This window comes from Veillonella sp., assembly GCF_018381775.1.
Classification (GTDB): Bacteria; Bacillota; Negativicutes; order Veillonellales; family Veillonellaceae; genus Veillonella.
The window spans coordinates 57,672-98,520 of sequence record NZ_JAGZRH010000010.1 but is presented as its reverse complement, the minus strand read 5'-3'; the positions used below and the strand labels follow the sequence as shown (position 1 = coordinate 98,520).

Genomic DNA, 40,849 nt, shown 5'->3' with positions numbered 1-40,849 from the left:
ATAAGATTTTACAAATCTAATTTTCTTGGTGTTTCTTATATTTTAAAGGGACTGCAACTAGAATGCGGTAAAACCGCATTCTGTTACAGCCCCTTTTATAAGAGGAATATAGTACTATCATTGGGTAATAGTACGCAATCAAAGATTGGCAAATATAATCAATCTTGGATTAGATAGCAATGCACGCCGCTTGCACAAAGTCTTTAAGCTGCGGTTTTACATGTGTGTGGTACACATCAGCGCCGTTACCGCGCACGATGTCGCCCCAGTATTTATACACATAGCGGTACCAGAAATGGAACATGCTATTGGTAAAGTGGTAGTCTGCGTATTTCGCAGGTCCACGGCTATTGGCTTGAATGCGACCTACGAGCCCCATGGACATAAGATCGTTCAAACGAGATGTAAAGGTGCCGCTTTTAATTTGGCTTGCTTGTAAAAGCTCCACGTAGTATGGTCTTTCAAGGGTAGCAAGGCCAGACAAGATAGCATTAGCACCTGTTATATTTTTCATATCTCGATGTAAGATATGCTGTGTCTCTTCAAATAGAGCGCCTGATACGGAGAAGAACAAATTAATGATATTCGTATCAATGCTTTCACCATTATCAAAGTACTGCACGTACGCAGGCAAACCGCCTGTTACGGCGAATACAGTGCGCAAATCGTCCTTAGCATAGTGAAGTCCCAAGGATTTCATATCCACCAAGGAGAATGGTTTCACCTCAAAGTATTCGGACACGAACGGACCGATGAGGCTGCGCTCGCCAATGATGCGGCCATCCAGCTGTTCTAGGCCATTTGCAAACAAAATGATGTTTAAATGGCTCGTATCTTTATAAGTATCTAATAAATCACGCAAGTGAATAGGGAATTGCGGCACAGCCTCCACCAAGGAAGGATAGTCATCAATCACCACGGTTTGCGGAGTTTTCACACTGCTTTCAAAAAGCCCTACAAAGGCTTGGTGCAAGCTATCTATCGGCTCGAACTTGTCCTGAGCATCAGTCGGAACAAAACGTGCCTCAAGAGCTCTATTCATATCAGCCACATGGACTGATTCATTGGCCATGCGCCCCGCCAAATACAACGCCTTATGACGGCGTACAAGCTGCGAAGCCACATAGGATTTACCACTGCGATGAGGACCGTACACAACACACAAGCTCATATTGCCCTCAGCGATACGGGACTGGATACTCTCTATAATCTCAGCACGTCCCACAAAATTCATATACTCTCACCTCCAACTGTCTATGGAGATTATTATATCATAAATTTAAATCATTTTTAAACTTATTTTCATATTATTAACATGACTTTTGATTATGTTAAATTTTTTACGCATAAAATATACTTATTTTATGGTTTATTTTTTACCCATTCGATTGTGAAACCCCTTATATTTACTGTATTCTTATAGATCTATCCTCGTCACACCAACATACAATATTCCGTATATAATCTTTTTTTATAATCAACACATATAAAAAGACGTGCCTACCATAAGGTATAGCACGTCATATGACTCGTATGTAATAAGGATATTTATATAGTCGTTTCTTTATTGTTATAGTTGTTTCTTTATTGTTGTAGTTATTTTTTTATTGTTGTATTTGAGTTTGCATCTTCATAAGCAAAATATGCTTAACCGCATCATTGAGTCGGTCATTTGAAATAGTTCCGTTCGCCACCGCTTGCGTAAGTGCGCGATGGACTTCATCGATGTGACCCGTATCTGCATCAAGGAGGACGAGGTCACTACCTGCTACGATGGAATTAACTGCAAAGTCCCCTATCTTTTGGTTTGCTTGCAATGCCCCTACATCGACACGGTCGGTCATAACCACGCCGTTATAGCCTATCTCGTGTCGTAGCCAGTCCGTTATGATTGCTTTCGAGTTACTCGCTAGGTGTTCATTATCGATGGCAGGGATTTGCACATGGCTTATGACGAGCATGTACGTATTCGCTGTCGTCTGTGTAATGAGGCGTTTAAATACGGACACATCGTTGTTATTTAGGTAGGCCTTCGCATCATTAGCAGTCTCAAAGGATGCATCACCAAGGCTCACTGTTGGGAAGTAGTTATAGCCAAACCACATGTGGTTGATTTGGTAACGCTCCGCCATAGCTAGGTCCATATATCCTGCCCAAGTCGGATCAGATGTATAGGACACATTTGGCACCCCTAGGTTTGCATTCGGTCCCACGATGAGGTTAAAGCCCATATCGTGCATTTCGATGGCCGATCGAGTCGCCAAATTGATGATCCGTTCCATCGGTAGTTGCCCCCAACGATTTGGCTCTGGCAAGCGCAAGAAACTTTCATTCGTACGCAACACCTTATCCCGATTGATGCCGATGTATGGCGTCACCATACTCGCCGTTGTAGCCGTTTGCATGATATCGCTGGTAAAAGCTTTCACTTGATTTTTATTATGTAGATTTTCATTAGTTAGCATAACGCCGCTCACACGATATTTCCTGATGACATCCTTTTGGGACTGTCCTATCGTACTGCCATGAAGGCTAATCATCATCAGCTGGCCTATCTTGTCCTCTTGAGACATAGCCCCAAGCCAGGTGTTCACCTTTTCTGAAACAGGCTTATCTGATTGCATGACGGCCCGATACGATACAGTTCGTACCTCTTCCTGCTCTGCCTGACTCTCATGTTGGCATCCCGCAGTACCGATGGCGGCGACTATTAAGGCCATGCCACATAAGGCACGCCGTAAAAACAAGTTCATCTCTCCACAAAACTCCTTGCTGAACTCTCTTACACATTACTTATCTATATATTATACACTATATAATTCATCTTTTCCTCATATAAAAGCTGATTTTCTATACTAATTTATCATAATAAAGTTATAAAGTAATTGTAAGTATTGATATACGAGGTACTCAATCGTCATGAATCCATAATAAGGATAAACATAAAAATCCTACGAATCGCATGTAAGGTGACACTCAGTAGTCAATATCTACACAAGTATCAAGTCACTCATGACCCGTAGGATTTATGTATGTTCAGTTAGTTACCCATATACTAGTCTAATCACGCCAATGTATAGATGTTCGTATCGGCAGGTTACATTCGAAACGACTCGTACTGACCGAATTAGCTACATGATAATACAATTAGCCCTTATATTTAGGGGATGTTGGGCATGTTTCAGGTGTTACGTCTTTGCGATCACCAAGAACCGCGCTGCGGTCTGTGTAATGTGTATGCAAGAGTTCATGTGCCTTATGGCCCAATGGTTCACCCAAGAAGTCTTTGTATAAAGCTTGGATTTCTGGGTTTTCATAGGAAGCAACCCATTTGTAGTTCGCATCAGCTTCGTAAAGACCGCCAATACGAGCTTCCTTAGTTTTCACAGCTTGAGGCAATTTAGTGCGCGGTTGACCGCCGCCACCAATACAGCCACCTGGGCAAGCCATAACTTCGATGAAGTCATAGTGTTTACCGCTATCTTTCAAAGCATTAAGGAAGTCACGTGTGTTTTTACCGCCATGTACTACAGCAACAGACAAGGTTACATCATCACCTAGTTGAACAGTAGCCTCTTTAACGCCTTCCATACCACGAACATCTTCGAGGTGTGTCAATGCATATGGAGGTGGCTCTTTATCAGTGATAAGCTTGTATGCTGTACGCATAGCTGCTTCCATAACACCGCCAGTGTTACCGAAGATGATGGAGGCCCCAGTTTCCATACCGATTAAGTCATCAAATTGGGATTCTTCAATGGCATTGAAGTCTAGGTTTTCCTCTTGAATCCAACGGATGAACTCACGAGTTGTGATGGAAATATCTGTATCCATGCCAAGGGATTCATCATTATGGTAACGAGCCGCTGCATTTTCTTCTTCCCGTTTTGTTTCTGCTTTTTTAGCAGTACAAGGATTTACAGATACGGACACGATGTTGCTAGGATTAATGCCTTTCTTCTCAGCAAAATAAGTTTTAATCATAGCGGCTTCCATAGCGATACAAGAACGTGTGGAAGACAAGTTAGGAATCAACTCAGGGAAGTAGATTTCCGCAAAGCGTACCCACGCTGGGCAGCAGCTTGTGAACTGAGGAATTTGACCACCATTTTTAAGGCGTTCTACAAGCTCAGATGCTTCTTCCATAATTGTTAAGTCTGCACCAAAGTTAGTGTCTACTACATAGTCTGCACCTAATGCACGCAATGCACCAACCATTTTACCTTCAAGGAATGTACCTGGTTCATAACCGAAGCCTTCTCCGATAGCTACACGAACAGCTGGAGCTGTTTGAATAACCACGATTTTCTCAGGATCTGCAAGAGCTGCTTTCACCTTTTCAAGCTCAGATTTAGCATGCATAGAGTCGAATGGACATGCAGCCGCACATTGACCACAGTGGATACATACAGGCACATCGCCATTTGCATCGAGATCGTAGTAGTCGAGTACGCTCATTACGTCCGCACAAGCGCGACGGCATAACGTACAGTTTTTACACTTAGAAATGTCGTGATAAATGGATGGATTGTCGAGCGCAATCGGCACGCGTTTATCGATAAATTCGTATTGAGACATGAGGACCTCCTCTAACAAACTAGAACTATCAAACCTTTAAAAGAAGTAAGCCAAACTACAGAGCACTATGCTCAAGGCGCACTTCCACATCTTACCTTTAGTATACGCTATAGTGAAAGTTTATACTATGTAGAAATGTCACACTTTTTTGCAAAAAATGTGCAATATTGTTCCCATTGTACCACGAATGGATAAATAATTCACCAATTTTTAGGGAATTGAAAGTTAACGCATAGTTTCTTTACTTAAATACTCAAAATACATAGGATTGTTACACAAAAAAACGCACGCCCTCAAATGAGAACGTGCGTATGTAGGCTTTCACCAAAAATCATAATCCTCGGAGGATTAGATTATTTGTCACCCCAGATAAGTGTGTACACAGCATATGCAGGAGTACCTTGTTCAACCTTACGGCTATCTTTATTAGGTTTTTCCTCTTTCACAACATAACCTTGTGGATTGTAAAGAGTAACCTTAATATCTTTTACTTCCCGTTTTTTGTGATTGAACTCTTCAGTTACGATGTAATGATAACCTTCGTAATCCATAGCTTTGATATCCAAAACAGCTTTTTTGTCATCTTTTTTAACAGAATCATTATCGATAGACCAAGTAATACCATTGCTATCAGTACCAACAGTATACCAATTTGCTGCATCAACACTACCGATGCCACCAATCAATAAAGCGCCTGCTGCTAAAACAGCTGCCAATGTTTTTTTCATATGTTTACCTCTCGATTTAAATACAAGAATACGAAATCTAGTATATTCGATAAAACTAAATATTTTATGAAAGACAAACGTGCTCAACCTTTATAAATTTCATTGATAATCCCTTACCGTACTCTCTAATCCCTTATATTCTGCCATAAAATAAGGGAATAATTTATTCCCCTACGTAGTTTTGAGTAAATTTAATCATACGTGCAGAAATAGTTCTATCTCTTTGAGACCGACTCTCCCGAAACGCCGTTTTGGACACATTTCCTCATCAAGGAATGAGAAAACGGGTGAATATATCTCATAGGACGACTTAGCTCGCTTTGGAGGACGTAGAGATATATCCCGTTTTCTAAAACTAAAGAGGAAATTTACCAAATCAAGTGATACACGTGATCTAAATTACTTCCTTCTTGTATTTGTACTTTTGTATTTGCTAATGTTTCAGAACCAATCATATAGCCTTGTGGATTATATGTTGTAACATCAATAAGCTGCACTGTTTTATCAGCGCGATTGAATGTCATCGTATAAATAGAATGATCTCCATTAGGATCTACAATCTTTAAGCGCAATGTAGCTTGAGCATCATTTTTATTAACAGAATCATTATCGATGTAACCAGTACGACCGGCTTGATCTGTTTCTAATGCATACCAACTTTCAGCATGAGATACACCCACACCAGCGCTAAATAACAAACCGGCTACTGCTAAACAAGCAAACCATTTCTTCATAACTATTCTCTCCTGACTATAAAATTCAAATAACTATGCAATCTGCATACCATAAATTCCCTACGCCTTCATTATAACACCATAATTGCATATTACTAATAAAAACTCTATTAAATGCATAAATTATATAGAACCCTAAGGAACGTCTAGCGAGGCCCCTATGGACTTTAAATAATCCAACGTATTTGATGGCTGATATTCGCCCTGTAAGATTGGTAAGAAAATAGAAAGCCCCGAACTGTTCTGAAAACGACTTAGTTCACTATGGAGGCTTTCAGAATAGTTCGGGGCTACTTATACGTTCTGAATATCTAACTAGACAGAGCGAATATCAGCTTCTATTAAATTGTTGGATTATTTACCCCATAGGGCCTGCATAACTTCCGCGCCCATGGTATCATCTTCAATTTTTGTAGGTTTTTGTGCTTCTTTGCTAGACAATAACGCTACGCCTGCAGCACTGTATACTGTTGTATCAAGTTCTGTCCATGTTTTTTCTTTACGATCAATGCGTACTGTGTAAATGTATGTGAAACCTTCTACATTGTTAATTTTAACAAGTACTGTTGCCGCATCATCTGTTTTATATACAGAAGAGTTGTCGATGAACCACGCTGCATCATCAGCATCAGCATCGATATAGTACCAATCAGCGGCACTCGCTTGGCCAAAGCCACCTACAAAGAAAACCCCTGCTGCAAACATAGCAGCTAACCATTTTTTCATTTCTAACTCCTTAACGCTAGAGACGACCATCTAAGATGGCCGCCCATAGTTACTTACATATTTGTATCTTAATTACTTCATTATATGACTTATAGTATGCTCTAGCTCATTAGCTTATTAGTTTATTTAGCTCGTTAGCTTATGAACTTATGAGCTTAATGTTCTTCAGCTTATTATTCTTCAGTTACGTCTTCTTCGATTTCAGAACCTGGAATAACAGCAATGCTAGCTACTTTATCACCTTCGTCGAGGTTTTGTGTTTTCACACCAGAAATAGCTTTGCCTTTTTTAACAGCAATATCGTTCATATTGAAGCGAATAATCTTACCTTGTTCAGAGATAAGCATTACTTCGTCATCGTTATGAACAACCTCTACGGATACTACGTCCCCAGTTTTGTTCGTAATCTTGAAGTTCTTAGAGCCTTTACCACCGCGTTTTTGCAATGTGTAAGCTTCCGCATCATTGCGCTTACCGAAACCTTCTTCGGAGATAGTGAACACTTGTGCTTCGCTTTCATCAGCATTAAGAACACCCGCGCCTACAACCACGTCGCCTGCATTGAGTTTAATGCCGCGCACGCCGTGAGCTGCACGTTTCATAAGACGAACATCATTTTCACTGAAACGAATAGCGATACCCAATTTAGTACCAATCAAGATGTCTTGGTTACCAGTCGTTACGTTGACGGAAATCAAGTGATCCCCTTCGTCGAGGTTGATAGCATTGAGACCAGAACGACGAATGTTGCGATATTCTTCGATAGCTGTACGTTTAACAACGCCAAACTCAGTTACCATGAATAAGTTTACATCTTCTTGAACGCGTTCAAGGTCGATCATAGTCGTAACGGATTCGCCTACAGCCAATGGCAATACGTTAACCATAGCAGTACCGCGAGAATTACGGGAACCTGCTTCTGGCACTTCGTATGCTTTGAGGCGGTATGTACGGCCTGTGGACGTGAAGAATAGCAATGTATTATGCGTGCGAACATGCATAATTTGCGTTACATAGTCGTCTTCCTTCGTCTTCATGCCGATAACGCCAGCGCCACCTTTATGTTGGTTGCGATATACGTTCGCGTTCATCCGTTTGATATAACCTTGTTTAGTCAAGGTAATAACCATCTCTTCATCAGCGATGAGGTCCTCTACATCAAGATCAGACGTATCGATTGTGATTTCAGAACGACGAGGGTCGCCGTATTTCTTCTTCATATCTTCTAGTTCGTCTTTGATGATTTGACGTTGACGCGCTTCGCTAGCCAAGATAGCTTTCAAGTCTTCGATCAATGCCAACAATTCCTTGTATTCCTCTTCGATTTTTTCGCGTTCCAAACCTGTTAAACGGCGCAAACGCATGTCGAGGATGGCTACTGCTTGTTTTTCTGAAAGCCCGAATTTTTGCATCAATGCGTTACGTGCAATTTCGTCAGTTTGAGAACTGCGGATTGTAGCGATAACTTCATCGATGTGGTCAAGGGCGATCAATAAGCCTTCCAAGATGTGTGCACGCGCTTCAGCTTTGTTAAGCTCGAATTGAGTGCGGCGTACGATTACATTGAGACGATGATCTAAGTAGTAACCCAATACTTCTTTCAAATTCAATACGCGAGGATGACCGTCTACGAGAGCCAACATAATCACGCCGAAAGATTCTTGAAGTTGAGTGTGTTTATATAATTTGTTAAGAACGATATCTGGTTGCACGTCAGCGCGCAATTCGATAACGATGCGCATACCTTGACGGTCAGATTCGTCGCGAAGTGCTGTGATGCCATCAATAACCTTATCGCGGCTCAAGTTCGCAATCGTTTCAATAACGCGAGCCTTGTTAACTTGGTATGGGATTTCAGTCACTACGATTTTATGCTTGCCCTTCGCCATTTCTTCAATGGTTGCACGAGCGCGCATTTTTACGCTACCACGACCTGTTGAGTATGCTTTTTTAATGCCTTCCCGGCCCAAAATGAGCGCCCCAGTCGGGAAGTCTGGACCTTTGATTTGCGTCATCAATTCGTCCACAGTTACATCTGGATTATCGATGAGCATGGTAAGGCCATTACATACCTCGTTAAGGTTATGCGGCGGAATATTTGTCGCCATCCCTACGGCGATACCGCTGGAACCATTGATGAGAAGATTTGGAATCTTCGCTGGCAATACAGTAGGTTCTTGCAAGCTTTCATCATAGTTCGGCATGAAATCAACAGTTTCCTTGTCAATATCAGCGAGCATTTCTTGCGTAATTTTCGCCATACGTACTTCGGTATAACGCATCGCAGCGGCACTATCACCGTCGATGGAACCAAAGTTACCGTGGCCGTCTACCAAGAGGTAGCGCGTATTGAAATCTTGCGCTAAACGAACCGTTGCGTCGTAAACGGATCTATCACCATGTGGATGGTACTTACCAAGTACGTCACCGACGATACGAGCGGATTTCTTGTACGGTTTATTTGGCGTCATGCCTGTTTCGTGCATCGCGTACAAAATACGACGATGTACTGGTTTCAAGCCATCGCGCACATCTGGAAGAGCACGCATTACGATTACGGACATTGCATAATCGATATAGGCGTTCTTCATTTCTTTATCAATCTGAACGGGATGAATATTCCCGTGGGACCATTGTTGGTCTGCCACAATCTCACCTCATTTTACTAACACTGATTATAATACATCATAATATTATAGCATTTTTAAGGGATAAAGGCTATAAACCCTTTATTATTAACTATGTTCTTTCACAAACTTATCAAAATCAGAAATTACTTTCTGTTGTGTATTAAACGTTTTATATTCACTAACAGCTTTCTTCTGTGCTTGTGTCATAGAAATAAGTCCTTTGTTTGTTAGGATTTGATACTCATTAAAGTCTAAAAACTTATCTACACTTTCAATAAACGCTTTCATAGTAAATGTTTCACGTCGTTCAATAATACGTTCTATATAATCAAAAAATGAGGATACCATTCGCTCAAGTTGTTCAATCTCTTCAACAGATAAATAATTTTTTGCTACGATTACATCCTTCTTATAAATCCGCCCTTCCGGTCCAGATTCCCACGTAGTCAATCCCATATGATCCTTTGTAGCATCTGCATGACTATGAATGATCTCTGCAGCAGTTTGACCAGTAATAGCATAATGAAACTTATTCTGTATCGTTCCAAAAAATTCTCTAGTAATAGGTGATTGTGCATCATAATCGATTGCACACGCAGCAAATATATCTGTTACTTGTTGATATATGCGTCGTTCACTAGCGCGAATTGAGCGGACTCTTCGTAGCAATTCTTTAAAATAATCTTGTCCAAATGAACGTCCATTCTTTAGCATAACATCATCAAGAGCAAAACCTTTGATAATATATTCCCGTAAAACTCCTGTCGCCCAAATTCGAAATTGAGTTGCCTTTTTGCTATTTACTCGATAACCTACCGCAATGATAGCATCAAGATTATAAAAATCTATTACCCGTTTAACAGTACGAGTTCCTTCTATTTGAACTTGTTCCATTTTGGAACAAGTTCCTAGCTTTTCTAATTCGCCGTCAGAATAAATATTATTTAAATGCTTGGATATAGCCTGTGGATTAACATCAAATAGTTTTGATATATCTTTTTGTGTCATCCAAAATGTTTCATCTTTGAATAGAACATTCGTAGAAACAGATTCATTCTCTGCTTGATATACAATCACATTTCCTGTAATCGCATTTTCTAAAGATGTCATATAATTCCCCTCTATATTTATATCTCATTTTATTTCATACTTATAAACTATTTCTGCTTCTTATTTAATGAACTGCATGATATATCATATGGTCCAAGACCTTAACAAAGTCTCGTTCCACACCTGAAGTATCATTACCAGTACTGCCAATGCCTGTTAGCATCGTTTCTTTCCAATCATTCTTTGCCTTAAATCTAAATGAGATCAAATACTTAGCTTTTGTTTTATCCGCCTCTCCCAATTAGGGGCCTCGCCCCATGCGAAAGGAAAAGTGCTTTTGTTGTTGGGACTAGTCCACATATAGGGTTGTAAAAAAGTTAGACACTTATGAATGAGCGACTTAGGTCACTATGGAGCGAAGGAATAAGTGTCTAACTTTTTTAACTAGTAAACCACTATGTGACGGGGCCCCAACAATAATCACTTAACTAGCGCATCCAACATATTCATGCGATAATCTTCCACCACATTCATAAAGGATTGATTATGTATCGGATTTTCCGTCATCCCAAATAGGTGGCTTTTACAGTCACAATCAGAGGATCCAAATTTAGGCACGTCCCATTCGGCAACGCCACGGACCGCATCAGCGAGAGCACATTCCGCATCAGCCCAGCTAGTACGAATCGGCAGACCTGCTATCATTTCGCAGTGACCGCGGAAGTAATCTAGATGCCAGTGCATTTTCTTCCGTTTTCGTTTATGGCGCTCAATGCGCTTCGTTAAATTCGCCTTCGCAGAGCCTACGTACATATAGTAGCCCGCCTTGAAATGCATCATTCCTTTAGAGCCGATCTCAAGGTCTAAATCATGGTCGAGATGCATGACCATTACGTACACGCCACTATCGTGAGCCTCTGTGTCGAGAATGCTACTCGGATAGGAACATTCATGGGTTACAGTGGGCATGGTAAAAGTATCATCCCACGCCACCGCAACGGCTTTCCAGTCTAAAGAAGATGCTACCTCTTTAAAGGTTTTCGCAAACTCCAAATCTGTATGGTAGTCTGGCAAGAACCACTGCGCTCTATCCCATTGTACGAGGAATAGAACACCTGTGTGGTAGCCTTCGTTTTGCAATTCTTTCAAATGCAATAAATGCTTGCGCCCTCGTTCTGTAATAGCATCAGGGAACATAGCACCCGTCTTGGAGAATAGCGTACAAGACTTAACCTCTAACAGGAACTCATCACCTTTATCATTGGTGAGGAGCAAGTCAAAGCGAGATGATGTACCGTGTAGTTTAACTGTATATTCACGTCGTACAACGCGCCACTCCTCCCATCCAGGGATGAGTTTATTTTCAATCAAATGCTGCGCTACATCATTGCTGTAGTTGGTGTCGAGCATAATCACGACGCCATCGCGCTCGATGCCGACCACGCGATATTTCGTTTTTGCATCCGGTTTATCATGAGGCACGATGTACATCGTTACACCCGTAAATAAGAGCTCCCACATACGACCAGGATTTGGCAAATGAGCGAGCACGCTTTCACCATTTAAATCTAAAGTCACCACAAAACGGTTCGGGCGACCTGTATATTTCGCTTTTAAAATTGTATCGTAAAGGACTTTCATTGTATCTCCTATATCAATAATATTCTATATGTCTATTATACGCTATTTTGTTACAGGATGAGAGTCCTACGGATTGTACTTTGAAAGTCCTTACAAATTGCATGATGAATGCCCTAAGAAAAGCCTAAGAAGTAACACCTTACCTATTTACAAAATCTGAATTAATAATTCACCACGGTTACAGGATCATTGTTGCGATATTTCCGATTACTGTGTGGAAAGTCTCGTTCTACCAAATTATGTAAAGCCTGGTCTAATAAATTCCAAAAATCATCAGAATCTTCCGTTGGTATACCAAGAACAATGGAGTTTCCTTTGGAATAGGTAATACATGTAGAGGTTATGTTATCAAGAATTGGCAAATATACAATAATTACGCCACATGCTGCTAGCATATCCTTGAGAGGCTCTTTCACACCGATTAAAGGTTCACTAGAAAGGTCCTTAATTTTTGGTATAAATTTTCTTAATAACTCCGCATCGTAAGGATTGACCTCTACAAAACGACCCTGTCCTTTTGTGATTTGTACTAGTATATAAATGGCACTCTTTTTAGCTGGTTCCATATCCTTAATATTTTCATATACTAAGGGCATAATCATGTCATTAGCTACATTTTTTAAAGAAGCTACCTCAAAAAACTTCTGTAGATTATTGACTTGTTCAGCTACCTTTTTCGTTTCTGGAACGATACCCAAACGTGCAAGCTTAGCATAACCAAAGGGCTTAGCGAAATTAATTTCTTCATCAATGGAGTTTTCATACTCCACTTTTAATATCTTTTCTCTGTAATTAGCTTCTAGACCATTCCAAAAACTTGCCTCTACACCAAATACCCGTTCAAGACGCATTGCCACATCCTGCGTTAGTGGTACTTCTCCATTAATGAGCTTACTAATGTGTTTCTCACTCATGTCCATTCGTGTAGCTAATTCTTTTTGGGACATATGTCTATCTTCTAAAACCTCTTTTATTGTCATTCCAGGCGGTATAGCAATAAAAGTTTTACTCTCATATATCTTCATATGTATATCTCCTATACTAATGATAATCAATAATTTCTTGAATCTCTACTACGTGAAACAGCCCATCAACATGTCACCGACTCTCTCAAATCATAGTGAATGGTTGATACAATATAAATGGCCATTTATAATAATTTACCTAGTAGGTTAATTCTATTATACTCTCTCAAATACAAATGTAAATATACAATTTACCAATTAGGTAAATTATTTTATAACATCTAGTATTATAAATCATATATGCTATTAATAATTAATATTGAAATTTTTCATTTTTGTAGCTTAGGTTACATTATTACGTGTTAAAATAGTTTATACTAGGAACATCAGGTCAGTATTTAATACCCGTACTGATCGTTACGCCGGGTTTTGGTGAGGCATCGCCTAGTTGATCTCATCACGCTGTTCGTATACGTGCGAAGCTTTCACAAAACCCAACGGCGTATATAGATTACAAACAAAGAATCACATAGATTAACTAAGTAGTTTTAGCCACTATTCTCCGCAGAGAGGGCTCGAGAAAGGATTTAACATGGCACAAATTGCAGCAAATTTACAACGCATTAAAAACGGTCAACGCCGTTATGCAATTACACCTCGCGTTCCTGCAGGTTTCATTCAACCTGAACAATTACAAAAATATATCGACGTAGCTAATGAGTTCGGCGCCGTTCTTAAATTGACTGGCAGCCAACGCATTATGATTACGAATTTGAAAGCAGAAGACGTAGATAAAGCTTGGGAGATGCTTGGCATGGAGCCAGCGTACACTGTATCTAATCGCGTGCGCAGCGTAAAAATCTGCCCAGGTACTACATTCTGTAAACGTGCTAAACAAGATAGCGTACATCTTGGCATGCAAATTGAGCGCAAATATTTGTCTCAAGAAATGCCAAGCAAAATGAAAATCGGCGTGTCCGGTTGTCTTAACTCTTGTACTGAAAGCCGCATGAAAGATGTTGGTATTATCGGTACTGTAGAGGGCTGGAACGTATACGCTGGCGGTAGCGGTGGTGCTCATCCACGCATTGGCGACCTCATCGCTGAAGTAACAACTGAAAAAGAAGCTCTTGCATTAGTAGATCGTATCATTGCATACTATAAAGAAAATGCACAAATCGAGCGCATGGGCGAATTCATTGACCGCATTGGTTTAGAGGCTTTCAAAGCAGCTGTATTGGGCGACCTTGAAGGTGCTCCAGCTGAAAGCAAATCCGACGAACCAGCTGTGTTCTTGCCTGGTCATGGTAACGATCCTGAACCAGAAGCACCACGCCTCGAAGAAGGTGCCCCTATTACACCAGATACAATCATTCGCGATATCGTAGATACCTATCCAAATGTAGTACCTGTGTTACAAAGCATCGGCATGGGTTGCCTTGGTTGCCCATCTTCTACAGCTGAACCATTATGGCAAGCTGCAGAAATTCACGGTGTTAATGTATACGATTTAGTTCAAAAATTAGAAACAGCACGAAAAGGAGCTTAATATGTCCGCATTCTTAGGTCACATCCATTACTGGTTATATCGTAAAATTCAATTGCTCGTTGAGCGTGAAAACTTGATTTTAGAAAAAACAACTAAAGTTGTTGATGATTTGGCAGAGGAATTGCACTCCATCTCCGTAGATACTTACGGTGAGCCAATCAACCCAAGTATTCCACTTGAAAACATCATCGATCATGGTAATATCCATGGCTGGTTGTCCAACCAAATTAACATCGCATCTGTTCGCGAAGCAGCTTTCATCAAAGATTTGCTCGACACTAACTCCGGCGACGAAGCGGTGAACGTAGTAACAGCTATTCTTGATGCGTTTGCTGTACAAGGCCAAGCATGTGGCGTTGTGGCGCAAGACAGCCTTGAAGAGCACACTGCACCAGCTATTTACAATGCACTTCAAAACTTCTACGTAAATGGCATGCCTTGCGATGGTGGTGACCAAGTTGTTTCTGAAAGCCCTGACGAATTCACATGGGTTGGCGATCACAGATTACAAGCAGGCTACTGGCGTACAGCAGGCGTTGATCCTAAATTCATGGCACTTGCGTACCAAACATGGTTCGAAGCCTTTGTAAAAGCGGTAGATCCTAACTTTGAACTTGTAACGACTGAAGAAAACGGCACACGCTTATATACAATTAAGAAAAAATAAATAATAAATACATAACATTTCGTTTGTTTATAGACTATAAACGAACGAAAACGGGCGTAAAAACGAACGTAAATATTTTCGTTCGTTTTTGCGCCCATTTTAAATCTATATTTAATATATATTTCTTTCAAAACTGTAGCTATAGGCACAGCATTGATAAGCAATATCATTTATAATATAGACATAAGGTAATTACATAAGTTCATTTAATTAAGTAATAGCGTCAGCTTTCAGAACATAAAAAGCTAGAATTAGGAGGTCTATTATGGCAGGCACAGTTAATCAAGAGTTAGGTTTATTATTCCAAGGTCCTAACTATGTAATCGTAAAAAAAGGCGGCAAAGCTGGTGAACAAGTTGAAAAACACAACCACCCAGAAGCAAATGTCATCTTTACAGTAGTAAAAGGTAAAGTACAAGTATTCCTTAACGAAACTGAAGAACATGTACTTGTACCAGGCCAAGTATTAGAATTCAACGGCGACAACTACATCCAAGCAACACTTGTTGAAGACAGCGAATTCGTAGTAAATCTTATCCACAAACCAGAATAAATACTAACAGAACCTACAAACACTATTAGAAAAGGCGGTTAATCGTAATTGATTAACCGCCTTTTTTGTATTACTTAAATTCTGTAGTGCTTACATTTTATAGAGCTTACATTTTGAAGAAATTAAAAGGAGTTATAGATTGTAAAGTCACTTACATCAGCTCGTTTTGTATGGCCCGGGGCAGGTACGCAATCGGGATGAGGATAACCGATTGGGAATATCGCTACAGGTATGATGTTATCAGGCAAAGCATAGGCTGCCCGTACTTTACGGGGATCAAAATGAGCAATCCAAGTTGTTCCTAGACCTATATCTGCCACGGTAAACATGAGGTGAGAACCTACAATACTTGCGTCTACAACGCCCATATCCGCATCATCGTATTCCCGTTTCCAACTCACTGTATTATCATAACAAACAATAATTGCCATCGGCGTATTGAAGTGGCCATTCGTGCAGTCTTTTAGTTTATTAAGACTATCTGTCGTATTCAGCACAAGTAAGCGTTGCGGCTGATAATTATGAGCCGTAGGTGCTAATCTCGCTGCCTCTAACAAGATATCTAATTTCTCTTGCTCAACGAGCTTCGTATCAAATTTTCGAACTGAATACCGCTCTGTGGCTAATGCTTTAAAATCTTTCATTAGATCTCACTCCTTAATGATACATCAAGCATCCTATTTTAATCGAAAAATACTAAAATCTACCAATTATAAGTTTTTAGTATTATTTATTTAATTGATTTATATATAATTTCGAGTCTATCAATAAAATCTATAGGAATCTGTGTAGCTTCTTTATATTTGTTTTTTAACTCATTAATTAAGTCTGCAATATGCTTTGAATCATCATCTTCACTAATTTCTGGCTTAAAAATACTTCTACATTCAGCTATAAGGGAACTAACAAGTAACTTATCATTTAATAATAATGCAGTCATAATTAATACACCATAAATTCCTTTTAATGACTTCTTATCTTTATTTGTAATCTCACCTTTTTCACGCTTAAGTACACCATTGGGGACGATAGTATATAATATATTACCGGGTATATTATATACAGTTCGACAACCAAAGAAATTTAAGCTATGAGCTGCACAATTACGGAAACGACGAATTGCTTCTAATGTATTAATTAATAACTCTATTTTATCTTTATATGTAATCAAATTAGTAGGAAGTAAAAGATTAGCAACTTCTCTTTTATGCTTTGTGCTTAACAATCTAAATATATTAATAGCACTACCAAAAGAAATATTTTTAAATAAAATCCAAGGCGGTACATGATTATGGTGTTTTAGATAATATTTAGTAGGTTGTTTAGCACTACTAATATCGAGTTGTTTATTAACTTCTTGTTTTACATTAGAAAAACTTAGATGTTTTACCTGCCTTTTATAGTGTCTAGCATGTAAATAATCATCTTGATGTACCCCTAAATAGTTTGATATTACATAAGAAAGTCTTGTCTTAAATAACGTTTCAATCATTAGGCTATATTTCATGGTTACAGATTGAAGCCCTTTATCTATAAAAGAAAAAATATAAATATCTTCTAGTTGTACATTAGACTTAAACCTATCATTCGAAGACATGAATACAGACTTATATCCGTTAATTAAATCATAATACGAAGATGTCATAATAAGGCGTTTTGCTCTATCTCTATTAGAAATAATAAGATTACGAGATTCTAATAAATCTAGTTGCTTATCTATATCTAGAAATGGTTTATCAAAAGCCATAATTAATACTCCTATATAAATAAAAAAGGCACTATCTACAGATAGCGCCTTAGTGACCAACGCCCTTAGCGTTGAAGTCTATTCACTATCTATAGTATATCATAATTAATGAATATCTCAAGACATAGGAACATAACTAAATTGCATCATGACGATTAATTTAAGAACTATATTGCTATAATTGCAATAAGATATATTACGCTTTTAATGTTTATAATTCGCTATATAAATTAAAAAGTCCTTTAAACTAAAAGACCTCTAGTTGATTTTTCAACTAGAGGTCGATTATTTATATATTATTTTTTAAGACGGCTAATTACTTCGTTAGTAATGTTTTCGATTTTGCTGTTAGCGTCAGCCGCACGGATTGTGTATGGATCATCCAATACTACATCCATTTTTTTCTCAACGCGAATAGTTTCAACTGCATTGTGAATTGCTTGCATCATAGGTTGAGCAATTTTGTTGATTTCATCGTTTTCTTTTTGAAGCAATGGAGCTACGGATTTATTGAATTCAGCTTCTGCTTGAGTTTGATCTTGAATTTTTTCAATTTCTTGTACTTTTTTCTCAATTTGTGGACGGTATTGAGCGTCTACTTGTTGCATTTTCATATCTAATGCACCATAGCCAGGGTAGCTATTTACTACTTGGCTCATATTTACTAAGCCAATGTTAGCAGCACTTGCTACTGCAGCAGTAGCAGACATAGCACCAACGATAGCTAGGGTAGTTAATTTTTTAGATAATTTCATCTGAAATCCTCCTCGAAATAAAAGTGTCACTATACAATCCAATAGTGTACTATTTTTACTATAACAAATCTCGCTAACTTTCACAAGACTATGTTACATAGCATAATAAAGCCCTATGAAATGCTTATGAAAGTCTATAGAAGTTAAAATAATACCCACAAGTATACTCTGAAGCTATAATAGCAGTCGCTACGGACATATTCAGAGCACACATGTGGGTATTACGGCTTTCACCTAGTATTTATAATTCGACATCGAATTATTGTTCATCGTTCAAATAAATGTATTTATCGGATTTCAATTTGGACACGAGGTCAGGCACCAAACCGATAAGACGATCGAAGCTGCTGCTGTAAGGGTTGCCTTTAATGTTGAACAACTCAATGCGTTCGCCTTTAATAACGAGGATAGCGCTTGGTTCCATTTTGGCACCGCCGCCACCGCCGCCACATTCGTGGTTTTTATTAGCAGTATTATGGTTTGTACCAGTACCGAAACCAAATGTTACGTCTACGAATGGAACAAGTGTAGTATCGCCGATTTGCACAGCTTCGCCTACTACAGTTTCCACCTTAATCATATTTTTGAATTTCTCGAATAGGACTTCCAAATTCTCTTTTACATTACTGTTTTCCATCACAGTACCTCCGCTTTTTGTGAAAGTATCATTGCTGTACGTTCAATACTTAGGTTTTTATACTATGTATTTACTTCTATATGACATATACATTATTTGTAGACCTTATATATTGTCTTAATACAGCTCATTTACTTAGTTGACTTAATATATCCTTACGCTGTTTGACCTTGTTCGGCTTTCAACTTTTCTAACTGCTTAGATTCCTTCCGTTTCACCCAGAAGACGCGAGCACTTTCACCCAATAGGGAACGCATTGGTTTAGATAATAAGAATCTTGTACCATGCCAAGCCATGACAGCTAAAATGATGCGCCCTTTAATATGACCACTACCTTCACCGGCCCAATTTACATAATCGAGCTCGATGTTCTCAGCTTGTTCAGGCCAAATGCTGTACAGCATAGATGCGATAATCCCCATACGATATGGGTCACCAACACCAAATCGACCTTCTATGGCCACATCCCGTGGTTTAGAGTGGTCATAACATCGCTTCGAAACAAGGAATAGCTGGTGCCATAATTCTGTATTTTGTACATGTTTCATGAACCAGAATGTAGGAATTTTAGACTTAAATGATGCTACCGGATCGTTTGGATCTGGTTTTTCAAAACGATGTTTAACCGTCGTTTTGAGGTCTTTCACCTTCGTAAATACCTTTTCCTTGATAGAACCGTCACTGTTGAAAGTAACGCGGCTCACTGTTTCGTCATCGCTTTTAATATGGGATGTTGGATCTTGCTGAATTGAGTCATACCGGTCAGCACGAGCCTGTGCATCCATATCCTTAGAAGCTTGTTCAGGACGTTCAATGCGTTCATTTGGATTTTGAGATTTACCGGCCCCTGGTGATTCTTCATCATCAAAGGTAGCGTCAGAACGTTGAGAGCTCTTCAAATCTTCAAAGCTAGTGCCACTAGAGCTTGCAGAAGGGCCTTGTCCACCCCCTTGCATCGCCTTAGCAAAGGCCTCTGCTTGTGACATATCATCGTCTTCGTCCACAACTTTTTGGTATTCTTCGTCAACGCGATTTTCAAGCCATTCTTCATAGTCTTTCACAGGACCAATCTTGAGCATACCCAAAATATATAATTCCTTAAAAAATGGTTTGTCCTGCAAATATGCTAGATGCAGTGAAAATACACGCCACAGCCATTTGACGCGCACCTCGCCTCGATATGGCGAGCGTCCGTTAATTTCGATGCTATATGTGATTGGTGTCAGTAGGATAATCAAGATGAGTGCTGCAATGATGGCCACAATAACGAGGGCCACAATAGCCAATGTACTCAACCACATCACCTCCTTAGGTGTACCTATGATTAGTTTTCAATACCTTTTCGAGCCATTACGCCTTGAAGGTAGTAATGTTTAACCTCTTTCATTTCCGTTACAAGGTCTGCCTCGTCGATTAATTCTTGAGGAGCCCCACGGCCCGTAAATACGAGTTCCGTTTCTGGATGACGAGCATCGAGCAAAGCCTTTGTTTTATCCCATGTAATAAGTTCAAAGAAGAGCGCCATGTTGTATTCATCAAGAACGACGAGATCGTACTCCCCACTGCTAATAGCAGCCAGTGCGCGTTCGTAGCCTTTTTCAATGAGCGCTACATAGTCTTTTGGCGGATTACCGGATTCAAAGACAACGACTTCATCGCCCCATTTAGCGAGTTCATCCTTGCTTTTCATCCCTTCTTTGATGATAAAGAATGGTTTGCCCACGGTTTCTAAGGTTAAATTCTGTAAGGTAGGTAAAATAGTATGTTCACTATATACTTTAGATTTCATAAATTGCAAAAAGAGGACTTTCTTGCCAGCACCGATGGCACGGATTGCTAAACCGATAGCAGCGGTCGTTTTGCCCTTGCCTTCGCCGGTATAAACTTGTACATAGGCCTTCATAGATATACCTCCGTTCATATACTTTTATTTTACAATATATATATGCAAAAATAAAGAAAAAGAACTTGCTATTAGTGCATTTACACGCATAACAAGTTCTTTTTTCTATGAATTATGTTTTATTTTAGTTACTAATTGGTAAAAAGATCATAGGATCTGTAGGAGATCCATTGAGTCGTACCTCGTAGTGAACGTGAGCGCCTGTACTTTTACCAGTACTGCCCATCAAGGCAATTGTTTGACCTTGTTTTACGCTCATACCTACAGTTACCAATACAGCACTATTATGGCCATAACGGGTTACGAAGCCATTGCCATGATCGATTTCAACGAGGTTACCATAACCGCCGTCTGTATAACCGGCAAAGGTTACAACGCCCGCAGCAGTTGCCACAATTGGTGTACCATAGTCATCCGCAATATCTACCCCTTCGTGGAATGCACCGATAGCGCCCGTTACAGGGTCCACACGGCTACCAAATGGAGAGGTAATAACGCCCTTGCTCGGCCAGATACTTGGTGTAGTGTTATTCGTAACACCACCAGAACCAGCAGAGAAGTTAATGGATTGCATAGCCATAAGGTCTTGCGCCCCACCATCACGAAGGATATTACGCATTGTATAGAAGCTAACTAGCAATTTTTGTGCGTCCTTGTCCATTTTGGACAGACGAGCTGATAATTGTGCCGCTGTTAGCGTCTTTACTTCGCTTTCATCAGCGGCTGGCTGCTTTGGGTTGCTACCGTCCCCGCCACCTTGAGATGGTGTGCCAGATTCAGCGCCCTTCAGCATTTGCTTGTTTTCTTCGCTAATTTGATTTAAGTTTTGAATTTTCTTATCTAAAACATCTGTCTTTTGTTGTAACAATTTTAGCTGTTCAGATTGTAATTGTGTCTGTTGGCGTAATTGTACAACCTCAGCTTGGCGCACGATGCCCCAAATGCCGAGAACCAATGCAGCGATAATTATAATAGAGCTTACAATAGCTGCAACCTTCGCTTGCTTGGTTGTTAATGTCAATATGCAGTTGTCACCATTTCTTTCAACTTTGTTTGAAATAAATGCCGGTACTTTCAATACAAACCTTCCTTATTTAGAAACGATGGCGCTCGTTAACGCTTCCTCATTGGTGCGCTCGCCCAACGCTTCGTTCAAACTCTCTAATTCTTCTTGTGAAAGACTTACGAGACTTTTACCTTTCACAATAGGTTTACTAAAAATACGGGATTCGCTACGACCGTAAATACTGGAGATACAGATACCGTTATTGTTGCCATCAAGTAATGTAAGTGCAAAAGACAAATCATTACCGATATTTTCAAAGGCATTATATTTAATAAAGCCAATTTTTTGTATCGTATTGCTTTGAATATTGCGGATCGCCGCTTGCTCGGTCATCATAGTCTCAAGACCTTTTGCAGCATCGCGAATTTCGCTAACCTCTACAGATAATTTACGTTCTAGGCTCGCACCATTGTCCCCTTGCATAAAGAAATCGTATTTCTTTTTAAGACTCCCTAAGCGAATGTGCAAGATGACACAATACACTAACAACGCTATAACAAGGACGATGGTTGCCATGCCAATCCACGGTTGAATCGATTCGAACATGTATATTCCTTCCTATACAATCATTCAAACTCCAACACTTAATTATACCATTCTTATTGTGAAAGTTAAATGACTGTATACAATTTAATTTAATATATTTAATGTATCTAATATAGATAAGCGATATCTATATAACAATTCCTATAACAAGTATGTAAGGCTATATCTACATATATGTGTTAGATACAAATTACAATACTTTATTAGCCCTCTAATTCGTCAACAAATGGGCTTATCGCTCGTTCTAGTATACCATGTAGCGTGGCTATGAGTACACCGTAATTTACGATTGGTGTGCCTTGTACAACGGCACATTCAATGCGTCGTAATACTTCGCGGCGTGTAAGCATACAAGCACCACAGTGGATGATTAAATCATACTGAGATACATCTTTTGGGAAGGCTCCCCCACTCGTAAATTCTAGCTGTAAATCTGCATGACCTTGCTTCTTAAGAAGATTAGGAATTTTTACAGTTCCAATATCATCACATTGACGGCGATGTGTACAGCCTTCGCTGATAAGCACCTTAGAACCTGGTTTCAAATTCTTAATCGCCTTTACACCAGCTACTAAATCTTGTAATTTTCCTTTAAAGCGAGCCATCAAAATGGAGAACGATGTTAATGGAATAGTATCTGGTGTTAACTCATCAACCCGATCAAAGGCTTGAGAGTCACAGATAACCATCTTAGGCGGATTCTTAAGAGAATTAATCATAGCCGGTAACTCTTCTGTTTGGCACACTAGCGCTAAGCCTTTATAGTCGAGAATTTCTCGAATGGTTTGTACCTGTGGCAAAATAAGGCGGCCCTTTGGTGCTGCACTATCAATAGGACACACAAGAATGATGGCATCCCCCTCTTCTACTAAACCTTGTAATAGAGTTTGATCCCCTTCTACATCAAGTGGTGTTAAACCACCAAGTAAATCTAGTAATTCTAGACGTTTCTCATTAGACGTAAAATCGGCTGAACCAATTACGGTAGCTAAATCAGACAACCCCTTATGAGTTTTAATATAAGCAGATGTATTTGATTCAACTTTATCTGTATTAGCTGTATTAGCTGTATTTGATTCAACTTTTTCTTTATTTTCTGCATTGATTTCATTTATAAATAACGCAATAGGCACATTATTTTGTTTTAAAAGCCCTAACCAATGCATATCATCAGCAGTTGGTTCTTCATCGGTACGAAGTACATAAACAGCGAGATTGATCTTTTTCACAACCTCTTCTGTTTTCTCCATACGCAATGTACCTAATTCAGTTGTATCATCTATACCAGCTGTATCGGTAATCACTACAGGACCTAATGGTAAAATCTCCATGGATTTGCTCACTGGGTCTGTCGTTGTCCCTGCCACCTCAGATACAAGGGATACAGGCTGATCTGTTAACATATTAATCAATGTAGACTTACCAGCGTTACAACGACCAAAAAAGCCTATATGCACGCGGTTTGCTTTAGGTGTTTGTTCCATAGTCTATCCTTGTTACTTAACGTTTATATTGCTCACAAAATATAGTTAATAATCTTACAACATATATTATGATCTACTAAGTTAGCTTACAATATTATTATAACTCAATAAAATACCTTATATACAGTAAAAGCGCAGTCCGTAGACTACGCTTTCACCGTGGATTGTAAATTGTATTTACATTATACAGAATTGTTGTCGATTTGTCATTACTAAATTTACATAATTCGATTCGAATTTTAATATATCAATTATACTCTAAATTCTACTGTTTCAGTATCGTCTGTATTATCTTGACCATCCATAAAGGCAATGAGACGTTCTAATTCTGCTTCAGAGGAGAAGGCAATTTCAATCTTACCTTGAACCTTTTTACCAGCACGGAACTTAATGTTTACAGGAGATCCTAAGCTTAGTTTTAAACGGTCCATAAGAGCACGTACCTCTGCAGTACTTTGTGGCTTAGCAGCCTTTGTCTTAGGTGTTTTATTTTGCATAGACTTTACAAGAGCCTCTGCTTGACGTGCACTTAATTCGCCCTCTTTAATTCGTTCAGCAGCTTCTATTTGTTGCGCAGCACTACGCAAAGCCAGTAATGGACGTGCTTGACCTACTGTTAAATCCCCTTCAATTAGGTCTTTTTGTACTGAATCACATAATTTTAACAAACGAACCATATTCGCAATATAAGAACGACTGCGACCTAAACGAGCAGAAATCATTTCTTGCGTTTGTTTATACGTATCCATTAGACCTTGGTATGCCAAAGCTTCTTCAATTGGATCTAACCCTTCACGTTGTAGATTTTCAACAAGAGCTACCTCTGTCATTTCTTCTGTATTATATTTCTTTACAATAACTGGTACTGTCTCTAAACCTGCAATAATTGCAGCACGGTAACGACGTTCACCAGCTACGATTTGGTACTTATTCTTTTGTTTACGTACTACAATTGGTTGAAAAATACCAAGATTTTTAATAGACTCAGCTAATGTAGCTAAACTATCTTCATCAAAGCTTTTACGAGGTTGATCTGCATTAGGAACCAATTCAGAAATCGGTAATTCATGAATTTCCTTTTCAGGCAATACAGACTCTACCGTATCCACCTTCATTAAATTTCCAAGGCCCTTCCCCAAGCCGGATGATTTACTTTTCTTACTTTTTACTTCTCTAGGCATAACTAACCTCTCTCACCTTACATATACGACTATATATTAATTTGTAAAACTCAATTATCTAACTATTTATTTAGCTTTTGAAGCTTTAATCACTTCTTTAGCTAGTTTAGTATATACGTCTGCCCCTTTTGATTTTGGATCATATACGATAATAGGTTCACCATAACTTGGAGCTTCGCTAAGACGTACATTACGTGGAATAATAGTCTTATATACTTTATTGCCAAAGAATTTTTTCACTTCATCAGCAACTTGAATAGATAAATTTGTGCGACCATCAAACATAGTTAATAAAACACCTTCAATTTCAAGATTTTTATTAGATGTTTGTTGTACAATTGTTATGGTTTTTACTAGTTGGCTAACCCCTTCTAATGCGTAAAATTCACTTTGAATTGGAATTAATACGCTATCTGCTGCTGTAAAAGCATTTAATGTTAGTAAACCAAGGGACGGCGGACAGTCAATAATGATAAAATCGTATTCGTCACGTACTGGTGCCAATGCTTTTTTCAACATTGTTTCACGTGAAACAACGGAAACGAGTTCCACTTCTGCACCAGCTAATTGAATTGTTGCAGGCGCTACAAATAGCTTTTTAAGCATTGTAGGCTGAACAATATCAGTAATAGGTTCACCATCGATTAGAACATCGTGTACACAAAGTTCTAAATCATCTTTTTCAATGCCTAAACCAGAGCTAGCATTACCCTGTGGATCTAAATCAACAAGCAATACTTTCTTACCAGCATCAGCCAAACAAGCGCTCAAATTCACGGATGTTGTTGTTTTACCAACACCGCCTTTTTGATTAGTAATAGCTATAACTTTGCCCACTTAATTCACCTCACATGTTCGTTCAAAATATTTCTTTTTAATTATAACATAAAACAACGATAATTACGGTAATTACAAATCAAATTCTAGAAAAATATCTATATTTTTTCACTAACTAAATTATTTAATAATACACGTATTTACATATTAGCAAATAATATGATTAAATCTTATTTTTATTTTTCAAAAACAACTATAGGAATTCTAAATGTTTCACGTGAAACATTTATGATCAACAAAAACAAATAAGAATAAATTCACTCACGTAACATATAGTTTTAATTCAAAAAAATTGTAATAGAAAAATAATCTTGGTATATAAAGATATACACATCATCTAAATTTACACAAAAAATTTTTTGCCTGAAATTTATCAAAAAACAATTAATTAGAAATTAAAATTAAGCCACTAAAAAATTTAGATAAAAAGTTAATTTATTACAAATACAATTAAGAATTATAATTAATAATCAAACATCATTACTAAAAATAAAATTTAATATATCGAGCAAAATTTACAGCCAAAATAATTCGATTGTTTCACGTGAAACAATTTGATTTAAAACAGTAAAGATATTAAGTTGGATATTAAGTTGAATGTAATAACATATAATAATTAAATCATCACCAATAATAACTTTTAGGATTAAAATATATCATGATATAGCTTTAAGTTATATCAACACACTACTAAATTATATGAGAATATAGGCTTCATATGCTTTGACAGGCTTTCATCATATCTATATACTATTAACTAGGTAGTGATTAGATTGATAATCTTTAATATAGTTAAATTAATTATATTACAGGATCTAATATATACAAATAATAGTAAGCACACACGCTCTACGGATACGCAGAGCTTTTTATTTTGAAAAGGAGGCGTTTCCATGCCCATTTATAACGGAATGCTTCCTGCCATCGATAAAGCAGAAGTAAAACGATACGCAGGACTTCGTCATGCAGAGAATTTTCCGCAACAATATGTGGACGAAGCATGTAAAGAAATTCAGTTATTAGCTACACCTAAAGGTGTATATCAAGAATACGATTATGATGCAGAAATAAAGACAATTTTGAGCAATCCACCGCTTAAAATTGAAGGTTCCATCATCGAAAAACATCTAGAAAAGTCTACAAAAGTCTATGTACTAGGCGTAACAGTAGGCGAAGATGTAGAAATCCGCAGTGAACAGTTATTCAAACAAGGTAACTACACTGTAGGCTTGTTACTTGATGCAGCGGCTACAACAGCAGTAGAACAAGTAGCAGATCAAGTAAATGAAGTTATCAATACAATTGCAAAAAAACAAGGCTATAAACCAACATGGCGTTTTAGCCCTGGATATGGTAACTGGCCATTAGAAATTCAACCACAACTAGCTAAAATTATCAAAACAGAGATGATTGGCTTACAAGTAACAGAGAACTATTTATTGTTCCCACGTAAGTCTGTAACAGCTATCATTGGTTTGATGCCAGCTAACGAAGATATCAAAACAAAACGTGGTTGCACATCTTGTTCCCAAAAGGATTGTGCATCTCGTAAATTACCAGAAAAGGCGACTGTAACGTCTAATAACGAAGGCGAAGAGGGCTGTAACAAAACAACAGCTGAAGCCTCTGGTATCGCTATGAAAGGCCAACCAACAGAATAATGTTTCACGTGAAACATTTCAAAAATTAGGATGATAAAGGAAGATATTTATGTATATATTTGACGGTGCTATGGGCACAATGCTTCAAGCGGCAGGCTTAGAAGAGGGCTATTGTCCAGAATTATTTAACGTAGAAAAACCAGAAGTAGTAAAGAATATTCACGCTCAATACTTACAACATGGCAGTGATGTTATTACTACTAACACATTCGGTGCTTGTGGACTTAAGTTAGAAGATTATGACTTACAAGATCGAGTAAGAGAGATTAATATTGCAGCCGTAAAGGTAGCAAAAGAAGCTATTGCAGAGGTTAAACCATCTGCTCGTGTAGCTGGTTCTATGGGTCCTACAGGCCGTTTCTTACAGCCATTAGGTAATATGAGCTTTGACTCTATTTATGACACATATCGCGAACAAGCAGATGCATTGATCGAAGGTGGCGTAGATTTCATTATCATTGAAACTATTATCGACGTACAAGAAATGCGTGCCGCTTTATTGGCCTCTCTTGATGCTCGTGAAGCAGCAGGGAAGACAAAAGAAGATGTACAAATTATCTGTCAATTTTCTTTCAGTGAAGACGGTCGTACCATTACAGGTACGCCACCTGCAGTAGCAACTACTATTGTAGAGGCTATGGGTGCTGATATTATCGGTATTAACTGTTCTCTTGGACCTGAACAAATCACACCTCTTATTGAGGAAATTGCTAGCGTAACAAATTTGCCAATCAGTTGCCAACCAAATGCAGGTATGCCGCAATTAATTAACAAACAAACTGTATTTCCACTTACAGCAGAAGAAATGGGTCCATTGATGCTTCCAATCGTAGATGCAGGTGCAAGCTATGTAGGTGGTTGCTGTGGTACAACACCAGCTCATATCCAATCTATTTCCGACGCTGTGAAAGCACATACACCTAAAGAACGTGCTCATATTGAACCTAAAACAATTATTACGAGCCGTACTAAATTGTTAGAATTAGGTCACAATACAAAACCTCTTATCATCGGTGAACGTATCAATCCTACAGGTCGTAAAGTGCTTGCTCAAGAATTACGCGATGGTTCTTTCATCCGTGTAAAACGCGATGCATTAGACCAAGTAGAAGCAGGTGCCGATATTCTCGACGTAAACATGGGCGTAGCAGGCATGGACCAAACTCCATTGATGGAACGTGCGATTTTCGAATTATCCATGCTCGTTGAAACTCCATTATCCATCGATACATTGGATCCAGCAGCTATGGAAGTAGCTCTTAAAAACTATCCAGGCCGCGCTCTTATCAACTCCGTAAATGGGGAAGAGGAGTCCATCACACACGTTATGCCATTGGCTAAACGTTATGGTGCTGCTTTGCTTTGCTTGCCAATCTGCAGTGGCGACTTACCTGAAAAAGCAGAAGACCGCGTTGCTTTAGCTGAAAGCATTGTAAATCGTGCCTATGGCTATGGGCTTCAACCACACGACTTATTACTTGATCCATTAGTGTTAACACTTGCTAGCGGTGAAGATAGTGCACGCCAAACATTGCGTACATTACAGTTATATAAAGAGAAATTTGGCTTCCCAACAGTAATGGGCTTGTCTAACATCTCCTTCGGTATGCCACAACGCCCTTACTTGAACGGCCAATTCTTAACAATGGCTTTAGCATGTGGCTTAACTACACCAATTATGAATCCTCTAAACTATCCAGCGAAAAAAGCGTTTGTTTCTAGCACTACATTATTAGGTTGGGACCCAGGTTCTGCTCAATTCATCAAAGAATACGGTTATGAAGACGAAACAAGTGCTCCTGGTAACGCTGCTCCAAAAGGTCCTGAAAAGAAATCCTTCGACAGCAATGATCCATTAGCTAATATCCGTGCTTGCGTAGAGCAAGGGGAAAAAGAGGCTATTATAGACCTTGTTAAAAAAGCATTAGCCGATGGTATTGATCCATTAGACCTTACTAAAAAAGGTCTTTCTGAAGCAATGAACGTAGTAGGGGATAAATTTGGATCTGGTAAATTATTCTTGCCACAAGTAATGCTTGCTGCTGAAACAATGCAGGCTGCTTTCAACACAATTAAAGAAATCATTCCTGCTAGTGAAAGTTTAGATAAAGGCACAGTTGTTGTAGCAACAGTTAAAGGCGACATCCACGATTTAGGTAAAAATATCGTAGCAGCCTTACTTGAAAACAATGGTTATAAAATCGTTGACCTTGGTAAAGACGTTGATCCAGAAGTCATCGTTCAAGCTATTAAGGACAACAAGGCGGCTCTCGTTGGTATCTGTTCCTTGATGACTACAACAATGCCTCAAATCGATAATACTGTTGCAGCTATCCGCGCTGCAGGCCTTAATACTAAGGTCATGGTTGGTGGCGCCGTAGTATCTCAAGAATACGCAGATCAAGCGGGCGCAGATATCTACGCTAAAGACGGCATCGCTGCCGTTAACCACGCAAATGATTACTTTGAGACATTAGAAAAATAATTTCTGATTTACATGATACAAAACAAGGTGAAAGCTCATCTTAAAAACTTATTTTGATTGTGAAACCCACTTAAAGGATTAAACAAGATAAGCTTTCACCATATGTATAGATCAAGAGGTACATGATGACATTAAGAGAGAAACATCAACAAGGGAAATTCACCATCACTGTTGAATTAGACCCACCAAAGAGTAGTTCTGCTCAAAAGGTATTTGACCAAGCATCGCGTTTAAAAGGGAAAGTAGATGCTATTAACATCGCTGACAGCCCTATGTCCAAGATGCGTATGAGCCCAATTTCCTTGTCCTATTTGTTACAACATAACGAAGGCATTGAAACTATCTTCCACCTTACATGCCGTGACCGTAACATCATCGGCTTACAATCCGAATTACTAGGCGCTGCAGCACTGGGCGTAAATAATATCTTAACCCTTACTGGTGACAAACCAGATAATGGGGATCACCCATTTGCACAATCCGTATTCGAAGTAGACTGCATGGGCTTGCTCAATATCGCTAAAACATTAAATGCTGGTAAAGACTTGGCAGGTAATGATTTAGATGAGCCTACAAACTTCTACATTGGTGCTACTGGCAACCCTGGTGCACCAGACTTAGAAATTGAACGTCAAAAATTAGCAGCGAAAATTAAAAATGGTGCGCACTTCGTACAAACACAACCAATTTACGATTTAGAACAAGCAAAACGTTACATCGATAAAATGTCTGAGTTTGATGTACCTATTATGCTCGGTTTAATTCCACTTAAAAGCTTCAAAATGGCTACATATCTACACGAAAAAGTGCCTGGGATCAACCTTACTCAAGAAATCCTAGACCGCGTAGAAAAGGGCGGTAAAGAAGCGGGTACAGAAATCGCTATCGAAACATTGGAACAAATCAAAAAAATCGCTGCAGGCGTACATATTATGCCTTTAAACGATATCGATACAACATTACATATCATTGATCACGTATAAATAATTGTAAAATAAAAAAAGAACACCTTTCCCACGACCTCCATAGTGAGTAGGGATAGGTGTTCTTTTTTTAACTATATTAACTATTTGAGATTACACTAACGGCTTATCTTTAATGTCTTTTGGTTTACGTGGGTATTGTTTCGGTGTTTTACCTATTTTCTTGATGTACAGGATAGCTCGTTTATCATCCAAGGTTGGAAGTGTAACAGTACGTACTTCTTCAATCTTTGCTTTTAATGTGCTAAGCGCTTTATTGGATTCTCCCACTTCTTCTTCGTAGATAGCACCTTTTAAAGCAATAACATAGCCACCTTCTTTAACATATGGTACGGTCCATTCTAATAGAATAGGTAATCTCGCTACTGCACGGCTCGTAGCAATATCGAAGCTTTCACGGTAATCTTGATGACTAAGATCCTCTGCACGACCATGTAAGGTCGTACAATTCGTCAATTTTAGCTCATCCATAACGGACTCAAGGAAGGTAAGACGTTTTTTCAAAGAATCAAACAAAGTGACCTTAAGGCTACGATCATAGATTGCCAACGGAATGCCAGGAAATCCAGCGCCAGTGCCGACATCGATGATGGACATGCCGGGTTTAATGATATTTGAGTCATAGCAGGAGAGGGAGTCAATCATGTGCTTAACTACAACCTCTTTCATATCTGTGATACCTGTAAGATTGAGGTATTTATTTGTTTCAATCATGCGCGCATAATACACGTAAAAGTCTTTTGCTTGCTCTTCTGTACAAGGCAAACCAAATTGGCTCATTTGTTCCATCATGTATGAAACAAATTCAGACTCCGGTGCTATAGGCACATCGTATTTCTCTTTCATAAGTACTCCTAATAAATTATCCGATATTTATATAATAGTAAAAGTAATCCACATATATGTAGCAAAACTCATGTCATATGACACATCATATAGACAAAACTATGTATTTAACAATATATGAGATATCAAAATAATATTTCGATTTTCAGATGCTATAAAACTCAAAAATTTGCGTTATACGGCGCTTTTAATCTATTTTATATAAGTTTATATACGAAAACTAATAAAATGACCATATAAGCGAAATATTTAAGTCATTTTTCTTTATATTATAGCATATTCTCAATTTATTCTCATTTACAAATCAAAATCTATGACCTGCGTAACACAAAATAAGGTAGGAGAGATGTTATACCTATATTATCATTTAAATAATAATATTGAGAAATCGGTCCATCTTTTTCACCTGCATTTTTTGCCTGTTAATAAATTTTCAGATTGTTATCCTATTTCAATATAAATCAAAATTTATTTACACATCTTATTATCAACCAAATTTCACAGTTTATTTCTATTTTATCACCATGAACTTTTCTTCACTTACAGATTATTTTGTCTATTCTGAATGTACACTTAATGTACTTCTCTAGTGTACATATTTTATGTGCAAAACAATATGTATTTTATAAATATTCATATAAATATACAAATATTTACTGATGTGACTCTCTCTTACATAAAAAAAGCTAGTTAATCGTAACGATTAGCTAGCTTTTTCGATTATATGATTTCTTATCACAATTATTTACTTCTATTATATTGTTCTAGTTGGATCAATAGAACAGACACGTCTGCCGGGGATACGCCAGAGATACGGCTTGCTTGGCCGATGGAGTGAGGGCGAATTTTGTTGAGCTTTTGTTGTGCTTCAAGAGAAATGCCCTTAATTTGTGTGTAATCCCATTCTTTTGGAAGAATTTTTTCTTCTAGTTTACGAACCTTGTCGACTTGGTCCATTTGTTTTTTGATATAACCTTCATAGGTAATGGAGATATCAACAGCTTCTTCAACATCAGGTGTATAACGTTTCAAACCAAATGCATCGGCTACGATGGCATAAGATAGTTCGTTACGTTTTACTAAATCATAAGCATGAATACCTGTTCTAATAGGTGCTGTACCTAAGCTTTCAAGTAAGTCTTGAGTTTCCTTAGATGGATTAACAGGTGTATTCCGCAACATATCCATTGCTTCTTCGATAGCAGCTTTCTTTGCTGTAAATTTAGCCCAACGATCGTCTTTTACAAGACCGATAGCACGGCCTTTTTCAGTAAGACGCATATCTGCATTGTCTTGACGAAGCAATAAACGATATTCGCTGCGACTTGTCATCATACGGTACGGTTCGTTTGTGCCCTTTGTTACGAGATCATCGATGAGAACACCGATATATGCTTCGGAGCGAGCAAGGATAAATGGTTCTTTACCTTCAAGCCATAAAGCAGCATTAATACCAGCCATGAGACCTTGTGCAGCGGCTTCTTCATAGCCAGATGTACCATTGGCTTGACCAGCAGAGTAGAGGCCTTCAATATGTTTTACTTGAAGCGCTGGTGTCAATTGTGTTGGGTTCAAGCAATCGTATTCAATAGCATACGCAGGGCGCATGATTTCAACATTTTCAAGGCCTGGAATGGTGCGAAGGAATGCATATTGTACGTCCATAGGAAGAGACGTACTCATGCCTTGCACGTACATTTCGTTTGTGCTAGTACCTTCTGGTTCTACGAATAATTGATGACGTTCTTTGTCGGCAAAGCGCACTACTTTATCTTCGATAGAAGGGCAGTAACGAGGGCCTACACCTTCGATTTTACCGCTATACATAGGAGCGCGGTGAATATTGCTCGTAATGATTTCGTGCGTTTCTTTGTTAGTATAGGTCAACCAACATACGTCTTCATTGCGATTGATCCATTCATCCATAAAGGAGAAGGAGTGATGATGTGTATCGCCTTCTTGAACCTCCATATTTTCAAGGTTAAGCGTGCGTTTATCTACACGGGCCGGCGTACCAGTCTTAAAGCGCATTAACTCAATGCCATTGTCGAGCAAAGATTGAGAGAAATGTTCTGCTACGCGTTGCCCATTTGGGCCACCTACATAATCAATATCACCGATGAGGATTTTACCTTTCAAGTAGGTACCTGTACAAAGAATAACAGCCTTAGCACCATAGAATTCGCCAAGTTCTGTAACAATACCTGTTACCTTGCCGTCCTCAACCTTAAGCTCTGTTACCATGATTTGCTTAACATTGAGGTTCTCTGTATTTTCAATGGTTTGTTTCATCAAATGTTGGTATTTGATTTTATCAGATTGGCAGCGCAAGGAATGCACTGCAGGGCCTTTACCCATGTTGAGCATACGCATTTGAATAGCAGTAGCATCTGCGTTAATACCCATTTGACCGCCTAAGGCATCAAGCTCATAAACAAGATGGCTTTTACCAGGACCGCCAACGGCAGGATTACATGGCATAAGCGCAATATTATCTAAACTGATGGTCGCCATCAACGTCCGATGACCCATGCGAGCAGCGGCGAGGGCCGCCTCACAACCAGCATGACCACCACCGATGACGATGACATCATAATTATCTACTGTGTACATATGAATTTCCTTATATATTATTACTTATGTTGAAAGCTTAATTTATTTAAATCACGAGGCCAAATATCCCAGAGTACTGTCCCTCACTGTAAAAATTTTTAAAGTGATGCTTGGGTTTAGCCCAGAGTCCAGGTCACTCGCTGAGCATTTTCCTTCGGAAAATTGCACGCTCCGACCAAAGTGATGTGTGGCTCCCATCGTCGCTAATGCTCCTCTGTTAGCTCACACCCTACTTTTGCTTTTACATCACTTACCTAAACAAAATCGACTGAATAGTTCGTCGATCATGCTTTCACGGATGGTGTCGCCTGTGATGTCGCCTAGTAGTTCCCAGGCGCTGCGCAAATCGGTAGCAACAAAGTCTACTGGCATGCCCATGTCGATGGAGGAGAGGGCTTGTTCGACTTGTGCCTTTGCTTGTTCCATGAGGCTGATGTGGCGCACATTACTGATCATGGCGCTGTTGTCTTGTTTTACGCGACCTCCGTAGACTAATTCTTGCACCCATTTAGAGAGAACTGCAGAGCCTTCGCCTTCTTTGGCGCTGATGCGTTCGATAGCTGTAAAGGTTCCGTGTTCCTTAATATGTTCATCTGTAACGACTTGTGCCACATCGGACTTATTGAGGAGTACGATGGTATTCAAACCGCTGACAGAGGTCAAAATTTCGATTTCTTCAGGGGTTAATGGCGTAGACCCGTCGATAACGCAGAGCACGATATCTGCTTTGTTGATATAATCGCGAGCACGCTCCACGCCGAGGGCTTCTACCGTATCTTGTGTGTCTCGAATGCCTGCCGTATCAATGAGGCGCAAAGAAATGCCTTCTACGGTCATATATTCTTCAATACTGTCCCGCGTCGTACCAGGAATATCCGTTACAATAGCGCGGTTTTCCCGCAAGAGAGCGTTCATAAGGCTCGATTTACCTGCATTTGGACGGCCTACAATAACCGTCGTAATGCCGTCCCGAATAAGGCGACCTGTATTGGCTGTGGATAAGAGTTCATCCATAGCTTTCAAAATAGGCTCTAACTGATCCCGAACCTCTTGGCTCGTTACATCCTCGATGTCCTCTTCAGGATAGTCGATAGTTACCTCTAAATGAGCAATCATAGCGATAAGCTGTTCACGCACATCTTTTACAAAGGACGAAACGGTGCCGTCTAGCTGCGATACAGCGAGAGAGAGGGAGTCCTCTGTTTTTGCTTCAATAATATCAATGATCGCCTCTGCTTGCGTGAGGTCGATACGTCCGTTCATAAAGGCACGCTTCGTAAATTCGCCGGCCTCTGCCATGCGTACATCATGATTTACGAGCAATTTCAAGATTTGTCGAACCGGCACAATACCGCCGTGACACTGAATTTCTACCACATCTTCCGCCGTGTAAGAATGAGGGCCTTTCATTAATAACACAAGAACCTCGTCGATGGTCTTGTTCGTTGCTGGATCCACAATGGTTCCGTATTGAATCGTTCTGTTTTGGCGGTCCATCAAAGGCACAGTGCCAGCGCTCTTGAACAGGCTATTTACAATAGGAAAACTATCCTTGCCGCTGACCCGAATAATACCAACCCCGCCGATGCCGGGCGGCGTCGCAATGGCCGCTATTGTATCATCTATATACATACATATCTCCGTATTTCGATTATCTAGTATTTGCTTTTGTATATATTCTTCGCCTGTGAAAGTTAAACTAAACTAATCTTTGCATGCGAAGATTAACTTAGGTTAGCTTTCACCATAACCTAAAGAATAAAGGGGGCAGCCCTCAAGCAACCGAGAATTCAGTCACTTGAAAGCTGCACCACTATATTATTTTTTGTACGTAATCACAACGTGACGGAACGGTTCGTCCCCTTCACTGTTAGTAACAACGTTTTTATCCCCTTGAAGGGCAGTGTGAATGATTTTACGTTCAAAAGCATTCATCGGTTCTAAGGAAACCTTTTGACGGTTTCGTTTCACCTTAGAAGCCAAGCGTTTCGCGAGATTCACCAATGTTTCTTCTCGACGAGAACGATAATTTTCCACATCTACAACGATGTGGCAGTGGCCAGATACATCCTTGTGTGCCACGAGATTTGTTAAGTATTGAATAGCATCCAATGTTTGACCATGTTTACCGATCAAAATACCTAAATCTTCGCCGTGCACTTGGAATGTAATCTTATCTTTAGTCATCATTTTTTCGATAACTACAGTGAGGCCCATTTGTGTAAACATATCATCGAGGAATTGTTTACCTTTTTCAGCAATTTCTTGTTGATCTTCTTTTGAAAGTTCCTTTTTAGAAGGTTTTTCTACAACATCACCTTCAGAAGTTTCAACTGCTGTATCTTGTACTTCTGTTTCGCTTGTTGCTACCGGCTTGGAAGCAACAGCTACAGATTGTTCTTCTACATGAGCTACTTCTTCTTGAGTAGCAGTTTTAGCTACAGATGTGAAGAATAAGCGAACAACTGCTGGTTTACGACCAATGCCCAAGAAGCCATTAGAAGGTTGTTCTAAGACCTTAGTTTCAACCAATTCTTGGCCATCTTCAGCCAATTGAGCTACACCTTTGGCAATGGCATCTTCAATGGTTTTAGCAGATACATCGATAAATTCCATAGTGTCTCCTATTTCTTAGCTTCTAAGCTTTTGTAAATGAAATGTTGTTGCACAAATTGGAATACATTGGATACGATCCAGTAAATAACTAAGCCAGATGGGAAGTTAAGAGAGATGTAACCAATGAATAAAGGCATAAAGATTGTCATAATCTTTTGTTGTTGCGCAGCAGCACCAGTTGCACCGCTACTAGTTTGCTTGGACATAATCCATGTAGATAATGCACTCAATACTGGCAAAATGTACATTGGATCTGGTTCACCAAGACTAGGAAGCCATAAGAATTGTACATAGTTTTGATCGTATGGATAGCCTTGTAAAGCGTAGAAGATAGCGATCAAGAATGGCATTTGCACCAATAGAGGCAAACAGCCAGCCAATGGGTTAACGCCCATTTCTTTGTACAATGCACCCATTTCCGCTTGAAGTTTTGCAGGATCGTTTTTGTATTTATCTTGCAATTCTTTCATGCGAGGCTGTAACTCTTGCATAGCCTTCATGGATTTGATTTGTTTTACAGTAAGTGGTGCCAAAACCGCTTTAATAACGATTGTTAAAAGGATAATAGCCACACCGTAGCTTGGATAGCCTACCATTTGAGTTAATTGGAACGCATAGGTTACCAATGTAGTCATCAATTCAACGATAGGGTGGAATATACTACTTAAGAATTCCATTGTTTCTCCTTTTTCTTACAGTCCGAAACCGTCCTTTGCGCATCTATATATCGTTATGGTATGGTCTAAATTTCATCCATACAGATGCTCAGGTATTTCCAAAACTGTGCTAGATAGTTATTGTGAAAGTTGCTTTCACAGAACGCAAAACTAGCCTAATCAAAAATAGATTATGGCACTGGATCATAGCCACCCTTGTGGAAAGGATGGCAGCGAAGAATGCGTTTTAAACCCATCCAGCTACCTTTCAAAGGACCATATTTTTCGATGGCCTGCAGAGTATATGTGGAACATGTCGGATAATAACGGCAACATCCAGGTTTTAAGGGAGATATGGCAAGCTGATAGAACCTAATTAAAAGTCGTAAAAGCATTGTTATACAGCGTTTCATAGAAATCTCCATATACACAAAAAGGACCAAAGCCTCTAACTTGTGGTCCTATTTATCATTTTGTACCAATAATTTGCTTTTTCGCAAGAGATACAAAATTTCCTTTTCCGCTTTTTCGTAGGTAGCGTTTTTCAGAGGGCCACGTCCAACAATTACGATATGATACCCTTCGCGTATGGAATGTTGATTGAGGCGATATACCTCTTTCATAAGCCGTCTAGCTCGGTTGCGCTCAACAGCACAACCAACCTTTTTGCCGGTTACAAAACCAATGCGCGTAGATTGCTTCGCCACGGGCATACGATACAGTACACACATACGGCCTACTTCGTATTTACCGTGCTTATACACAAGGCGATATTCATTATTGTGCGTCAGTCGTCTTGCTTTATCGAGGCAATAATCCATATGCATTGTCCTTAAGTCCTAAGAATAGAAAAACTTGGCAGCAGCGCCAAGTTTTTTCTCCTGCCTAACAGCTATTATATTATGCAGATAAGCGTTTTCTGCCTTTTGCACGTCTTCTTTTTAAAACGAGACGGCCACCGATAGTTTTCATGCGTTCACGGAAACCATGGGTACGTTTTCTCCAAAGAGTATTTGGTTGGTAAGTACGTTTCATTAGTAAAACACCTCCTCGTCATTTTGTATTGTTTTACTTATACCATAACAGGGTAATTATAGAGTTAAAACGTAAATTTGTCAATATAATAAAGGCATTCTGCTTGTGAGTTCTTGTATTTCTATAATAATTCCATCACACATTTCATCCAATAATTGATGTTACGTTTCCAGGGGGAGGAATATAGGGCTCCTTCATCGCTCCATACGACACGTAAAGTCGCTCAAAAGGACCCTATATTCCCTCCCTAAGTAAATCCTAATGTCACCTTACACACCACTACACGATGTAAACGTAACATCAATTTATAGCAACACAAGAACTCACATTCTAATCTTTTTATATAAGACAAATTTACCTTTTGATCTCTGGTTAGAGAGAGGGGAGGAATAGATGTGTTTTCTCCCTCCATACGACACGTTTCGGTCAAAAATCCACATCTATTCCTGCTCCCAACACTCCTTCTTAGAAAAATCACTAGTTTGTCATTTTTATAGATCACTTAGTTTTGATTATCTGAAGGTTGATGCTGTTATGTTCATCAATTACTTTTTCATTTATGTGTATTGTAATCATAAAATTTATCTTATAGGAGGAGGGGACTGAAAACTACTTTTTGAGTGACTTACGCGTCGTATGGAGCGATAAAAGTAGTTTTCAGTCCTCCCCCAAAAGTTATTGATGAACAAAAGATGAGATAATTACTGAGTTATTAACATTTCTCCTTCAGATAATCAAAAGTTATCCACAGAATAAATGACAAACTAGTGATTTTTTGGTACAATCATAACTGAAATTAGGAAAAAGTATATATTTTTATAAGTTTTTGTTGGATAACTTTTAAGGTTATCCACATTTTTTCTCTTTTAACCTGTGTAATCTATAAAGTCAGTTATTATCTGGTTGGAAGAGAATTTTATTTTCACTTATTCACAGGTTATTCACAGGAATAACAGGTTTTTCCACAGCTTTCACAAGAGTTATACACATTATTCCTAAAGTTATACACATTTATCGCAATAGTTATACACAAGAGGCACGTCATGCAATCATTTGATTTGAATAATATATGGGAACATATATTGCAAGAGGCGAAAAAGAACATGCAACATTTGCCTGACGCGTTGTACTTGCGCGTCACGTCATCGTTGATTCCCATGTCTCTCGAAAGTCATTCGATCCATATAGGGGTCATGCAAACATTTGTTAAAAACTTAATCGATCAGCAGCCACAGATTAGCAAGGCTTTGCAGGATGCCATTACTACGGTTATCGGTTCCCATCGGGATATGGTATTATTCGATTTCAATCAAGAGAGCGTAGATACTACCTTTGTTGATGAAAGTCTCATCGATGATGCACCTGTAGTGGCTCCACCGATGCCATTACCGCCTGTGGTAGAGGAAAAAGCTCAACAAGGTGAGTTCTACACACCGGTGTATCAAGAGCCTGTCTATATCGACCGCGCTCCAGCTCCTGTGCAAATTCCCGATGAGCCAATGGTTGCTCCTAGTAAAACAGTTGAAACTACCACACCTACATTACAGTCTGATAATGTACCTGTGGATTTATCATTATCTAACCTAAATCCAGCGTACCGTTTTGATAATTACGTAACGGGCAACGCGAACCGTATTCCATTTGGGGCCGCTCAAAATGTAGCTGAGTTCCCAGGCGGCGACTATAATCCGCTCTTTATCTACGGTCCATCAGGTCTAGGTAAAACGCATTTGATGCACGCCATCGGCAATGCCATCAAGGAAAATCATCCACACATGAAGGTTATGTCCATTACAAGCGAAAACTTTATGAACATTTTCGTCGAAACATTGCAGCGTAACCAAGGTAAATTGTTCCGCAACACATTCCGCAATATCGACGTGCTCATGATTGACGATATTCAGTTCCTTGAAAGTCGTGAAAGTACGAAAACTGAGTTATTTAATACATTCAATGAGTTATTAAATAACAACAAGC

The 40,849-nt window shown here is 39.1% G+C and carries 37 protein-coding genes (1 of these 37 running past the window's edge); 7 read left to right on the top strand and 30 right to left on the bottom strand.

The annotated features are described in order from the left end of the window. Positions 1-169: 169 nt before the first annotated feature. The 11 genes from KH109_RS07450 to KH109_RS07400 all read right to left on the bottom strand — a co-directional run bounded on the left by KH109_RS07450 (position 170) and on the right by KH109_RS07400 (position 13,112). The gene (locus tag KH109_RS07450) at positions 170-1,234 is read right to left on the bottom strand and encodes an ATP-binding protein (protein WP_295217732.1); all 1,065 of its coding nucleotides are present in this window, start codon (positions 1,232-1,234) and stop codon (positions 170-172) included. A 370-nt stretch (positions 1,235-1,604) separates the two neighbouring features. Continuing rightward, complete coding sequence (locus KH109_RS07445; RefSeq protein WP_295217722.1) at positions 1,605-2,753, bottom strand: glycoside hydrolase family 3 N-terminal domain-containing protein; 1,149 nt, start codon at positions 2,751-2,753, stop codon at positions 1,605-1,607. A gap of 394 nt (positions 2,754-3,147) precedes the next feature. Beyond that, positions 3,148-4,578, bottom strand: a complete 1,431-nt coding sequence (locus KH109_RS07440; protein WP_295217714.1) for a [FeFe] hydrogenase, group A — start codon at positions 4,576-4,578, stop codon at positions 3,148-3,150. A 353-nt stretch (positions 4,579-4,931) separates the two neighbouring features. After that, positions 4,932-5,306 carry a hypothetical protein gene (locus KH109_RS07435; protein ID WP_295217709.1) on the bottom strand — a complete coding sequence of 125 codons (375 nt, stop codon included), beginning with the start codon at positions 5,304-5,306 and terminating at the stop codon, positions 4,932-4,934. A 368-nt stretch (positions 5,307-5,674) separates the two neighbouring features. Then, on the bottom strand, positions 5,675-6,040 hold the full coding sequence (locus KH109_RS07430) for a hypothetical protein (protein WP_295217702.1): 366 nt from the start codon (positions 6,038-6,040) through the stop codon (positions 5,675-5,677). 354 nt (positions 6,041-6,394) lie between these two features. Continuing rightward, the gene (locus KH109_RS07425) at positions 6,395-6,766 is read right to left on the bottom strand and encodes a hypothetical protein (protein WP_105093777.1); all 372 of its coding nucleotides are present in this window, start codon (positions 6,764-6,766) and stop codon (positions 6,395-6,397) included. A 173-nt stretch (positions 6,767-6,939) separates the two neighbouring features. Next, entirely contained in the window at positions 6,940-9,414 is a 2,475-nt protein-coding gene (gene gyrA / locus KH109_RS07420; protein WP_295217685.1) for a DNA gyrase subunit A, read from the bottom strand. An 87-nt stretch (positions 9,415-9,501) separates the two neighbouring features. Beyond that, positions 9,502-10,506, bottom strand: a complete 1,005-nt coding sequence (locus tag KH109_RS07415; protein ID WP_295217673.1) for a virulence RhuM family protein — start codon at positions 10,504-10,506, stop codon at positions 9,502-9,504. Positions 10,507-10,570: 64 nt separating this feature from the next. Further along, positions 10,571-10,747 (bottom strand): hypothetical protein, encoded by a 177-nt coding sequence (locus KH109_RS07410; RefSeq protein ID WP_295217661.1) that lies wholly within the window; start codon positions 10,745-10,747, stop codon positions 10,571-10,573. A gap of 179 nt (positions 10,748-10,926) precedes the next feature. Further along, the gene (gene sfsA / locus KH109_RS07405) at positions 10,927-12,087 is read right to left on the bottom strand and encodes a DNA/RNA nuclease SfsA (protein ID WP_295217653.1); all 1,161 of its coding nucleotides are present in this window, start codon (positions 12,085-12,087) and stop codon (positions 10,927-10,929) included. 161 nt (positions 12,088-12,248) lie between these two features. Beyond that, on the bottom strand, positions 12,249-13,112 hold the full coding sequence (locus KH109_RS07400) for a HigA family addiction module antitoxin (RefSeq protein WP_295217648.1): 864 nt from the start codon (positions 13,110-13,112) through the stop codon (positions 12,249-12,251). Between the two features lie 532 nt (positions 13,113-13,644). Here KH109_RS07400 and KH109_RS07395 point away from each other — a divergent pair. The 3 genes from KH109_RS07395 to KH109_RS07385 all read left to right on the top strand — a co-directional run bounded on the left by KH109_RS07395 (position 13,645) and on the right by KH109_RS07385 (position 15,821). Next, entirely contained in the window at positions 13,645-14,601 is a 957-nt protein-coding gene (locus tag KH109_RS07395; RefSeq protein ID WP_060924850.1) for a DUF1858 domain-containing protein, read from the top strand. Between the two features lies 1 nt (position 14,602). Beyond that, a complete protein-coding gene (locus KH109_RS07390) occupies positions 14,603-15,268 on the top strand; it encodes a hypothetical protein (RefSeq protein WP_295217622.1) in 666 nt (221 codons plus the stop codon). A gap of 265 nt (positions 15,269-15,533) precedes the next feature. Further along, the gene (locus tag KH109_RS07385) at positions 15,534-15,821 is read left to right on the top strand and encodes a Cro/Cl family transcriptional regulator (protein ID WP_009351598.1); all 288 of its coding nucleotides are present in this window, start codon (positions 15,534-15,536) and stop codon (positions 15,819-15,821) included. A 122-nt stretch (positions 15,822-15,943) separates the two neighbouring features. Here KH109_RS07385 and KH109_RS07380 read toward each other — a convergent pair whose 3' ends face one another. The 11 genes from KH109_RS07380 to KH109_RS07330 all read right to left on the bottom strand — a co-directional run bounded on the left by KH109_RS07380 (position 15,944) and on the right by KH109_RS07330 (position 25,977). Next, a complete protein-coding gene (locus KH109_RS07380) occupies positions 15,944-16,465 on the bottom strand; it encodes a nitroreductase family protein (protein WP_295217613.1) in 522 nt (173 codons plus the stop codon). An 86-nt stretch (positions 16,466-16,551) separates the two neighbouring features. Beyond that, positions 16,552-17,568, bottom strand: coding sequence for an Abi family protein (locus KH109_RS07375; RefSeq protein ID WP_295217607.1), 1,017 nt, complete (start codon positions 17,566-17,568; stop codon positions 16,552-16,554). A gap of 296 nt (positions 17,569-17,864) precedes the next feature. After that, positions 17,865-18,323 (bottom strand): OmpH family outer membrane protein, encoded by a 459-nt coding sequence (locus tag KH109_RS07370; RefSeq protein WP_060924853.1) that lies wholly within the window; start codon positions 18,321-18,323, stop codon positions 17,865-17,867. Between the two features lie 259 nt (positions 18,324-18,582). Beyond that, a complete protein-coding gene (locus KH109_RS07365) occupies positions 18,583-18,960 on the bottom strand; it encodes a spore germination protein GerW family protein (protein WP_005384862.1) in 378 nt (125 codons plus the stop codon). A 155-nt stretch (positions 18,961-19,115) separates the two neighbouring features. Beyond that, the gene (locus tag KH109_RS07360) at positions 19,116-20,255 is read right to left on the bottom strand and encodes a hypothetical protein (RefSeq protein WP_295217597.1); all 1,140 of its coding nucleotides are present in this window, start codon (positions 20,253-20,255) and stop codon (positions 19,116-19,118) included. A 29-nt stretch (positions 20,256-20,284) separates the two neighbouring features. Further along, positions 20,285-20,863 (bottom strand): cob(I)yrinic acid a,c-diamide adenosyltransferase, encoded by a 579-nt coding sequence (locus tag KH109_RS07355; protein WP_060924854.1) that lies wholly within the window; start codon positions 20,861-20,863, stop codon positions 20,285-20,287. Between the two features lie 124 nt (positions 20,864-20,987). Continuing rightward, the gene (locus KH109_RS07350; protein WP_295217585.1) at positions 20,988-21,941 is read right to left on the bottom strand and encodes a M23 family metallopeptidase; all 954 of its coding nucleotides are present in this window, start codon (positions 21,939-21,941) and stop codon (positions 20,988-20,990) included. A gap of 12 nt (positions 21,942-21,953) precedes the next feature. Beyond that, complete coding sequence (locus tag KH109_RS07345; protein WP_024064314.1) at positions 21,954-22,475, bottom strand: DUF4446 family protein; 522 nt, start codon at positions 22,473-22,475, stop codon at positions 21,954-21,956. A 203-nt stretch (positions 22,476-22,678) separates the two neighbouring features. Beyond that, positions 22,679-23,959, bottom strand: coding sequence for a [FeFe] hydrogenase H-cluster maturation GTPase HydF (gene hydF / locus KH109_RS07340; protein WP_295217564.1), 1,281 nt, complete (start codon positions 23,957-23,959; stop codon positions 22,679-22,681). Positions 23,960-24,210: 251 nt separating this feature from the next. Beyond that, complete coding sequence (locus tag KH109_RS07335) at positions 24,211-25,140, bottom strand: ParB/RepB/Spo0J family partition protein (protein ID WP_295217553.1); 930 nt, start codon at positions 25,138-25,140, stop codon at positions 24,211-24,213. Positions 25,141-25,206: 66 nt separating this feature from the next. Further along, positions 25,207-25,977: an AAA family ATPase gene (locus KH109_RS07330; RefSeq protein WP_295217542.1), complete on the bottom strand. Its 771-nt coding sequence runs from the start codon at positions 25,975-25,977 to the stop codon at positions 25,207-25,209. An 893-nt stretch (positions 25,978-26,870) separates the two neighbouring features. Here KH109_RS07330 and KH109_RS07325 point away from each other — a divergent pair. From KH109_RS07325 to KH109_RS07315, 3 genes are all read left to right on the top strand, one after another. Continuing rightward, positions 26,871-27,638 (top strand): methionine synthase, encoded by a 768-nt coding sequence (locus KH109_RS07325; protein ID WP_295217527.1) that lies wholly within the window; start codon positions 26,871-26,873, stop codon positions 27,636-27,638. A gap of 49 nt (positions 27,639-27,687) precedes the next feature. Further along, positions 27,688-30,123: a homocysteine S-methyltransferase family protein gene (locus tag KH109_RS07320; RefSeq protein WP_295217515.1), complete on the top strand. Its 2,436-nt coding sequence runs from the start codon at positions 27,688-27,690 to the stop codon at positions 30,121-30,123. A 125-nt stretch (positions 30,124-30,248) separates the two neighbouring features. Continuing rightward, positions 30,249-31,106 (top strand): methylenetetrahydrofolate reductase, encoded by an 858-nt coding sequence (locus KH109_RS07315; protein ID WP_082717874.1) that lies wholly within the window; start codon positions 30,249-30,251, stop codon positions 31,104-31,106. A 93-nt stretch (positions 31,107-31,199) separates the two neighbouring features. Here the strand turns inward: KH109_RS07315 and rsmG are convergent, their stop codons facing one another. The 8 genes from rsmG to rpmH form a co-directional block, all read right to left on the bottom strand. Then, on the bottom strand, positions 31,200-31,952 hold the full coding sequence (rsmG, locus tag KH109_RS07310; protein WP_295217487.1) for a 16S rRNA (guanine(527)-N(7))-methyltransferase RsmG: 753 nt from the start codon (positions 31,950-31,952) through the stop codon (positions 31,200-31,202). Between the two features lie 741 nt (positions 31,953-32,693). Continuing rightward, positions 32,694-34,565, bottom strand: a complete 1,872-nt coding sequence (gene mnmG, locus KH109_RS07305; RefSeq protein WP_295217458.1) for a tRNA uridine-5-carboxymethylaminomethyl(34) synthesis enzyme MnmG — start codon at positions 34,563-34,565, stop codon at positions 32,694-32,696. A 246-nt stretch (positions 34,566-34,811) separates the two neighbouring features. After that, complete coding sequence (gene mnmE / locus KH109_RS07300) at positions 34,812-36,197, bottom strand: tRNA uridine-5-carboxymethylaminomethyl(34) synthesis GTPase MnmE (protein WP_295217446.1); 1,386 nt, start codon at positions 36,195-36,197, stop codon at positions 34,812-34,814. A 186-nt stretch (positions 36,198-36,383) separates the two neighbouring features. Next, the gene (gene jag / locus KH109_RS07295; protein ID WP_119209367.1) at positions 36,384-37,181 is read right to left on the bottom strand and encodes an RNA-binding cell elongation regulator Jag/EloR; all 798 of its coding nucleotides are present in this window, start codon (positions 37,179-37,181) and stop codon (positions 36,384-36,386) included. 8 nt (positions 37,182-37,189) lie between these two features. Further along, positions 37,190-37,858, bottom strand: a complete 669-nt coding sequence (locus KH109_RS07290; RefSeq protein ID WP_024066050.1) for a YidC/Oxa1 family membrane protein insertase — start codon at positions 37,856-37,858, stop codon at positions 37,190-37,192. A 170-nt stretch (positions 37,859-38,028) separates the two neighbouring features. Beyond that, positions 38,029-38,250, bottom strand: coding sequence for a membrane protein insertion efficiency factor YidD (gene yidD, locus KH109_RS07285; protein WP_012865047.1), 222 nt, complete (start codon positions 38,248-38,250; stop codon positions 38,029-38,031). Positions 38,251-38,298: 48 nt separating this feature from the next. Next, positions 38,299-38,658, bottom strand: coding sequence for a ribonuclease P protein component (rnpA, locus tag KH109_RS07280; protein WP_105094806.1), 360 nt, complete (start codon positions 38,656-38,658; stop codon positions 38,299-38,301). A gap of 79 nt (positions 38,659-38,737) precedes the next feature. Then, complete coding sequence (gene rpmH / locus KH109_RS07275) at positions 38,738-38,872, bottom strand: 50S ribosomal protein L34 (protein ID WP_004692946.1); 135 nt, start codon at positions 38,870-38,872, stop codon at positions 38,738-38,740. 1,043 nt (positions 38,873-39,915) lie between these two features. Between rpmH and dnaA the strand changes: the two genes are divergently transcribed. Next, on the top strand, positions 39,916-40,849 hold the 5' portion of the coding sequence (dnaA, locus tag KH109_RS07270; RefSeq protein WP_295217408.1) for a chromosomal replication initiator protein DnaA. The gene runs 644 nt beyond the window's last position; only the first 934 of its 1,578 coding nucleotides appear in the window; its start codon is at positions 39,916-39,918; its stop codon lies off the right edge, out of view.

Bases quoted from the DNA above. Each gene is read 5' to 3' on its own strand.
- KH109_RS07450 (WP_295217732.1), bottom strand. From the start codon at position 1,234: ATGAATTTTGTGGGACGTGCTGAGATTATAGAGAGTATCCAGTCCCGT.
- KH109_RS07445 (WP_295217722.1), bottom strand. From the start codon at position 2,753: ATGAACTTGTTTTTACGGCGTGCCTTATGTGGCATGGCCTTAATAGTC.
- KH109_RS07440 (WP_295217714.1), bottom strand. From the start codon at position 4,578: ATGTCTCAATACGAATTTATCGATAAACGCGTGCCGATTGCGCTCGAC.
- KH109_RS07435 (WP_295217709.1), bottom strand. From the start codon at position 5,306: ATGAAAAAAACATTGGCAGCTGTTTTAGCAGCAGGCGCTTTATTGATT.
- KH109_RS07430 (WP_295217702.1), bottom strand. From the start codon at position 6,040: ATGAAGAAATGGTTTGCTTGTTTAGCAGTAGCCGGTTTGTTATTTAGC.
- KH109_RS07425 (WP_105093777.1), bottom strand. From the start codon at position 6,766: ATGAAAAAATGGTTAGCTGCTATGTTTGCAGCAGGGGTTTTCTTTGTA.
- KH109_RS07415 (WP_295217673.1), bottom strand. From the start codon at position 10,506: ATGACATCTTTAGAAAATGCGATTACAGGAAATGTGATTGTATATCAA.
- sfsA (WP_295217653.1), bottom strand. From the start codon at position 12,087: ATGAAAGTCCTTTACGATACAATTTTAAAAGCGAAATATACAGGTCGC.
- KH109_RS07400 (WP_295217648.1), bottom strand. From the start codon at position 13,112: ATGAAGATATATGAGAGTAAAACTTTTATTGCTATACCGCCTGGAATG.
- KH109_RS07395 (WP_060924850.1), top strand. From the start codon at position 13,645: ATGGCACAAATTGCAGCAAATTTACAACGCATTAAAAACGGTCAACGC.
- KH109_RS07390 (WP_295217622.1), top strand. From the start codon at position 14,603: ATGTCCGCATTCTTAGGTCACATCCATTACTGGTTATATCGTAAAATT.
- KH109_RS07385 (WP_009351598.1), top strand. From the start codon at position 15,534: ATGGCAGGCACAGTTAATCAAGAGTTAGGTTTATTATTCCAAGGTCCT.
- KH109_RS07380 (WP_295217613.1), bottom strand. From the start codon at position 16,465: ATGAAAGATTTTAAAGCATTAGCCACAGAGCGGTATTCAGTTCGAAAA.
- KH109_RS07375 (WP_295217607.1), bottom strand. From the start codon at position 17,568: ATGGCTTTTGATAAACCATTTCTAGATATAGATAAGCAACTAGATTTA.
- KH109_RS07370 (WP_060924853.1), bottom strand. From the start codon at position 18,323: ATGAAATTATCTAAAAAATTAACTACCCTAGCTATCGTTGGTGCTATG.
- KH109_RS07365 (WP_005384862.1), bottom strand. From the start codon at position 18,960: ATGGAAAACAGTAATGTAAAAGAGAATTTGGAAGTCCTATTCGAGAAA.
- KH109_RS07355 (WP_060924854.1), bottom strand. From the start codon at position 20,863: ATGAAGGCCTATGTACAAGTTTATACCGGCGAAGGCAAGGGCAAAACG.
- KH109_RS07345 (WP_024064314.1), bottom strand. From the start codon at position 22,475: ATGTTCGAATCGATTCAACCGTGGATTGGCATGGCAACCATCGTCCTT.
- hydF (WP_295217564.1), bottom strand. From the start codon at position 23,959: ATGGAACAAACACCTAAAGCAAACCGCGTGCATATAGGCTTTTTTGGT.
- KH109_RS07335 (WP_295217553.1), bottom strand. From the start codon at position 25,140: ATGCCTAGAGAAGTAAAAAGTAAGAAAAGTAAATCATCCGGCTTGGGG.
- KH109_RS07325 (WP_295217527.1), top strand. From the start codon at position 26,871: ATGCCCATTTATAACGGAATGCTTCCTGCCATCGATAAAGCAGAAGTA.
- KH109_RS07320 (WP_295217515.1), top strand. From the start codon at position 27,688: ATGTATATATTTGACGGTGCTATGGGCACAATGCTTCAAGCGGCAGGC.
- KH109_RS07315 (WP_082717874.1), top strand. From the start codon at position 30,249: ATGACATTAAGAGAGAAACATCAACAAGGGAAATTCACCATCACTGTT.
- rsmG (WP_295217487.1), bottom strand. From the start codon at position 31,952: ATGAAAGAGAAATACGATGTGCCTATAGCACCGGAGTCTGAATTTGTT.
- mnmG (WP_295217458.1), bottom strand. From the start codon at position 34,565: ATGTACACAGTAGATAATTATGATGTCATCGTCATCGGTGGTGGTCAT.
- mnmE (WP_295217446.1), bottom strand. From the start codon at position 36,197: ATGTATATAGATGATACAATAGCGGCCATTGCGACGCCGCCCGGCATC.
- jag (WP_119209367.1), bottom strand. From the start codon at position 37,181: ATGGAATTTATCGATGTATCTGCTAAAACCATTGAAGATGCCATTGCC.
- KH109_RS07290 (WP_024066050.1), bottom strand. From the start codon at position 37,858: ATGGAATTCTTAAGTAGTATATTCCACCCTATCGTTGAATTGATGACT.
- yidD (WP_012865047.1), bottom strand. From the start codon at position 38,250: ATGAAACGCTGTATAACAATGCTTTTACGACTTTTAATTAGGTTCTAT.
- rnpA (WP_105094806.1), bottom strand. From the start codon at position 38,658: ATGGATTATTGCCTCGATAAAGCAAGACGACTGACGCACAATAATGAA.
- rpmH (WP_004692946.1), bottom strand. From the start codon at position 38,872: ATGAAACGTACTTACCAACCAAATACTCTTTGGAGAAAACGTACCCAT.